The organism is Ferrimonas sp. YIN67, from assembly GCF_057219095.1.
In genome coordinates this window covers 170446-228116 of the sequence record NZ_JBXVVJ010000008.1, presented here as the reverse complement: position 1 = coordinate 228116, position 57671 = coordinate 170446, and the positions used below count along the sequence as shown (strand labels likewise).

Sequence of the window (57671 nt, the reverse complement as noted above, 5' to 3'; positions counted from 1 at the left end):
CGGCGATGCGCGAGCTGACCGAGGACTATATGCTGATCTGGCTCGCCGGCTCAGTCTTTGTCACCTTCCCGATGATCGGCAACGCCATCATGCGAGCCAATGGCAACACCCGGGGACCCAGTATCGTCATGGCGGCCAGCGCCTTCTTCAATGCCGCGTTGGATCCCCTGTTGATCTTCGGCTGGGGACCCGTGCCCGCCCTGGGTCTGGCCGGCGCCGCACTGGCTACCATCCTCGCCTACGCCATCTCCAGCGCCCTGATCCTGGTGATGTTGCTGGTCAAGATGAAAGCCGTCGGCTGGTACCGGCAATGGCAGTGCCAACGCCGGGCCATCGGCGCCCTCGTCACCATCGCCGGGCCCGCCAGTGGCGCCAACATGCTCACCCCACTGGCCATGGCGGTGATGACGGCCATCGTCGCCCAACACGGCGAATCCGCTGTCGCCGCCCTGGGGGTCGCGACCCGGCTGGAATCCCTCGCCACCCTGGTGGTGCTCACCCTGTCGATGAGCCTGCCACCTCTGATCAGCCAGAACGCCGCGGCGGGGCAGATGGACCGGGTCCGGCTGCTCTACCGCAAGGTGACCCTGTTTGTCCTGGGGTGGCAAACCGGGATCGCCCTGCTGCTGTTGCTCGGCGCCGGCTGGATCGGTGCCTGGTTCGGTCAGGAGCCCGAGGTGGCCGCCAACATCACACTGATCGTCTCCATCCTGCCCTTCGCCTGGGGGGCTCAGGGGATCATCATCCTCAGTAACTCGAGTTTTAACGCCCTGCAACGCCCCATGAGCGCCCTGGGCCTGTCATTCGTCCGACTCTTCCTGACCTACCTGCCACTGGCCTGGATCGGTGGTATGATCTGGGATCTGCCCGGCGTCTTTGTCGGTGCCCTGCTGGCCAACCTGATCACCGGCGTCATCGCCTGGCGCTGGATCTGGTATCTGCTGTGCTGCACCCGACAGGAAGAGGCCCAGTGCAGCCCGTAACTCAGAAAGGACAAGAGGTGCCCCAGGCATGAGCCGACCGTTTCAACTGCATTCCCGCTTTAAGCCCGCCGGGGACCAACCCACGGCCATCGCCAAACTGGTCGAGGGGCTCGACGCGGGTCTGGCCCATCAAACCCTGCTGGGGGTCACCGGTTCGGGCAAGACCTTCACCATGGCCAACGTGGTCGCCGAACTGCAGCGCCCCACCATAGTGCTGGCCCACAACAAAACTCTGGCGGCGCAGTTGTACGGCGAGATGAAAGAGTTCTTCCCCAATAACGCGGTGGAGTACTTCGTCTCCTACTACGACTACTACCAACCCGAGGCCTATGTCCCCTCGTCCGACACCTTTATCGAGAAGGACGCCTCGGTCAACGCCCACATCGAGCAGATGCGCCTGTCGGCCACCAAGTCGCTGATGGAACGGCGGGACGTGATCCTGGTGGCCTCGGTCTCCTCCATCTACGGCCTGGGCGATCCCAAAGCCTACATGGCGATGCTGTTGCACCTGCGGGTGGGGGACATCATGAACCAGAGGGATATCCTCAAGCGCCTCTCTGAGCTGCAGTACACCCGCAATGACGCCGCCTTCGAGCGGGGCACCTTCCGGGTAAGGGGCGAGGTGATCGATATCTTCCCCGCCGACTCGGAGCGCGACGCGGTGCGCATCGAGCTGTTTGACGAGGAGATCGAGCGGATCAGCCTGTTCGATCCCCTCACCGGGGCCGTCGAGCGGACAACGACCCGATACACCGTCTACCCCAAGACCCACTATGTGACCCCCCGAGAGACCATCCTCGGTGCCATCGATGAGATCAAGGCCGAGCTGGCGATCCGCCATAAGCAGTTGCTGGACAACAACAAGCTGCTCGAAGCCCAGCGGATCAAGGAGCGCACCCAGTTCGATATCGAGATGATGCAGGAGCTGGGCTACTGCTCGGGGATCGAGAACTACTCCCGCTACCTGTCCGGCCGTGATCCGGGCGAGCCGCCGCCAACCCTGCTGGATTACCTGCCCGACGACGGCCTGCTGATCATCGACGAATCCCATGTCATGGTGCCGCAGATCGGCGCCATGTATAAGGGCGATCGCAGCCGCAAGGAGACCCTGGTGGAGTTCGGCTTCCGTTTGCCCTCGGCGATGGACAACCGGCCGCTGAGATTCGAAGAGTTTGAGTCCATCGCCCCGCAGACCATCTACGTCTCGGCCACCCCCGCCAAATACGAGCTGGAAAAATCCGAAGGCGAAGTGGTCGAGCAGGTGGTGCGCCCCACGGGACTGCTGGATCCGATCATCGAGGTGCGCCCGGTAGCCACCCAGGTCGACGATCTGCTGTCGGAGATCCGCCTGCGAGTGCAGCGCCAGGAGCGGGTCCTGGTGACCACCCTGACCAAGCGCATGGCCGAAGATCTCACCGAGTACCTGGAGGAGCATGGCCAGAAGGTGCGCTACCTGCACTCGGACATCGAAACCGTGGAGCGGGTGGAGATCATCCGGGATCTGCGCCTGGGCACCTTCGACGTGCTGGTGGGGATCAACCTGTTACGAGAGGGACTGGACATGCCCGAGGTCTCCCTGGTGGCGATCCTCGATGCCGACAAGGAGGGCTTCCTGCGCTCCGATCGCTCGCTGATCCAGACCATTGGCCGGGCCGCCCGTAACGTCGACGGTAAGGCGATCCTCTATGGAGACAAGATCACCGGCTCCATGCAGCGTGCCATCGAGGAAACCGAGCGCCGTCGTGCCAAGCAGGAGGCCCACAACCTTAAGCACGGGATCGTCCCCACCGGGCTGAATAAGGCGATCACCGACGTAATGGATCTCGGCGGTAAAGGCAAGCGGCCGGGCGGGCGCAAAGTGGCCGAAGCCAAGCCCTCCTACGCCATCAAGTCACCGGAGCAGCTGGTCAAGGAGATCGCCGCACTGGAGAAACAGATGTACCAGCACGCCAAAGATCTGGAGTTCGAGCAGGCAGCGTCGGTACGGGACCAAGTGGCCCAGTTGCAGGCTCAGTTGGTGGCGGGCTGATACCGGCCCTCTCAGCGAGCCGCCCGGCATCCGCTGCCCAGTTGGGCGACTAGGGGCTCAATCCGGCCCTCAGGCTGACTGACTCTTGGTCAATCGGAGAAAACCCTAATGCCCGTCGGTTGTTTAACGCCGGGCATTTACCGATAATATCGGCTTCGTCTTTGATGTGATGCTGTTTTCATGACCGAATACCTACTGCTACTGGTCAGCACCGTCCTGGTCAACAACTTCATCCTGGTGAAGTTCCTGGGACTTTGCCCCTTTATGGGGGTGTCCAGTAAGCTGGAATCCGCGATAGGCATGTCGATGGCCACCGCCTTCGTCCTGACCCTCGCCTCCACGGTGAGCTACCTGGTGCACCAGTACCTGCTGGTGCCTCTGGAGCTGACCTACCTGCGCACCCTCGCCTTCATCCTGGTGATCGCCGTCGTCGTTCAGCTGACCGAGATGGTGGTGCGTAAGACCTCTGCCAGCCTCCACCGGGTGCTGGGGATCTACCTGCCGTTGATCACCTCCAACTGTGCCGTACTCGGTGTCGCCCTGCTCAACATCACCGAGCAGCATGACTTTATCGGCTCGGTACTCTATGGCTTCGGTGCCGCGGTCGGCTTCGGCCTGGTGCTGATCCTCTTCTCCGCCATGCGCGAACGCCTGGCCGCCGCCGATGTGCCCGCGCCCTTCAAAGGGGCCTCCATCGCCATGATCACCGCAGGCCTGATGTCCCTGGCCTTTATGGGCTTTATCGGGTTGGTGAAGTAAGGCATGAGCAGCATTCTCCTTTCCGTTAGCGTGATCGCCCTGCTGGCCCTGATCTTCGGTATCCTGCTCGGCTTCGCCGCCATCCGCTTCAAGGTGGAGGGCGATCCCATGGTGGAGCAGATCGAGCAGGCCCTGCCACAAACTCAGTGTGGTCAGTGTGGCTACCCGGGCTGCCGCCCCTACGCCGAGGCCATCGCCAAGGGCGAAGCCCCCATCAACCGCTGCCCGCCGGGCGGCGAAGCCACCGTGGCCAAACTGGCCGACATGCTGGGGGTCGAGCCCGAGCCACTGGAGGGCGACGCCGCCGACAGCCAACCCAAGGTGGCCTTCATCATCGAAGAAGACTGCATTGGCTGCACCAAATGCATCCAAGCCTGTCCGGTGGATGCCATCGTCGGCACGGGCAAACAGATGCATACGGTGATCGCCGATCAGTGCACCGGCTGCGATCTCTGCGTCGAGCCCTGCCCGGTGGACTGCATTGAGATGCGCCCCATCGCCATGACGACCAAGAGCTGGAACTGGGATCTGACCCGAATTCCAGTCAAACAAGTGTGAGAGGCACGTCGTGCACACATTGCTAGAACAAATTGATCAAGGACAGCTGTGGCAATTCCCCGGGGGGATCCACCCACCCGAGCGCAAAGCCCTGTCCAACCAGACGCCGATTGAGCGCCTGGGCCTGCCGCCAAAACTGTGGATCCCGCTGCGTCAACACGTCGGCCAGCCCGGTGACTTGCTGGTCAAAACCGGTGACACCGTACTCAAAGGTCAGGCCCTGACTGCCAGCGACAGCCCGTGGACCGTGCCCGTTCACGCGCCCACCTCGGGCACCATCGGCAGCATCGGTCCCCATGCTGTGGCTCACCCGTCCGGCCTGCACGAGCCCTGCATCGAGCTGATCCCCGATGGCGCCGATCACTGGCGCCCACGGGAGGCCCGCACCAGCATCCAGTCCCTGGAGAGCGACACCCTGCTCGGGGTGATCCGGGATGCCGGGATCGCCGGCCTGGGCGGTGCCACCTTCCCGGCGGCGGTCAAACTCAGCCCCCGTACCCCCATCGACTACCTGGTGATCAACGGCGCCGAATGTGAGCCCTACATCAGCTCGGACGACCGCCTCATTCGAGAGCAGAGCGACGCCATCCTCCAGGGCGTCGACGTCCTGATCCACCTGCTCAAACCCAAGCGGGTGTTGATCGCCGTCGAAGACAACAAACCCGAGGCCTTCGCCGCCCTGGATACGGCCCTCTCTGCCAGCCACCTGGATCCCAACCAGGTGCTGCTGCGGTTGATCCCCACCAAATACCCGTCGGGCTCGGAAAAACAACTGATCCAGATCCTCACCGGCCAACAGGTGCCCAAGGGCAAGCTCCCCGCCGATCTGGGCATTCTGATGCACAACGTCGGCACCTGCTACGCCATCAAGAAAGCCGTGTTTGACGACGAACCCCTGATCGAGCGGGTGGTAACCGTCACCGGCGAACAGGTCGCCAAACCCGGCAACTACTGGACCCTACTCGGTACCCCGATCCGCTGGCTGCTGGAGCAGACCGGCACCCTGGCGCTGGCCCAGCAACCCCTGATCATGGGCGGCCCCATGATGGGCTTCGCCCTACCCGAGATCGACGCTCCCGTGATCAAGGCCACCAACTGTCTTCTGGCACCGAGTCTCACCGAATTGCCAGCCCAACCGGCCCCCCGTAACTGCATTCGCTGTGGTGAATGCGCCCAGGTGTGCCCTCAGCTGCTACTGCCCCAACAGCTGTTCTGGCACAGTCAGGCCGGGGAAAACGACAAGGCTGAGGCCCTCAACCTGTTTGACTGCATCGAATGCGGTGCCTGTGCCTTCGTCTGCCCCTCGGACATTCCTCTGGTCAGCCACTACCGGATCGCAAAGGCCGCACTCCGGGACGAAGCGGCCAAGGCCGAGAAAGCGGAGCAGGCCAAGATCCGCTTTGACGCCCGTCAGGCACGCCTGGAAAAAGAGAAGGCCCAGCGGGAAGCACGGCATAAACGCGCCGCCGCCCTCAAGCCCGCCGCCCAAAGCGCCGGCGTCGCCGCCGCCATCGCCAAACTCAAGGCCGCCAAGGCGGAGGCCGGCACACCAGCGCCAGCCGAAGGCGAGGTGGACATGATGGAGCTGCGCCGTCAACGCAAAGCCCAGGCCCGCGCCGCCAAAGCGGTAAAGGAGGCCAACGAGATCGGCAATCAGGCTGGAACTCCTCAATCCGATAGCCCAGAGCCCGTCGCCAAGGCACAAAACCCCGCCGTGGCTGCCGCCATCGCAAGGGCCAAGGCCAAGCAGGCCGTGGCACAGGGCGAAGGCACAGGCAGCGACAAGGAGGCGGGATCACAGCCCGCCGCCAAGGCACAAAACCCCGCCGTGGCCGCCGCCATCGCAAGGGCCAAGGCCAAGCAGGCTGCGGCACAGGGCGAAGGCGCAGGCAGCGACAAGGAGGTGGGATCACAGCCCGCCGCCAAGGCACAAAACCCTGCCGTGGCCGCCGCCATCGCAAGGGCCAAGGCCAAACAGGCTGCAGCACAAGCAGAGGCTTCGACCGACGCTCCTGCTGACGGAGCAGCGCAGGTCGAGCCCGCGCCGGAGGACAAGCGCAAGGCGGCTGTCGCCGCTGCCATCGCCAAGGCCAAGGCCAAACAGACCGCGGAACAAGCAGAGGCTTCGACTGACGCTTCTGCTGACGAAGCCGCAAAGGTTAAACCGGCGCCAGACGACAAGCGCAAGGCCGCCGTCGCCGCCGCCATCGCCAAGGCCAAACAGGCCGCCGCCAAGGCAGACGCGCCGACCGACGCTCCTGCAGACGGAGCCGCGCAGGCCGAGCCCGCGCCGGAGGACAAGCGCAAGGCCGCCGTCGCCGCAGCCATCGCCAAGGCCAAGGCCAAGCAGGCCGCCGCCAAGGCAGACGCACCGACCGACGCTCCTGCAGACGGAGCAGCACAGGCCGAGCCCGCGCCGGAGGACAAGCGTAAAGCCGCCGTCGCCGCCGCCATCGCCAAAGCCAAGGCCAAACAGGCCGCCGCACAAGCAGAGGCTTCGACCGACGCTTCTGCTGACGAAACCGCAAAGGTTGAACCGGCGCCAGACGACAAGCGCAAGGCGGCTGTTGCCGCTGCCATCGCCAAAGCTAAGGCCAAGCAGGCCGCCGCCAAGGCTCAGCAACCATCGGACAATGAGAACGAATAATGGCCTTTAAGATCGCCTCCTCTCCCCATCTGCAGATCCGGGTACCCACCTCCCGGATCATGCTTCTGGTGGTACTCTGTACCTTGCCCGGTGTGCTGGCCCAATGGATCTTCTTTGGCTGGGGCAATCTGGTGCAGATCGCCCTGGCCGTTGCCACCGCCCTGGCGGCCGAAGCCGCCTGTGTCAAGGCCCGTGGCCGTGATGTGCGCGCAACCCTGTCGGACAACTCGGCACTGGTCACCGGCGTTCTGCTGGGGATCTGCCTGCCGCCATTGGCCCCCTGGTATATCCCGGTGCTGGGCAGCCTGTTCGCCATCGTCCTGGTAAAACAACTCTATGGCGGCATGGGGCAGAACCTGTTCAACCCGGCGATGGCCGCCTATGTCACCCTGCTGATCTCCTTCCCGGCCCAAATGACCCAGTGGCTGCCGCCTCAGACCCTGGCCGCACAGATCCCTGGGCTGGGGGATACCCTCCTGGCCATCTTTGCCGGCGTCGACGCCATCGGTCACAGCTTCGACAGCCTGCGGCTGGGGATCGACGGCAGCACCATGGCCACGCCACTGGATACCTTAAAGACGGATCTCACCCTGGGCTTTACCGCCAGCGAAAGCCTGGCCAAGCCGGTCTTCGGCCCCCTGGGAATGGGCGAGGGCTGGGTCTGGATCAACCTGGGATTCCTGCTCGGTGGTCTGGCCCTGCTCAAACTCAAGCTGATCCGCTGGCAGATCCCGGTAGCCATGCTGGGCACCCTGGGCCTGTGCGCCTTCCTTGGCTTCCTGCTTCACCCGGACGGGACCGGCAGCGTCAGCCTGCATCTGCTCAGTGGGGCAACCATGTTCGGCGCCTTCTTTATCGCCACGGATCCCGTCTCCGCTGCCACTTCCAACCGGGGACGTCTGGTGTTTGGCGCCCTGATCGGTTTGCTGATCTACCTGATCCGCAGCTTTGGCGGCTACCCGGATGCCGTGGCCTTCGCCGTGATGCTGGCCAACCTGAGCGTACCGCTCATCGACTACTACACCCGTCCCCAGACCTACGGGCACCGGAGCTAAGATGATCGCCTCAATGAAGAAAAATGGCGTGCTGCTGGCCCTGTTCGGCCTGGCCTCTGCCGGCCTGGTGTCACTGACCTACGAGGGCACCAAGGAGCGGATCGCCGAGCAGCAGAAACAGCAGTTGATCACCACCCTGGCGCAGATCCTGCCCGGCGAGCTGTACGACAACGAGCCCCACAACGACTGTCGTCTGCTCACCAGCCGCCAGTACCTGGGCAGTGACACGCCCCAGCCCGCCTTTGTGGCAAGCCGGGATGGCGAGCCCGTGGCCATGGCGCTGGAAACCATCGCCCCCGACGGCTACAACGGCGACATTCACCTGATCGTCGGCGTACGCTGGGACGGTGAGATCCTCGGCGTACGGACCCTGAGCCACAGCGAGACCCCGGGGCTGGGCGATCTGATCGAAACCCGTCGCTCCGACTGGGTCACCCACTTCAGTGGCTATCGATTGGAGTCCGCCAAAGATCCCCGTTTCAACGTGAAGCGGGACGGCGGCGATTTTGACCAGTTCACCGGCGCCACCATCACCCCGCGGGCCTATGTGGCGGCGGTGAAGAACACCCTGATCTATTTCAACCGCAACAAAGACGATCTGCTGCTCGCGCCGCGCTGCTGGCCCGAGCCGACCGCCGACGGAGATGCATCATGAGCCAGAGTTATCGTGAGATCGTTTGGCAATCCCTGTGGAAGAACAATCCCGGCATCGTCCAACTGCTCGGCCTCTGCCCCCTGCTGGCCGTCACCAACACCCTGACCAACGCCCTGGGGCTGGGCCTGGCCACCATGGCGGTGCTGATCGGCTCCAACGTATTGGTCTCGGCGCTGCGCAAGGGGATCCCCAGCGAGATCCGGATCCCCGTCTACGTGATGATCATCGCCGCCCTGGTGACCTGCGTGCAGCTGCTGGTTAACGCCTACGCCTACGGCCTCTACCTCAGCCTGGGGATCTTCCTGCCGCTGATCGTCACCAACTGCGTGATCATCGGTCGCGCCGAGGCGTTCGCCTCGAAGAACAGCGTGCCCCTGGCGGCCTGGGATGGCCTGATGATGGGCCTAGGCTTTACCCTGGTCTTGATGCTGCTGGGCGGGACCCGCGAGCTGGTGGGCCAGGGAACCCTGTTCGATGGTGCCGATCTGCTGCTGGGCGACTGGGCCAGCGTGCTGCGCATTCAGGTACTGAGCTTCGACAGCCCCTTCCTGCTGGCCCTGCTGCCACCGGGCGCCTTCATCGCCATGGGGCTGCTCATCGCCCTGAAAAATGCCCTCAACCCCAGAGTCGAGGCCCGTTTTTCCCCCAAGGCCGAGGCCGCCGACGCCAAGGTCGAGCGGGTCCGCGTTACCCAGTAAATTGAACCCATAGAAAGGGATGTCAGCACAGATGAATAACGAGAAACGACGCCAGATCCTGGAGCGTCTGCGGGACAACAACCCCCATCCGGAGACCGAACTGGAGTTCAGTACGCCCTACGAGCTGTTGGTGGCCGTAGCCCTGTCCGCCCAGGCCACCGACGTCTCGGTCAACAAGGCCACCCGCAAACTCTATCCGGTTGCCAATACCCCCCAGGCGATGCTGGATCTCGGCGTGGACGGCGTGAAGGAGCACATCAAGACCATCGGCCTCTACAACACCAAGGCGGAAAACGTCATCAAGGCCGCCAGGATCCTGGTGGAGCAACATGGTGGCGAAGTGCCCGAGGACAGGGAGGCCCTGGTGAAACTGCCCGGCGTCGGCCGCAAGACCGCCAACGTGGTGCTCAACTGTGCCTTCGGCTGGCCCACCATCGCCGTAGACACCCACATCTTCCGCGTCTCCAACCGCACCAAGTTCGCCATGGGCAAGAACGTCGATCAGGTCGAGGAGAAGCTGCTCAAGGTGGTGCCCGCCGAATTCAAGGTGGACGTCCACCACTGGCTGATCCTGCACGGCCGCTACACCTGCCTGGCGCGCAAACCCCGCTGCGGCTCCTGCCTGATTGAGGATCTGTGCGAGTTTAAAGAGAAGATCTATCCCGAAGATTAAGATCTTACCCTTGAGATTGGGGCGGTCGTTGATCCGCCCCGATCATCCGGAGGCCGAGGATCCTTGTGCCTGCAGGCAAGCGCCGATCCGCTAACTTAGCCGTCGCACCGACGGCGGCGAAGGAATACCTCGAGGGGAGTCCCCCCCTTTGACACAGGAAACCGCCTAGAGGGCTATGCCCTCGGCGATAAAACGCTTAACCAGGGCCTGGTCTCTTTCAATCGTGGTCACCGATTGGACATGGGCTTCAGCAAAATCAAAATCCACCTGCCCCCCTTCCCACTCGCCCGCCTTCTTAAACTCTGAGGAGTAATAGAGATAGGGGCTCTTCAGCTCAGCCCAGTACCTTACGACAAAGGCACTGCCAATCCCGGTGTGATAACGAACCGTCACCTCCCCCCATGTCGCGATCTCCTTGGCAATGGCTTCAAACCATCCATCTGTGGTTGATTTAGCCACCCCGTTGGGCGTCACCGTACCGACGAAGCTGTCTACCGAGAAGATGGGATACCCCCTCTCACTGAAACGTAAACATACCCCTTTCTTGCCCTTGTAAACAAACTGGTTGGCGGAGGCCACATGGCTAACTTTGGAGACCGCATTGGGATCGGGAAAATCGCTATGGGACTGGTGTGCATTGAACGAGGTCCTGGCCAGGCGCGGCAAGCATCGAAGGATCTCACCTTGCAAGTTGAAGTAACCCAATTCAACGATCTCATACGACGGGGCGATATGGATCTGCTCGATGGGGACCGGTCCTTGGGGCAGGACACCCTTGCTGGCACACCCCATCAAGAGTAGAGCAGTGGATAAAGCCACCATCTGGCGCATATTCTGACTTCCTTATCTGAATTGGCAAAAGCTTAAGTAAACACATTGGCAAGCAAACACGTTGCCGACTACGACACAGTAAATCAACACTCTTCATCTAATATCTGTTTGCTTATCGCCATTATTATCCTCCCGGTTCAGCCTGACCCATAGGTTTCAGAGGCAGTGCTGGTGACCGCTGAGCCTTTCACATCTTCAGCTCCCGGCCCCCTCCTGCCAATGACTGTAGAGTCCCCTTTCCCAGGTGTTTGTATCGCAAAGATCTCAAACCTTTACTGTCCATCCCAAGAGTTCTTTGAGCATTTATATCAACGACTTGCCTAACATAGCATGGTAAGGTAGCGTATCGCTGCCCTGCCCATCGAGATCGGTAACGGGTCGCCAGGATGGCGTTTTAAACCCAATAAGGGACTCCTGACAAAAGGACCAATTGATCTTTTGCCTGGATCTCGCCTTTCACAGTTTATTAGGATGATAAATGAAGACACTTATTCAGGGAGCCGTTGTTATACCGGCATTAGTTTTCGCATTACAGGTTCCGGCCAGTGAAGCCAATACGGTTTCACAGGAAAGAAACTGGAGCATCGGATTAGGGGCGTATGCGTTCTCATTGGCCAATGACGACAACTCCGCCGCCGATTACGATTTCTCCGGATATAACCTGAATGCGGGTTACGCCTTTAACAACCATTTTCAGCTCAGAGGCACCTACTTTTCATTGGAAAATGACGATTTGAGTGCGCTGGAGAGCAAAGGCTATGACTTGATGGCCTATGGCGGCACCGGCTTGGCCCGAAAGGGGTTTAGGGCCTACGGCGGCGGCGGTTTCTTCTCCGATAAATGGACCCTTTCCGGAGTCAATGAGACGGTATCCGGCATTCAGTTCGGCGGCGGACTGGGCTACAACTGGGGCCCGGCAGCATTGGACTTCGCCCTGACATTGCGCCAGGCCAGTGAATATGAGGACTTCCTATGGGAGTCCGGCACCTACTTTGCCATGTCCGGCAACCTGACGATCTCATACCAGTTCTAGGCCACAGAGCGCCAACCCAGACATACCCTTGGAATGTGCTAATAACTTGGCCCCAGTATGGGGGCCAGTTTTATCCTGTTATCGAAAAGAGAAACTGCCTGCGAGGTTCAGGCCCCCTCTCTATCCTCCAGACAAAAATCCCTGCATGCCGATCAGGCCTCTATTCAAGGCCCCCCTTGCCCCATAGGGCCAGATGAAAGGGGAAGCACCGGGCCGACATCAGGCCCTGGGCAACCGCGGGATCCGCCGCCATGATCCCTTGGGCCGAGGCATCATCGTCGGCGCAAAGCACAACTATGCCAAAAACCTCCTCGGGGGCAGAGTCGGTGCGCCCTGCCATCAGCACCTGGCCTGACTCGGTCAATCCCTTGAGATAGTCAAAATGTGCGTTCAGGATCGCCGCCTCCCGGACGGTGGGCCCATCGACCAGCAGCTCAGGGCGCTCCAAACATAAACGATAAAGATAATGTGCCACCCTATCCTCCCAACCTTGTTAGTCCAGCAGTGCTGCATGCCTGACGGCGATTGATCTAACACTGCTCTCTTTGTTTGTCGCTAACATTCCGGACCCGTTCGCCCCATCCATAAACCCAATACATCATCCCATTCCTGGTCCCCACTGACGCGGGTCAACCTACCCTTGCTGATCTAGCTCAGAATCACCCTTTGTGACACAGTTCTCAAGCATCCCAGAGCCACTTTTGCTGTGTCAAAAACTCACCCGCCTGACTCACAGTCACCACCGACAGGGTGATTGACATCACCTCCTCCTGCATGTTTGAATGCTTGCGTCCCTTATTTGTAGCCGTCCAGATGGATGGTTGCCCGGGGCCAGAAGAGGAGCGTTGACCAGGCAGTCTGTACGAGGTGACCCAACACCGAAGAGCACAGATCAGGGGGATCAACGCCGAGATAAATCGTCGCTTGGGCGCTGCGATTTGTCGGTTGTGGAGGCTGAATCCTCGCAATTGTCACCCTTAGGTGGAGAGCTTCTGGTCTTTGCGATACCCCACACGCGCCGCAGTCCCACTGCCGCTGTAAGCCGCAAACACCAAGCTCTCCGAACTTAATCAGGATTTGTAAGTTCGAGAGAGACGTATGACCGTTCAACAAGCGCCATCCCAAGTATCAACCCCCCATCGCGTCGCGCCCCTGTCCGTCGCCAAATTTGGTGGCACCAGCGTTGCCGATTTCGCCGCGATGCAGCGTTGTGCCGAGCTGGTGGCCAGCCGCCCTCAGGTTCGCGTCGTAGTGGTCAGCGCCAGTGCCGGCGTCACCAACGCCCTGGTCATCCTTGGACAACAGCCCGCTTCCCCGATCCGGGCAGAGCAGCTTGAGATCATCCACCGTATTCAGCACGCCATCTGTGAGCCCCTGGCCGAGCCGGAGATCACCCGCCAGATCGACACCTGGCTGGATGAGCTGGCCACCCTGGCCACCGTGGGCCCCAGCAGTCAGAATCTCGCAGGCTGGCGAGATGAGATCCTGGCCTTTGGCGAGCGCTTCTCCTCCCTGCTGTTTAGCCGAGTGCTCGACCGCCAGCTCAGTGAAGCCAGCAGCCGCAGCTTCGATGTGCGCAAGGTGATGCGTACCGATAGCCAGCACGGTAAGGCTATGCCCCAGCAGGACGCGATCCGCACCCTGTGTCAGGCCGAACTGGCGCCGCTTCTGGGCGAGCAGGTGATCGTCACCCAAGGTTTTGTCGGCGCAGACACCAACGGCCACACCACCACCCTGGGCCGAGGCGGCTCCGACTTCAGTGCCGCCCTGCTGGCCGCCGGTCTGGGCGCCGATGAGGTGGAGATCTGGACCGATGTGCCCGGGATCTTCACCACGGATCCGCGCCTGTGCAGCGCCGCCCGGGCCATCGAGGAGATCAGTTTCAGCGAGGCCGCCGAACTGGCCACCTTCGGCGCCAAGGTGCTGCATCCGGCGACCCTGATCCCAGCAGTGGCCAACGACATCGCGGTGTTTGTCGGCTCCAGCCGTGAGCCCAAGCTCGGTGGGACCCGGATCCGGCCCACCACAGAGTCTCGCCCCATGGTGCGTGCCGTCGCCCTGCGTCGCCAGCAAACCCTGGTCACCGTCCACAGCATGAACATGCTGCACGCCACCGGCTTCCTGGCCGAGGTCTTCGCTATCCTGGCCCGCCATGAGATCAGCGTCGATCTGGTGACCACCTCAGAGGTCAGCATCGCCCTGACCCTGGATGAAGCGGGCAGCGCCGCCAACGGCCATGCCCTGCTGACCGATGCCGTCCTCGCCGAGCTTGGCCAGCTGGCCCGTGTCGAGGTAGAGCGCAACCTGGCGTTAGTCGCGGTGATCGGCAATGACGTCCACAGCCGCCCGGCGGTCAGTGAACACACCTTCACCACGGTGGCGCCGGACAACGTACGGATGATCTGCCAGGGCGCCAGCCCTCATAACCTCTGTTTCCTGGTGGACGAGGCCGTCGCCAATCAGGTGGTACAAAGGGTGCACGATCGCTTTATCGACGCGACCCTCTGAACTGTCCACCGACCCAATAAAACAAGCTCACGCTCATTAAGAGCATAAAAATTAGAAAGATAGGAACTACATCATGTCTCAGAACCAAACCCTCCCTGCTTGGGAACAGCTGCTGCAACAACTGGAAGCGGGCACAGTGCGGGCCGCCTACCAGGATGAGCAGGGCAATTGGCACGCCAACACCGATGTGAAGAAGGGGATCCTCTCCGTCTTCCCGGCTGGCGAGATGGTGAGCTTCCACCCGGACTTTCCCGGCGCCGTCGACAAGCACAACCTGGCCCCGCGCACCTTTACGCCGGAGGATGGCGTACGCCAGGTCCCGGGGGGCTCAGCCGTGCGCCGTGGTGCATACGTCGCCAAGGGCGTGGTGATCATGCCACCGGCCTACATTAACATCGGTGCCTTCGTCGATGCCGGTACCATGGTGGACTCCCACGCCCTGGTCGGCTCCTGTGCTCAGATCGGCAAGAACGTCCACCTCTCTGCCGCCGTGCAGATCGGCGGTGTCCTCGAGCCTGTTGGGATGGCTCCGGTGATCGTGGAAGACGACGCCTTTATCGGTGCTGGTTGTGTCCTGGTGGAGGGAGTGATCGTGAAAAAAGGTGCCGTGCTGGCCCCGGGCGTCTTCCTTTCCGCCTCCGTTCCTGTCTATGACATGGTTAACGAGCGTCAACTGGAGAAAGGCGAGCCGATCCCGGAAAATGCCGTAGTGGTTCCTGGAAGCCGTCCGGCCAGCAGCGAGTGGGGGCAAAAGATGGGCCTGACCGTCCAGTGTCCGGTGATCATCAAGTACCGTGACGCCAGCTCCGACGCCTCCCTCGTGCTGGAAGAGGCGCTGCGCTAAATGAGCGGGATCCAACACGGACACAGCTTAGTGCTGCAACAGGCTGCCGGATCCATCGGCAGTTCCTTCTACGCCTACGATCTCGACGGCCTGTCCAGCCACCTGGCCGAGCTGCAAAGGGGGATCCAGCCGGGCACTACCAAACTCTGGTACGCGGTTAAGGCTAATCCCCTCTCCAGCGTGATCCAGGCACTGGATGCTCAGGGCTTTGGCTTTGATGTGGCCAGTCCCGGCGAACTTAACCAGGTGCTGGCCCAGGGCGTCTGTCCGTCGCGGATCCTCAATACCGGACCGGTGAAAACCCCGGCCATGCTGGAGGAGTTCATCACCAAGGGCGTACGGATCTTCGTCCTGGAAAGCCACCAGCAGGCACAGGATCTGGCCGAGATCTGTCAAAGCCGTGGCGTTCGCGTCGATGTACTCTTTCGCGTGCAACTGCCCTGGCCCAAGAGCGATGATGGCAGCATCAACGTCCTCGGCGGCAGTGATGCGACCCCTTTCGGTCTGACGCCAGAGCAGTGGATGCCCAGCGAGCTGAGATTGGCCGACGAACTGAACCTGATCGGGGTCCACTGCTTCCAGTGGGGCAATATCCTCGATGCCCAGGAGCTGATCGCCAACTGGCAAAGCGCCATGCCACGCCTGGCTACGTTGCTGGACGCCTGGCAGGTGGCCGAGCCCATCGTCGATCTCGGCGGTGGCCTGGGCATTCCCTACATCAACCAGAGCCAACAGCTGGACTGGCAAACCGTCTGTGCCGCCCTCGGCCAGCTAAAGAGCCAGTACAACCTGGGGCAGTGCTGGATGGAGCTGGGGCGCTACGCCGTAGGCCCCTACGGCTACTACCTCAGCCCGGTGGCCGACATCAAGGTGAACCAGGGGGTCCGCTTTGCGGTGATCGAAGGGGGCAGTCAACACGCCCTGCGTCCGGCCCTGACCGGCCAGGCCTTCCCGGTTCAATCCCTCAACGGAGGAGAGGCCGATCTCCAGCCATTCCAGATCCGCGGCGCCCTGTGCACCGGCCTGGATAACCTGGGGGATGTGCAATTGCCCGGCACCCTTGAGCGGGGGGACTGGCTCTGTTTCAGCCAGGCGGGGGCCTACGGTTTCACCGAGAGCATGCCCTACTTCCTGTGCCATACCCTGCCCGCCGAGATCACCCTCAGCGAGGGTCGCTTCGAAGTGGTGCGCCCGGCCCGGACCGCCAGCCACTATCTGGCTTAATGACAAGCGCTTAGCTAATAGCCACAAGCCGTTAGCTAAGCGCTGAATTTCAAACAGACAATCAGCATGATCAGTAAAACCCACATCCAAGTCGCCGAGCACCCCACAGGCGTCGGGCTCACCATTCCGGTGATCACCGTCGATGCGGGCCAGCCCGGCCCCAGCGTCTATATCCAGGCCAACCTGCATGGCGCCGAAGTTCAGGGTAACGCGGTGATCCACCACCTGCTGGAGGCCTTCAAGGCCAACCCGCCCAAGGGTAAGGTGGTACTCGTCCCCCTGGCCAACCCTATCGGCATTAACCACAAGAACGGCGAATTCACCCTGGGTCGCTTCGATCCCGTCACCGGCGTCAACTGGAACCGCCAGTATCACTTCGATGGCAGTGGGATCGCGCAGTTTGTCAGTGAGCATCTCGACAGCGACGAGGCCCAAATCCGTCAGCAGTTTCGACAACAGCTGGCAGCACAACTGGAGCAGCGTCTTCAAGATCCCTGGGGCCTCACTGTAGGAGCGCACCTCTGCCTGCGGCTGCAACGCATGGCGGTTGACGCCGATATTGTGCTGGATCTGCATACCGGCCCGGTCTCCGGACGGCACCTCTATGTGCCCAAGTATGCCCGCCAGCGCGCCCGGGATTTTAATATTCCCCTCAATATCCTGATGGACAGTGATTTTGGGGGTGCCCTGGACGAGGCCACCTTCAGCCCCTGGTGGCAGCTGAGCGAGCACTTTGCCCAAGCGGGCCGCTCGCTGCCTGTACTGGTGGATGGCTTCACCCTGGAGCTCGGCTCCCAGGAATACCTGAATGTCGAGGCCGCCAAGCGGGATGCCATGGGGGTGCTCAACTACCTTCAGCGCAGCCACCTGTCCGCCCCCTGGGAGGCATTGTGGGACGAGCAGCCCTACCAGATCGAGCCAGTTACCCTGCATGCCTGTGAACTGGCCGATTACAAGGCATTCTACAGCCCCAGAGGTGGCCAGGTGGAATACCTGGCCAAGCTGGAACAGCCTTTGCCCGCCGGTACCCCCATGGCCCGACTGTGGCACTTTGATCAGCTGGGTGAGCCGCAAAGCGAGGGGCTGTGCGAAACCCTGACCCTCCCCTGCGATGCCATCCCTGTGTTGCACTTCGCCTCGGTGAGTGTCCAGCGCGGCACCGAGCTCTACAAGGTTCTGACCAACACCTTTGAGCTCTGATCAAAAAACGCGAAGCCTCGGCTTCGCGTTTTGCTTTTCCTCTCACCTGCGCCCCTGGTGAGGGCGGTCGGTTCACTCCAGCAGACGACGAACCCTCGGCCCCACCTCTTCAAGAAACGCGTCCGCCTGATCGAACACCCCAAGCATCTTAATAAAGCCATGGATCACCCCTTCATAGAGGCGGTACTCCACCGGTACCCCCGCCGCCCGCAACTTCTCGGCATAATGTTCACCGTCACTGCACAGGGGATCATACTCGGCACAGTAGATCAGGGTGGGCGGCAGTTTGCTGTGATCCTGGGCAACCATGGGGGCGCAGTAGGGATCGGCCCCATCCTCCGCGGTGCGCACATAGTGGTTCCAGTAATACGCCAGGCTCTCCTGCTGCAACAGATACCCCTGGCCATGGGCCTGCGCCGAGGGGGAGTGCCAACCATATTGCAGGGCGGGGTACACCAGCACCTGGCACGCCAGGCTGGGATACCCTTCATCCCGAGCACGCAGCGCCACCGCCGCGGCCAGATTGCCCCCCGCACTGTCACCAAACAGGCCGATCCGCGCCGGATCCAGCCCCAAACGGTCGGCCCGGGCAAACGCCCACAGGGTCGCAGCAAAACAGTCATCCAGGGGGATCGGGTACTTGTGCTCGGGCGCTTTCTGATAGTTAACCGCGATCACCACAGCACCGGTGGCGTTGGCCAGGGCCCGGCTGAAGGGATCATTGGTCCCTATGTTGGAGACCATCCAGCCGCTGCCATGAAAGAAGATCAGTGCCGGCATGCCCTGCTCCGGAGTGTGGACGCCCAGGGGACGATAGATCCGAACCGGCAGATCGGCCGTGGGCCCGGGAATAAAATGGTGCTCGACGGCGGCCACCGCCTCCGGCGCACGGGCCGGCGGCTCGCCGGACAGCTCAAACGCTCGCGCCTCAGAGGGCGTCATACACTCATAGGGCTTGGCGCCGGATTCCCGCACCTCGGCCAGAAAGGCCTCCACCTTAGGATCCAGTGGCATAATCTACTCCTTACAATCTTGGGACCGGTATACCGGAAATACATAACGTGCGCTTGCATCCTGTGTCGCAAGATCTTTGCTGACACGACAATGAGTATGCCGCCTGCCACTCCGCCCCCCCTCCCCATGAGCTGAGGATCTGGCAGGGTCACTCATAGGGAGGGAGCATCAAATGCGGATACGTTGTTAATGACAGGCGACATGAAAAATCGTTGATCCCTGCTCAATCCCTCATGGCATGTTTGGGTTTCACCCCGGTGCTGCCCTGCAGGCGCCGGCGGCCTGGCTCCGGCTCAGACAGAGGCTGGGTCGGTTTCAGGCTGAGCAGGCAGCGCCGGGCCAGATCCTGATACTCACGGGTATTGAGCTGTTTCCAGTGAAGCTCCTGCTCGGTGACCTCTCTTTTTACCCTGGCCGGGACCCCGGCCAGTAACTGCCTGGGGGCCCCGCGGAATCCCGCTTTGACAAAACTCATGGCCGCCACCAGGCTTTGCGGGCCGATCTCGGCACCGTCCATCACGACAGCGTTCATCCCCACCAGGGCATCGCGGCGGATCACACAGCCATGGAGAATGGCACCATGGCCGATATGGCCGTTTTCCTCCACCAAGGTATCCGTATCGCTGTAGCCGTGCATGATGCAGCCATCCTGCAAATTGGCACCTCGCTCGACGATCAGCCGACCATAATCCCCACGCAAACTGGCGTTGGGCCCGATGTAAACATGGGGGCCAATAATCACATCGCCGATCAGAACCGCCGTCGGATGAACGTATGCGCCCGCCGCCACGACAGGGGTGATACCTTCAAATTCATAATAGGGCATTGCCTGTCCCTCTTTTTACGTAGAGCAGTTCCACTGCCAATCCAATCATAAAACCAACACCCCTTATTTAAACGCCAGCCCAAAATAGCCAGGAGAGAATGACCCTTAAATAAAAGCAGTGCCAAAAAAGGCGAGTTCTACCCTCTGGAGAGTCCAGCACTGACACTGGAAATAGAACTCGCCAACCACCAAAACACTCGAGTGCGATCCCCCGTCACCAAATTCAAGGCGACCGAGCCCACTCCAGCCACCCTCAAGGTTCACTGGACCGGTATTTCTGCACCCATTAATATCAGGATGTTGCTAGGTTACACAGCCAAGTGGAAAGGCTTGGCGTAAGGAGTTAACGGCCTTTCCAAACGGGCTCGCGCTTCTCCGCAAAGGCGGCCGGTCCCTCCAGTGCATCTTCGGAATGCAGCACAGAGGGGTAGTGTTTCAGCACACCACTGCGGGTAAAGCGATAACCCTCTTCCACGGTCATCTCTGCGGTGGTGCGACACACCTCCTTGAGGGCGGCCACCGCCAGAGGCGCACTCTGGGCGATCTGCGCCGCCAGCTCACGGGCACTCTCCATCAGCTGTCCGCTCTCCACCACCCGGTTAACCACGCCCCAGCGCAGCGCCTCTTCGGCGTCCATGCGGCGACCGGTCATCATCATCTCGGTGACGATGGCCTGAGGCATCACCTTGGGCAGGCGCAGCATGCCACCGCTGTCCGGGACGATCCCCAGCTTGGCCTCGGGCAGGGCGAAGCTGGCGTTGTCGGCGCAGACGATCATGTCCGCCGCCAGGGCCAGTTCAAAGCCGCCGCCAAAGGCGTAGCCGTTCACCGCCGCGATCACCGGCTTATCCAGATCAAACAGCTCGGTCAGACCGGCAAAGCCGCCCGGACCGAAGTCGGCATCCGGGGCTTCCCCTTCCGCTGCCGCTTTCAGATCCCAGCCGGCAGAGAAGAAACGCTCTCCAGCGCCGGTGATGATCGCCACCCGCAGCTCAGGATCGTCCCGGAACATCATAAATACCTCGCCCATGGCGAAGCTGGTCTTGGCGTCGATGGCGTTGGCCTTGGGACGGTCCAGAACAATCTCCAGAATGTGTCCGTTACGGGTGACGTGCAATGATTCGCTCATACTCTTTCTCCATTAAGAGTCACACTCAGACTCTTTCCATTTACTATTCGGTTTGGTTCACTTCACACAGAAGGTGTTTCTGCACCTTGCCGGTGCAGGTTTTAGGCAAGGCGCTCCTAAGCTCGATGAATGACGGAACCTTAAATTTCGCCATGTTTTTCACGCAATGCTCGAGGATCTCCTGCTCACGGATCTCAGCCCCCTCGTTCAACACCACGAAGGCCTTGATGGCTTCATCACGAATAGAGTCTTTAACACCGATGACCGCGGCTTCCACCACGTCGGGGATCTCGGAGATGATGTTCTCAATCTCCAGGCAGGAGACGTTTTCACCACAGCGTTTGATCATGTTGCTGGCCCGGTCCACGAAGTAGAAGAATCCCTCCTCGTCCCGGTAGGCCGAGTCGCCGGTCTTGAGCCAGCCATCCTCATCGAACGCCTTGGCGGTGATCTCCGGCGCCTGGTAGTACTCCTTGAACAAGGTCTTGCCCCGCTCACCCCGAACCTGGATCTCGCCAATCTCCCCCGGTGGCAGGGTCTGGCCTTCGGGCCCGGCAATGCGAGCCTCATAACAGAGGCCGGTGCGGCCGATGGAGGGCCAGCAGCGCTTGTCTCCGGGGCGATCGCCGATGATGCCGACGATGGTCTCGGTCATCCCCCAGGAGGTGAAGATCCGCACGCCGAAGCGGTCGATAAAGGCGTCCTTCTCCTGATCAGACATGCTCAGGTAGAACAGCACCTCACGCAGACGGTGGTTGCGCTCCCAGGGTTGGCGCGGCTGCATCATCATGGTACGCATCATCAGCGGGATGCACTCGGTGACCGTGGCCTGGTACTTCACCACCTGCCCCCAGAAGGCGCGGGCGCTGAACTTCTCCAGCAGCACAAAGGTGGCGCCGGAGGAGAAGGCCGCCATGGCGGCGGTGCATTGGCAGTCGATGTGGTAGGCCGGCGTCGCCGTCAGGTAGATGTCGTCACTGCGCAGCGCCACCTGCCAGGCGGTGTAGTAGCCGGCAAACCTCAGGTTGTAGTGGGTGATCACCACCCCCTTGGGTCTGGACGTGGTGCCGGAGGTGAACATGATCTCCGCCACATCCTCGGCACCGACACGCTCCTGGCTCTTCAGCTCGGTGCACTGCTGAGCCAGCAGCCGGTCAAAGTTGGCGGTGCCCTTGAGACTGCCACTGCCGCCGGTGATCAGCAGTTCCGCCAGAGCAGGCTGACTCTGCTGGATCTCCAGATAGATGGGCAGGAACTCGGGCCGGGTCACCACCGCCTTCACCTGGCATTGGTTGATGATGTAGGCACACTCCTCCTGAAGCAGGTGAGTATTGATGGGCACCATCACCGCACCGATCTTGGCCAGGCCAAACCAGCACAGGATAAACTCGATGCTGTTGTTCAGATGCAGTGCCACCCGATCGCCCTTGCTGATCCCTCGGGTGGTGAACAGGTTGGCTGTTCGGTTGATCTCGTCATTGAGCTGGGCATAGCTGTACTGCCTTGTATGGCCCGCCACATCCTCAAAGATCAGCGCCGTTTTGTCGCCATGCAGCAGCGCCAGGTCGTCCCAGGCTTCACGCAAACTCTGTCCGTTAATAATGTCCATCTACTACCTTTCACATCAAACCAAGTTGAGCATGGGAAAACCCTAAGTTCCGGAGTGGGGGGTCATGCCCGTCACCCCGGACTCGTGATCGCCAAAGACTATTTGTCAGAGACCTTGGCCAGTCCCTTCTCCGCCAGCTGCTCAATCGCCTCATCGCTGTAGCCGATCTCGCTCAAAATGGCGGCAGTGTCCATGCCGTGACCCGGCATACCACGCCAGATCTTGCAGGGGTTATTCTTGAACTTGGGCATCACGTTGGGACCCTTGCAGGTGTCACCCTTGAGGGTCTGCCACTGGGTGATGGACTCCCGGGCCACATACTGGGGGTTCTCCTCCAGATCCTCGGCGCTGAGTACCTTGGCGCAGGCGATCTTCAGCTCGGCAAAGCGCGCACGCACCTCGTCCACGGAGCGGGGATTGATGTACCGGTCCAGGGCGTCCTCGATCTCCTGACCATGGGGGCATTCGATACGGTGGATCAGCTGGGTGCCTTCGGGGATCGCCTCGGTGCCCAGCAGCTGGGCCAGGCCGATATCCTTGAACAGCTCCTCGATCTGGTTTGCGCCGACCATCTCCATCACGATGTAGCCGTCTTCACACTTGTAGAGGCCACATCCGGCGTAGTAGGGATCGCGTCCCTTGTACTGACGGGGCGCCATCTTGCCGCCGTTGAAGTAGTCCATCATGAAGTACTGGCCCATACGCAGCATCACCTCATACATGGCCACGTCGATGCTTTCACCCTTGCCGGTCTCCTTGGCCTTGTGAAAGGCTGCCAGGGCGGCGCTGGTCACGGTGAGGCCGGAGAAGTAGTCGGCCGCATAGGGGAAAGCCGCGGCGGGCTGATCGATGTCGCCGTTCTGCATCAGGTAGCCACTGAATCCCTGGGCGATGGTGTTGTAGGCCGCCAGGTTGGTGTACTCGTCGGTGCCGTACTGGCCGAAGCCGGACAGGTGAGCAATCACCAGCTTGGGGTTTCGCTCCCACAGCAGTTCATCTGTGATGCCGCGACGGGCAAAGGCCGGTCCCTTGCTGGCCTCAATGAAGATGTCTGTGCTCTCCATCAGTTTCAGGAACGCCTCCCGCCCCTCATCCTTGAAGATGTTCAGGGAGAGGGCATGCAGGTTACGACGAGACAGCTGTGGGTAGTTGGGCTGCACCCGAATGGTGTCGGTGTAGGCCACGTTCTCAATCCAGATCACCTCGGCGCCCCACTCCGCCATCATCTGGGCAGAGAAGGGACCGGCAATTTCGATGCCGGAGAATACAACCCGTACGCCCGCCAGGGGGCCAAACTCGGGAGTGAATAGCTTTTGGGACATGATGGTCGTCCTTTTCAAAATCTGTCTGTGTTGGAGCGCCGCCGGGGGGCGGCTGCCCGGGGAAGGCTTTTCCCCGGGCTGCTTACTTAGCGGTACTCTTTCAGTACTGCGCGACCCAGGGTCAGGATCTGCATCTCATCAGAGCCACCGGACACCCGATCCACCCGCAGATCACGCCAGAAACGACTGATCCTGTGCTCACCAGCAATGGCGTAGCCCCCCAGCACCTGCATAGCGGAATCCACTACCTCGAAGCCGGCATTCGCGCAATAAAACTTGCACATGGCCGCATCACCGGAGGTCATCATGCCATTATCAGCTTTCCATGCTACGTGGTAGATCATGTTCTTCATATTGCTCAGGCGAATTGCCATATGAGCGAACTTCTCCTGGATCAGCTGGGTGCGGCCGATGGCTTGGCCAAACTGAACCCGCTGGTTGGCGTATTTGGCGGCATCCTCAAAGGCACAGAAGGCGGTGCCATAGTTGGTACAGGCCACCAGGAAGCGCTCCATGTCGAACTCCTCCTTGACCCGGTCAAAGCCATTGCCTTCGGTGCCAAAGAAGTCCTTCTCCTCCAGCTCGACATCGATGAACTGAACCTCGCAGCAGCTGTCCATCTTCAGACCCAGCTTGGGCAACTTGCTCAGCTTGATCCCGGGCTTGGTCATATCCACGAAGAACTCGGAGAAGACCGGGGTCTCAGACGCCGCATCCCGAGCCATCACCACCAGGTAGGGAGTACCGGCGGCCGAAGTGATGAAACACTTGCTGCCATTGAGGTAGATCTTGCCATCCTTACGCAGGTAGTTGGTGGTCAGACTGCCCACGTCCGAACCTGCACCCGGTTCGGTGATGGCGGAGTTCCACATCTGCTTGCCGGTGCCCCGCAACGCCATGATCTTGTCGATCTGCTCGTCGGTGCCTTCTCGCAATACAGTGGTAAAGCCTGCCAGCTGGTACAGCACATAGGTTGGCGCGCCCAGGCGTCCCAGCTCCTCCCAGATCACCGCCAGGGTGGTGAGCCCGGCATCGAAGCCGTCATACTCCTCCGGCAGCAACAGGCTGTCGATCCCCATCTCAGCCAGCTCTTTAACGAAGCGCTCAGGGTAGACACTGTTTTCATCGCACTCTGCGAAATAGGCTTCCCAGTTCTCCCGCTCCATCAAGTCACGGACACCTTTGACAAACAGCTCTTGTTCATCGGTCAATCTAAAATCCATATCTATATACCTTTATTGTTACTGCATCGGTGGCGGCCCCCGGCCGCCACCAAAGGAAAACTAGTCGGCCCACTTGTTGCGCTTGGCGTCCTTGAGGAAGGACACAATCACCAGGATGTTGATGATCACCAGGGGCGCGCCACCGGCGATGATGGCGGTCTGCAGGGGCTTAAGTCCGCCCAAAGAGAGAAGCACGATGCCAATCACGCCCACCAGGACGGACCAACCCACACGGATCCAGACCGGCGGCTCGTTGTCAGCGTCCACCCCCTTACAGGTGGACATCGCCAGGGTGTAGGAGCAGGCGTTGATCAGGGTGACCGTGGCCAGGAAACAGAGGATGAAGAAGCCCCACATGGTGATGGTGCTCATGGGCAGGGCGGCCCAGGTCTCGATGATCGCCCTTGGTGCCCCATGCTCGGCAATCAGCTGTCCCATGTTGATGATGTTTTCATGCATCAGGTTCACGGTGTTGGAACCCAGGATGGTCCACAGGAACCAGGTGGAAGCCGTCAGGCCACCCACCATGGTCAGACACAACTGACGCACGGTACGGCCACGGGAGATCTTGGCCAGGAAGATGCACATCTGGATCCCGTAGACCACCCACCAGGCCCAGTAGAACACGGTCCAGTCCTGGGGCCAGCTGCCTTCACTGATTGAGCTGGTGTAGAACAGCATGCGCGGCAGATAGGTCAGCATCACCCCCACGGACTCGGTGAAGTAGTTCACGGTGAAGCTGGTGGCACCGATCAGGAACACCCAGACCAGCATGATGATGCTCAGGTAGCTGCGCAGATCACTGGCGATCTTGATCCCCTTGGTCAGACCGAAGGCCACACAGATGGCGTTGAAGATGATCCAGACGGAGATCACGAAGGTATCCACCTCGATGGTGCGAGGAATACCAAACAGCCATTGAATGCACTCGGTCACCAGGGGCGTCGCCAGGCCCAGGCTGGTACCCATGGCAAGGATCAGGGCAACCACATAGATGTTGTCGATAATGGAACCGGCAATACCTTTATGATGCTTACCCAAAACTGGCTCCAGCGTGCCACTGGGACGAACCACATCCATCTTCTTAACGAACAGGAAGTAACCCAGGGCAACGGTGAAGAAGCCGTATCCCATCCAGGGCAGAGGACCCCAGTGGAACAGACTGTAAGCCACACCCAGCTCTTTCGCCTGAACCGACATGGACTCAAGCTCGAAGGGTGGGTAGGTCAGGTAGTAGTAGGCCTCCAGGGAGCCCCAGTAGAGTACCGCCGCAGAGGTACAGGAGGCGAACATCAAAAAGATCCAGCTTCCGGTACTGAACTCAGGCGTCTCCTGACCCAGTCGATTGTTGGCATAGGGACCCCATACCAGCCAGGCCCACCCGGCGGCCAGGGCGATCATGTACCATTCAAAGGCCCAGCCCCAGGAGTGGGTCAGGTAATGAAACACGGCACTGATCGCCTCGTTGGCCGCATCGAGATCACGTACGGTAAAATAGGAAAGCAGGATCACAACCAACAGTGAAGGAAAGAATATGGTTGGTTCAATCCCCACCTTGCTTGGTCGTACATCGTCTTTGACTCGTACAGCTTCCATCCTAAAATCTCCATTTCCGCCGCCACCACAACTCTGGGTGGCGGCTTTAAACTTGTATAAATATTTTCTTCAGGCAAAAGGGAGCCAGTGACAATATCCCATCAGATATTGACAAACAGTCAGATCACAATTGTCTTTTATGAAAATTAAAAACTTCTAATTTAGCCTTTGTTCAATAAGGCAAGGGGAATTCATCAGAAGTAATATTGCAGGTTGATATTAAATCGACCGTTCCAATCATTGCCGGCATCTTCCAGTCCTAAACTGCTGCCACCTAACCAAAGTGCATTCTTGGCATGGTAGTAATCGACATAAACGAAGAACTGGTTATAGGAAACAGAGAAACCGGTGGAGTTAATAATGGAGTCATCAAACTGAGCTTCATCAGGCTGCAGCACACTGTAATCGTTATACAGAGTAATGGTGCCCCAGTTCATTGGGAATTTCTTGGACACGTTGGCCGTCAGAATGTTGCCTTTGCTGGCAACCTCGTAGAAGCCGGTGACCGCACCGATACCGATCTTGGCGGTGTCGACCTGGCCGTCATCATATTGGTCAAAGTCATAATCCAGGTACTGCAACTGCAGGCCCCAATCCTGGTAGCCCAGATCGAAATGACCGGCAAACGCCAGGTTATCGCCGGACTCGTTCTCTTTCCGATTGTAGATCTGTCCATACTCGACCGAGCCGCCCACCAGGAGTTTATAATTCCCCTCTTCCCAACGATAAGACTGGCGGAGATCGAAGGTGTTGCGCTCTTCGTTGTTGTACTCCACATCCCCTATGGTGCCGGATGCTATGGTACCGGCATAGTCCCTGTGGTCGGTTCCACCATAAGTGGCCTTCTGCATGAAGGAAAACTCTGTTTCCCAAGGACCTTTGACATAGCTCAGGTTCGCCCCAACCCCCCAGTCATCTTCATACCCCAGGTAGTAGTTCAGGCTGTACCACCAGTTGTGAGAAGCAAAGTTTTTGTTGCCAAATGCCTTGTCAACGACGCCCAGTTTGAACTTGAGGTTCTCGCTGGCATTCCAGTAGGCATAGGCATACTTAAGGTAATCGTAGGAGTTCGTGAAACGATACTCGCCGGTGACACCATAGTCCCCAACCTCTTCCGAGAGTTTGAGGGCGAACATGTTGAAGTCAAAATCCCCGGCTGTGGACTTTGACGCCTCACTGAAGTCTTTCCAGGCGTAATTAACCCTGACATTTCCCCCAACTTCCACTGCCATTGCCGACTGGCCGGCCAATAGAAGAACGATAGGTAAAGCTATAATTTTCTTTTTCATTTGGACCACCTCCTTTGTAGGTTGGAGGCATTATGCATATCGCATTTCAGGAAAAAACCGCCTCAGGTCACACTTCCCTTCACAAAAACGAAACAACCCAGGCTCTTTTGTGACGAGCATCACAATCAACCTCGCTGCGATAATAATTTGGCGATTTTTTCATCACTGAAAATTAACTTCACTCGAGCATTTTGTGAGGTACGTCTCATTTGCTTCGTTCGAACCTGGTTTAGCATTGCTCTCACAAGACGCTCGGCGCTATTAATTGAAAATAGATGCCGCCAAACAATTAAAAATCGAAAAAGTGAATATTTTTACTGATGGCAAAATGCCACCACATAATTGACCGGACGTTATCAAACCAAAACCGTAGACAGGCCTTGTCGGTGACAGCAGGCATAAGAAAACAGGACTATTCGCCAGCCCTCATTCGTCGCACTGAGGGAGAAGGAAACGTTTTTTTTTGCCGAGCACCACAGCCTCTTTAATTACGAAACATTGTCAGAAACAAACTGGAGAGATGATGAAAATTATTGCGTGTTACAAACTGGTTCCCGAGGAACAGGACATCACAGTCAAGGCGGACGGCGCCATCGATACCGCCAAGGCATCCATGAAGATCAGCCAGTTCGACCTGAGCGCCGTGGAAGCCGCCGTTCAGCTGAAAGCCCAACTGGGTGACGGCCACCTTACCGCACTGAGCATGGGCGGTAAGGCGCTGGAAGCCCCCAAGGCAAAGAAGGATATTCTCTCCCGCGGTCCCGATGCCCTCACCCTGGCCGTAGACGACAGCTTCGATGGCGCACTGCCACACCATACCGCCCGTGTGCTGGCCGCGGCGGCCCGCAAGAGCGAGTTTGATCTCATCATCTGTGGTGACGGTTCCGGCGATCTCTATGCACAACAGGTTGGCCTGCTGCTGGGTGAACAACTGCAACTGCCCAATATCAATGGTGTCAGCAAGATTGTCGGCGCCGAAGCGGGGATCCTCACCGTCGAGCGTGAGCTGGACGACGAAGTGGAAGTGCTGGCCGTCCCCCTGCCGGCGGTGATCTCCGTCTCCGCCGACATCAATGAACCACAGATCCCCTCCATGAAGGCGATCCTTGGCGCCGCAAAGAAACCCAGCACCGTCCTGGGCGTGACAGATCTGGAACTGGCCCCAGTGCCCAAGATGGCTGAGCTGCTGTCGGTGAAAGCGCCGGAGCAACAGGAGCGTAAGCGCATCCTGATCGAGGGCGATGGCGACGAGCAGATCGCCGAGTTCGCCGACCACCTGCGCAAAGCCGTTAACTGATTCTGGAGGAATAACAATGAGCAAGCTTTCTAACGTATGGGTCTTCAGCGACGCCGCATCCCGCCTGCCCGAGCTGATCGCCGGCGCCCGTGAACTGGGTGAGCAGGTTTCCGCCCTGGTGATCGGCTGTCAAGAGGCGGTGGCTAAAGCCCACGCCCTGGGTGCCCACAAGGTCTACCACCTGGGTGAAAAGCCCGCCGATCGCATCATCGAGGATTACGCCGACACCCTGGTGCATCTGATTGCCGAAGGCAACGAGCGTTCTCTGGTGCTGATGGGCGGCACCCGCCGCGGCAAGGCCCTGGCAGCCAAACTGGGTAACCGTCTTGAAGCGGCGGTGTTTAACGATGCCTCAGAACTGCGCGCCGAACAGGGCGCCGTTGTCGCCAAACACATGGTCTATGGCGGACTGGCCCTGGGCGAGGAGAAACTGACCTCCTCCTTGGCCGTCGTCACCCTGGCCAGCGGCGTCTTTGAGCCCGCCGGCGAAGACGCCGCTGCCGCCGGTGAGACCCTGGCCGTTAACTTCGTCGAGCCCAAGGCTGGCATCAAGTGCATCGAGCGCCGCGCCAAAGAGGGCGAAAGCGTCGATCTGGCCAAGGCCAGGCGCGTAGTGGGTGTCGGCAGCGGCATCGTCTCTCTGGAGAACCTGCGCCAGGCGGAAGCCCTGGCCACCAAACTGGGCGCCGAGATGGGCTGTAGCCGCCCCATCGCGGAAACCGAAAAGTGGATGGAGCGCGAGCGTTACATCGGTGTATCCGGTGTCATCCTCAAGCCGGAGCTCTACCTGGCCATAGGTATCTCAGGTCAGATCCAGCACATGGTTGGCGTTAACGGCGCCCAGACCATCATCGCCGTCAATAAGGATAAGAACGCCCCGATCTTCCAGTACGCCGATTACGGCCTGGTCGGCGACGCCAGCAAGGTCGTACCGGCTCTGATCCAAGCACTTCAGGGCTGATCCCCCCACGCCATGAGCTTCGCCCCAGGGAGGGGGTGGAGCCGGGCATACCAGCGATAGAGATTCGAGACTATGTCAGAAGAAGCATTTGACACCATCATCGTCGGAGCAGGCCTAGCCGGCAGCATTGCCGCCTATATCCTGGCTCAGGGCGGCGCCGACGTGCTGGTGATTGAACGGGGTAACTACCCGGGCAGTAAAAACATGACCGGCGGCCGCCTCTATGGCCACAGCCTGGAACGGGTGATCCCCGGCTTTGCCGAGGAAGCCCCCATCGAGCGTCGGATCACCAAGGAGAAGGTCTCCTTTATGACCGAAGAGAGCGCCGTCACCCTGGACTACCACAATGGTCAGTCCCAGCAGCCGGTCGAGGAGTCCTACACCGTACTGCGGGGCGAATTCGACCAGTGGCTGGCGGGCAAGGCCGAGGAGGCGGGAGCCCAGTTCATTACCGGGATCCGGGTAGACAAGATCCTGGTTGAGGAAGGCAAGGTGGTCGGCGTTGAAGCGGACGGCGACGAGCTGTTGGCCAAAACCGTCATCCTTGCCGAGGGAGTCAACCCTGTGCTGGGCGAGCAGTTGGGCATGGTCAAGCCCAAGGTTCAGGCCAGCGCCATGGCGGTGGGTGCTAAAGAGTTGATCGAACTCTCCGAAGAGCAGATCCGCGATCGCTTCAACCTCAGTGGTGATGAGGGCGCCGCCTGGCTGTTCGCCGGCTCCCCCTCCAACGGACTGATGGGTGGTGGTTTCCTCTACACCAACAAGTCCACCGTCTCCCTGGGCGTGGTCTGCGGCCTGCATCACATCGGTGAGTCTGACAAGACGGTGCCACAGATGCTGGAGGACTTTAAGAACCACCCGGCGGTCAAGCCGCTGATTGAGGGTGGCAAGATGATCGAGTACTCCGGCCATGTGGTGCCCGAGGCCGGTATCCACATGGTGCCCAAACTGGTGGATGACGGCGTGCTCATCGTCGGCGATGCTGCCGGCCTGTGTGTCAACGTCGGCTACACGGTTCGTGGCATGGATCTGGCCATCGCCTCCGGTGAGGCCGCGGCTCAAGCGATCCTGGCGGCTCGTGAACAAAACGATTTCTCCGCCACCGGCCTGGCCGGTTATCAGCGCCTGCTGGAGGAGAGCTTCGTCATGAAGGATCTGAAGCTGTACCAGAAGCTGCCGGCCTTTATGGAGAACCCGCGCATCTTCAACCAGTACCCCAAGATGGTGGCGGATCTGATGCAGGAGATGTTCACCGTTGACGGCACCCCCGCCCAACCGATCCGCAAGACGCTGATGAAGCACTGCAAGGAGGTGGGTTATCTCAACCTGCTGAAGGATGGACTAAAAGGAGTGACCGCACTATGACCAACACAGTAAACGTGGATGTGAAGCTGGGGGTCAACAAGTTCCATGTGGACGAGGGACACCCACACATTGTGCTGAAAGAGAATGCGGACCTGGCCGAGGTGAAAAAGCTGGTCAATGCCTGTCCCGCCGGACTCTACAAACTGATGGAGGATGGCAGCGTCAAGTTCGACTCTGCCGGATGCCTGGAGTGCGGTACCTGTAAGTTCCTGTGCGGCGATACCATCCTGGAAAAGTGGGAGTATCCCAGAGGGACCTTTGGCATCGAATATCGCTACGGATAGCGGCTTAGCGAGAGGCAACGAAAGTTGCCTCTCGCTTCTTGTTTAGGCCTGGAGACCGCTGAACAAGCAAGCTGGCCAATCTGCCGTACTGAGCAAAGGCGATGCAATGTCACCGCCAACCGACGACAAACAGGTCCAACCGCCTTGAATTTCAATCACCACAGATGTTACGGGCGAGTTAATTGCTAGCTGACGCACATTTACATTTCGCGACATCAGATAAGCTTTGCGACTTTCTTACGCCACCAAACGCCGCTGCAACTTCAACGGCGCACCAACTTAAATCGCAAGGCGAGTGAAAGCCGCGCCCGGAACACCTGAATTTTCCAGCCTTTCCGGGTCGATATTAGGGTAATAAAATGAAAAAAGAGAAAAGTTTCGACGACATGGAGTTTTCTCCTCTGCATAAGAAGATCATGCTTTGGGGCAGCGGGGGCCCTTTTTTGGATGGCTATATTCTGGTCATCATTGGCATCGCACTGGAGCAACTGATCCCCCAGATGGAGCTCGATGCCAACTGGATCGGACTGGTCGGGGCATCAACCCTGGTCGGCCTCTTCGTCGGCACCGCCCTGTTTGGCTACATTGCCGACCTGTTCGGGCGTAAGCTGATGTTTCTCATTGATATTATCGCCATCGGCCTGCTCTCGGTCAGCACCATGTTTGTCTCTTCACCGATGGAATTGGTGGTCATGCGCTTCCTGATAGGTGTGGTGATCGGGGCAGATTACCCCATCGCCACCTCCATGGTCGCCGAGTTTTCCCCCACACGCCACCGGGCCTTTACCATGGGCTTTATTGCACTGATGTGGTACGTCGGTGCCACCTGTGCCAACGCAGTAGGCTACCTCCTGTATGACCTGGAGGATGGCTGGCGCTGGATGTTGGGCAGTGGTGTGATCCCCTGCCTGATCATCCTTTTGGGCCGCTTTCATCTGCCCGAATCCCCCCGCTGGCTGATGCAAAAGGGCCGCAAGAAGGAGTGCCAGGAGGTGATGGAGACCTATTTTGGCAAAGAGATCACCCTGGAGCTTGAGCAACCCAAACAGACCCGATACCGGGATCTGTTCAGCAGGCGCAACCTGCGAATGATCTTTTTCACCGGCACCATCTGGAGTTGCCAGATCATTCCCATGTTCGCCATCTATACCTTTGGGCCCCAAATTATCGGCTTACTTGGGCTTCATCAGGGTAAAGATGCGGCGTTGGGCAACATCATCATCAGTGGTTTCTTTATCGCAGGCTGTGTACCTGCCATGTATTGGCTCAACTCCATCGGCCGACGGCCCCTGTTAATCGGCAGTTTTGCCATTATGACCGCCGCCCTGGCCGTGCTGGGCATGGTCCCCGATCCCAGCATCAGCCTCGTCATCGCCGCCTTTGGTCTCTATGCCTTTTTCTCAGGAGGCCCAGGGATCCTGCAGTGGCTCTATCCCAATGAACTCTTTCCCACCGAGATCCGTGCCTCGGCGGTGGGCGCCGTCATGGCATTTAGCCGAATCGGCACCATCCTCTCGACCTATGCCCTGCCTATTTTCATGACCAATTATGGCGTATCAGTAACCATGCTGGCAGGGGCTGCGATCTCTCTGGTGGGCTTCGCGATCTCCATCTCCATGGCCCCGGAAACCCGCAACCTGGCTCTGGGCGAAACCAGCTCGGCAGAGTACGGCTAACCTCCCGCAACAAAAAAGACCATAACGACGCGTACCTTATGGTCTTTTTTGTTCGACCTCCCGCCTCGAACCGCACCTCGCCTCCCCTTGGCGCTCCCTGATCGTCCTCCTATCGGAGCAAACGGGGATCCGCGCGATACAAAATGAAGTTTTTCAGCCTTTTGCCTCTCTGTGGGTGTTAAACTCTGGGGTCAGATGGAAGCCAGCGTTAATCCATGAGCAACAGGGAAAACAGGCCAGCACTGCCGAGTGTGAGCGCAGCCCCATGGCTCCTCCCAGCACAGTGCCTCAACTCCGGCGTTTCTACCGGACTTGGCGATCCGGGCCAGGGACTGAACGCCCTTTTTGGTGACAATTCCAGGCAACAAGGTCGCAGATCCCCATACTCTCATGGGTTAACACTCGCTGCTCTTCCTCACAACTCTCGTACTGAAATCCGTGATGATGGAACCCAAAAGCTAGATTGATGGAGTAACTTATGAACTATCGATTAACCCACGAGCAGGAACAGTTTGTAGGAGGGGTTCGTAACCTGATGGAGCGGGAGGACTGGGAGTCATACTTCTCCGAGTGCGATAATAACTGCACCTACCCCGAGCGCTTCGTCAAAGAGCTGGCCCAAATGGGGATCGACAGCCTGCTCCTGCCCGAAGAGTATGACGGTTTCGATGCCGGGATGCTCACCCTGACGGTGATATGGGAAGAGTTGGGCCGACTGGGCGCACCCACCTATGTACTCTACCAGATGGCGGGTTTTAACACGGTATTGCGTCAAGGCAGCGAAGAGCAGATCAATAAGATCCTGGCACTGAGGGGCAGCGGTAAGCAGATGTGGAACTCCGCCATTACTGAGCCCGGCGCTGGCTCGGACGTTCGCAGCCTAAAGAGTACCTACCGAAGAGAAAACGGTAAGATCTATCTCAACGGCACCAAGTGTTACATCACCAGTGCCTCGGGTTGCCCCTACCTGGTGGTGATGGCCCGGGATGCCAGCTCCCAGACTCCCGTCTTCTCCGAGTTCTTTGTCGATATGTCCAAGCCCGGGATCTCAATCCGTGAGCTGCCCAAACTGGGCCTGAAAATGGACAGCTGCTGTGAGATCACCTTTACCGATCTGGAACTCGAAGAGAAAGATCTCTTCGGCACCGAAGGCAATGGCTTTGAACGGGTCAAGGAGGAGTTCGATCTGGAGCGTTTCCTGATCGCCTGCACCAATTACGGCAGCGCCTACTGTGCCTTCGAGGATGCCGCCCGACACGCCAATCAAAGGGTTCAGTTTGGCCAACCCATTGCCCGTACCCAGCTGATCCAGGACAAATTCGCTCAGATGGTGATCAATCTGAACAACATGAAAAACATGCTCTATCAAACGGCATGGAAAGCCGATAACGGCCTGATGACCTCAGGTGATGCCGCCATGTGCAAACTGTTTTGCACCAAGGCAGCCTTCGAAGTCGTCGACGAGGCGATGCAGGTACTGGGGGGCTCGGCCATCACAGGCGAGCACAGGATCAGCCGTTTTTGGCGCGATCTTCGAGTCGACCGGGTCTCGGGGGGCTCCGAAGAGATGCAACGATTGACCTTGGGACGGGCGGTGCTCAAAGAGTACCGATAACCTTCTCGACATCATGGTTTCACCTGACTTGGCGAAGCGGCAAACGACGCAAGCAGTTATAAGGTACAGAGCGACCCCTTGAAACCGGAGAACACAGACACAAACGCGAAGCCTCGGCTTCGCGTTTGTTCACTGAGTTTCCCCCCTCTTTGCAACCATCCTCTCCCCTCAGCAGGCCAACTTCGCCGCCCTCCACTCGATGCAACTGAGCGTCACAGCCCTTGCTGCCCCATAGATAAACGTCTATATATCAGCAGCCTAATTAAAATCCAGATAAGCCTGAAGAACATTATCCGGTTTCAACGACGGACAATTCGAAGGTACAGCCAGCTGAAAAAACGTCCCCTTTTGTGCTGGCAGCTCGTCACGAGCACGACACTCAGGAACCGCAAAAAGCCAAGAGGCCCATAGAGATTCAAGGCCCGAACCGGACGAGCGGGGCCGACGGGAGCTCCCCCCAGCCAGGTAACCATGAAGGGAGTTTAGGGAACAGGCTGGATCAACGGCAGTGAGCGCCAACCCGCCCCAAGCAGGCTTGATCCCCCGACAAGAGATGGCTCCCCCCAACGCATCGAGCGCCAGCGACAGCCGCTTGTCAGAGATATCGAACTGGCCGCTTTGATTGAACACACGCCCTTGGATCACTCAGCAGGAGCAGGGAAATCAACCCACTTGGCGGGGCTCCATCAAGGTGTCAGCCCCCGAATGTAGGGCAACAGACAACAGGCCAAAGGATCCCGATAGACGCTCTGCCCGACGCCGGGCAACAGGGACGCGAGCTTGGGGTACTCGGTCAAACTCCCTATGGGTTTATCAGAGAGGGCGGACTTTAACTGGGTATGACGATATTGAGAGGCGGCACCCAGCACACACTGGGTCACTCCGTAGAACACAGGCAAAGCGCGTTCGGGAGCAAACCCTGCACCCGTCAGTTTGACGACACAGGCCTCCATCACAGTTAACAAGCCGGGCAGCAGGCGGACCTGGCCAAACAGTTCGGCCCAGCCCGGCTGGGTGATCAGGGCTCGGTACATGTTGCGTCCAAGCGCCTCGAGATAGGCTTGCCAGGGCAGCGCGGGATCCGGGATCACCACGGACCCGGCGATAAAGCCATCCAGCAGGTGGGCCTGAAGCTCGGCTTTATTGGCAAAGTGCTTGTAGATGGCCATGGGGGTCACTGACAGCCGGGCCGCCAGTTTATGCATACTCACACCATTGACCGGCCCCTGTGCTGCCATCTCCAGGCCCGCTTCGATGATCCGTTGACGTGACAAACTCTCACGCCCTTCGGGCTTACTCATAGGGAGGTCCTTTCATTCTTGGCAAAATAACTTGGCATAACCTTTTGATATAAATAAAAAGATTAACTTTGGCAACAAATTAACCCCTTTGGGAGTTGTCATCATGCGCGTTTTTTCCTACGGTGGAATCACAGGTATACACCATATACCCAATACGGACAAATTACCGAGTTGAAATTGTGGAGTGCTAAATGGACTGGAAATTTCACGCTAAACGCCTGGGGATCTCTTATGCGTATCAAGGCATGCTTACGCTAATCGCCTGGAAAATGAGCCTGAAACCTCAGGACAGGTTGATTCTGATCTTCGCCTCAGCAGTCTTTCTCTGCGGCACAGCCTTCCTGATCTGGCCTGGCCCCATGGCGAGCATTTTTGGCTTTGAACGGCTCAACGACATTGCCCTGACCGATATTCGCGCCTATTACGGCACCATGCTGATGACGTTAGGCGTGGTCCTGGCGTACCTTGCCGGGCAGGAAGGCGGTCGCAAGCCAGCCTATCTGGTGATGATCTGCGTCGCCCTGGGCTCAACCCTGGGACGACTGATTGGGATCGCTGCTGGGACCCCCCTGTGGGGCATTCACGGACTGATGACCGCGGTTGAATTGCTGCTGACATTTCAGTGTATCTCGGCGCTGCGACGCAAACCCAAGCCGCCAAAGCCCGAGCCCCTGCCAACCCTGGATCCCAAAACACCCGAAGAGTTTCGCCCCCTGTCCCAGGGCAACTTTGCCGATCCCTACCCTTACTACCGTATGCTCAGAGATCACTACCCGGTCTACCGCCAGGCACAAACCGGCTACTTCCTGATCTCACGCTATGACGACATCGTCAGCGCCAGCCGGGATCAGGCCACCTTTTCCTCTCAACTCATGGCATGGTTGGCTGGCAGCCGCTCTGGCGGAAAGGCCAAACAGGTCGAAGCCTTGGGCGCAATAGGCGTGGTTCCCGTTGACGTGTTAGCCCTGCAGGATCCCCCCGTACACACCGCCCAGCGTCGCACAGCCATGCAGGGATTGAACGTCAATTTCGTCCGCTCACTGGAAGCGGAAGTGGCGGAACTCTGTAATGAATTGCTGTCCCCGGCACTGGCGCGAGGCAACATGGAGTTCGTGAACGAGTTCGCCTGGAAGCTTCCCATGACCCTGATCATAAGACTGCTCGGGTTTCCTGAGGAGGACTTTCCCAAGGTCAAGGAGTGGTCCATCGGAGGAAACCGCAGTATCAGTGGCACGGCGACGCCCGTTGAACTCGTCAACAGCGGGATCGGCAGTGCACAGTTTATGCGCTGGCTCTGGAAGCACTGGCGCCAGGCCCAGGCCCAGCCCCGCAATGACTTTACCGGCATGCTGGTCAAAGCCGCCGCCGATCCCCACTCAGATATGACAGAGCAAAATGCCATCTCTATCCTGGTCCAACTCTTGATCGCCGGCTCCGATTCGTCGGCCAGCACCATGGGCAATGCCATCAAGATCCTGGCGGAAAAACCCGAACTGCAGCAACGGCTGCGGGACGATCCCAGCCTGATCCCGCCCTTTATCGAGGAGGTCTTTCGAACCGAATCGGCCTTCCAGGGACATTTCCGTATCACCACCCGGGACGTTACCCTGCATGACACCCTGATCCCTAAGGGCTCTCAGGTGCTGTTGATGTGGGCATCGGGAAATCGGGACGAACGCTTTTGGGATAACCCCGATGAATTTCGCCTGCATCGAGCCAATGCCCAGGCTCATCTCACCTTTGGTCATGGGCCCCACGCCTGCATCGGCCGGGAAGTGGCCCGCATGGAGATCAAAGTCGTGCTCGAGCAATTGCTGGCCCGGACCGGTCGATTTGAGATAGTGGCTGACACCCAATACGACGCCAGCATTACATCACGAAGCCTGGTCCGCCTGCCCATCGCCTTTTCGCCCCCGGTGCCAACACAACAGGAAACGCCCGTGCCGTCAGCCCATGAACACGTTTTGGAGGCCGTCGTATGAATCGTTGGCAGTGCCAGCTTTGCGGCTGGATCTATGATGAAGCGCTTGGCGCGCCCGATGAAGGGATCGCACCAGGCACTCCCTGGGACGCGATCCCGGATACCTGGCGCTGTCCCGAGTGCGGTGCCAATAAATCCGACTTCATGATGGAGCAGATTGACCGGATCGACACAAGCGCTTCGGCGACGGATCACAACGCGACCCTCGCCCTTGTGGTGGGCAGTGAGACAGGTAATGGCCGTGCCCTGGCCGACAAGCTGATGAGTCTGTGTGGCGAGCTCGGTTTATCCTTTCAGTTCTTCACTCTGGACAAGCTGACCGTCCAGCATCTTCATTCACTCAAGCAACTCTTGTGCATCGTCAGCACCACCGGCGAGGGGGAGTATCCCCTCGTCGCCGCAGCAAATATCGAGAAGATCAAACAGACTCCGCCAGATCTGGCTCACCTTCATTACAGTGTGCTGGCACTGGGTGACAGCAACTACGCCCAGTTCTGCGCCGCCGGCCGCGATTGGGACGCCTGGATGGGTCAACAGGGAGCTACCCCCCTGCTCCCCAGGGTGGATGCCGATGTCGACTTCGAGCCGGTGGCAAACGATTGGATGCTTCACGCCCTATCGCAACTGACTCAAAAGAGCATGGAGCAACTGGCCGAAGAGCTGGGACAGACGTTGCATCAAACCTCCCGGCCCAAAGCCATCGAAGTCCCTCTGCTTAACCGCACGACCCTAACCGGCCCCAACGCACTAAAAGCAGCATGGCACTGTGAGCTGGGCTGGGATCATCAAGCCATGGAATGCCAGGCGGGCGATTGGGTGGAGATCTGGCCGCAAACCCCGGACGAACTGGTGCAGCAAGCTTTAGCACAAACCGGCTGGGATGGGAACCGATGGGTCAACTGGCAACAGCGCCGAGTCCGACTGTGCGAGGCCCTGAAATCGGCCGAGTTAAGACGGGCAAATACGCAATTGCAGGCCTGGGCCGAGCACCATGCAGGCCCCCAGCAACATCTCGATCCCATCAGCCTTCTTGCCGCCGCCCGCCTCCCCATCAAGAGCTGGCTGGGACGGTCACGGGGAAAACGTCTTCCCTGCCCAGATCACGTACTGGATCTGCTCACGCCCATCCAGCCCCGTACCTACTCGGTCGCCTCCAGCCCAACCTGCCACAAGGATCGTATCGCCCTGACTATTGCCGCCGCCGAGGCCGATCCCGGCGCTGGGGTTGCCTCAGGTTATCTGGGACAGCGTTTGGCCGAGGGGGAAACCTTACGTGTCCGTCACAAACCCCACCCTGGCTTTCGCCTGCCTGAGGATCCGAGCCTGCCGGTGATCCTGATAGGCTCCGGCAGTGGTATCGCACCCTATCGTGGCTTCCTTGAGCTCAGGGCCAAGCAGGCTGAGCAACAAGAGATTGGCCACACTTGGCTGCTGTATGGTTGCCGAGATCCGAACCTGGACTGGCTCTACCGTCAGGAGATCGAAGCCTGGCTGCAGGAGGGCACCCTCAGCCACTTGGATCTGGCTTGCTCTCGGACCCAGAAGTCAAAGATCTACGTGCAAGATCGTCTGGCCGAGCGCGTCGAACGCCTTGCCGATTTTCTGGATCGTGGCGCCCACCTCTACCTATGTGGCGATGCCAAAGGGATGGCGACCGGGGTGGAAGAGAACCTGCGACAAATGCTGGGCCAGGAGCAGCTGGCGCAACTGACGGCGCAACAGCGTTTCCACAAGGACGTTTACTGAGCCCTGATCTGCCCGAGGAGCATGATGCTCCTGCGGGCATGCTCTCAGGAAGCCGTCGTGGAACCAATTGAAAGCCGAACAGCGGCACCGACCGAGAGAGAAAGTGATGAAGCGGTCTCAGACTGGCTATCTGATGCTCACAAATCATCCTTATCGCTCTAACAAACATCAGTTTGTCCAACTATTGGCCGAACGAACCCTTGCCCTATTGCATGGTCCCGTGGATTCTGGTCTAATCAGCCTCGCTTTCGGGGGACGCCCCAATAAAGCAATGGCGCGTTGGCAGAGTGGCTATGCAGCGGATTGCAAATCCGTGGACCTCGGTTCGACTCCGGGACGCGCCTCCAGATATAACAACAAAGCCGCCCTTCGGGCGGCTTTGTTGTATCTGCGCTCTGACAGTCCTGCCTGTTGCCCCTTATTAAGCAAGACCCGAGATCTCTGCCAAGCTTACAGACGAAACTTCATGCCGTCTGGAGGCCCTATGCGATCCCGCCCAACGCCATGGATGCGTCTGCGTTCCAGCTTACTCTTGCTGTTGACACTGCTGGCGGTTGCTCCCGCCGACGCGGCTGATATCCTGGCCGATACTTGGTTTATCACCCCTAAACCCGGCCAGCAAATCGAGTTTGAACAGGCGCTAACCGCCCACTTGGCTTACCGCGTGAGCCAAGAGGAGCCACGCCGCTGGCAAGTCTATGTTCAGATCCTCGGTGATGAGATGGACACCTATGTGCTGCGCAGTTGCTGCTTTAGCTGGGCTGAACTGGATGGCTTTAAAGACTGGGCACGGGGCAGCGGAGCTGGCGACCATTGGCAACAGCATGTTAGCCCCCTGATTGCCAAGTTTCGCCATAACCTCAGCCTCATTGAACCCGGCGCCAGCCAGTGGCCCGAAGATCTTCAGGGTTACCGCTATTTCGGGGTCAGCCGCTACGGGGTCAAGGCCGGACACGGTGCGGCGCTGCGGGAAGACCTTGCCTCCTTGAGCACACATGCGAAAAAAATGGACTGGCCTTATCATTGGCTCTGGTCTTGGCCCATCGCCGGCCCACAAACCCTAGTGTTGATCGTCCCCTACCGGGACCTCGCCGCCATGGAAAGCCCCCAACCGACCTTCTTCCAGGCTCTGATCAACCAGCTCGAGTCGAAGAAACGCGCCCAGGACCTGCTGCAACGATGGGGGGAGCATTTCCACCATAGTGAATATCATCTCTTCCAACATCGTCCAGATCTCAGTGCCGCTGGCCGCCCATAAGCCACGCTAAGATACTGACCTTTAGGTGAGCCTTAATGCGTCATGAGGACAAAAAAAAACACCGCCCCAAGGGGCGGTGTTTTATTCAACATTTGGCGCTACTCTTGGCTCAAATGCTCAGACTCTTCAATCCGGGTCTTGAGTTTCTGACCCGGACGGAAGGTCACTACACGTCGTGCGGTAATTGGGATATCTTCGCCCGTCTTCGGATTCCTACCGGGACGCTCGTTCTTTTCCCTGAGCTCGAAGTTCCCAAAACCCGACAGTTTGACCTGCTCGCCACTTTCCAGAGCCAATCGAACCTCTTCGAAGAAGATCTCAACCGTTTCCTTAGCGTCCCGCTTATGCAGTCCGAGTGTTTCAACAAGTTTTTCTGCCATATCGGCTTTGGTCAGCGCCATAATGTTCAGTCCCTCAACTGTGCGTTGAATTCTGATTGCAGCGAAACCAGGATGCTATCCACCGCTTGCGCGATCTCTTTTTCTTCAAGAGTACGGTCCACATCCTGCAATGTCAGGGCGATTGCCAGGCTCTTATGCCCTTCCTCGACACCCTTTCCGCAGTATACATCGAACAAGTTTACGGCAACCAACTGATTTCCGCCAACTTTTCTTATCATTTTTTCAACATCTCCGGCACCAACCTCCTCTTTAACCACCAAGGCAATATCACGGCGGTTAGCAGGGAACTTAGAAACCGGCTGAGCCTTGGGCAAACGACGCTCATCGATGGCCGCCTGTTCGATCTCAAACACGACGGTACGACCGTTCAGACCCAGTTTCTTTTCATGCTGCGGGTGGATAGCACCGATCAAGCCGACAACGCTATCCCCTTTGAGGATCTCGGCACATTGACCCGGGTGCAGAGCCGGATGGGACGCCGCGCGGAAGCTAAAGTCATGTGGCGTATTGGTCAAGGCCAGTACGGCTTCCAGATCCCCTTTGAGATCGAAGAAGTCCACGGTATTCGCCGCCATATCCCAGTGCTCATCACTCTGAGTACCGGCAATCACCGCAGCCAGCATTGGCTCCTGACGCAGACCATTTTCGGCCGCCGCATCCGGCAGGAAGCGCAGGCCGGTTTCAAACAAGCGAATGCGCCCTTGCTGACGCGCTTGGTTGTAGGCCACTGCCCCCAGCAGACCGGTCCACAAAGAGAGGCGCATGGCGGACATCTCGGAAGAGATGGGGTTTGGCAGTACCTTGGGTTCAACCCCAGGGTGCAAGCGGGCCTGCACCTTAGGATCGACAAAGCTGTAAGTGATCGCTTCCTGGAAACCGCGATCGACCAGCAGACTGCGCACCCGTTTTACCGGCAGTTTCGCTTCGCCATGATCCGTCATCTCCAACTTGGCCACAGGGGCCAGGTTCGGGATGTTGTTGTAGCCGTAGATGCGGGCCACTTCCTCGATCAGATCCTGTTCGATGGCCATATCGAAGCGCCAGCTAGGGGCCTTAGCTTGCCAGCCTCCTGCCACCTCGGTCACCTCACAGCCCAGGCGTACCAGGATATTAGCTACGGTGGCATCGTCGATGTGGTGGCCCAACAGGTTGTCCAGCTTCTCACGACGCAGGGTGATGGTCGCAGCCTTTGGCAGATGCTCGTCGGACTTCACTTCCACCACGGGACCGGCTTCGCCGCCGCAGATCTCCAGCAGCAGTGCCGTTGCACGCGCCATCACCTTGGCTTGCAGCTGGCTGTCGACGCCACGCTCGAAGCGGTGAGACGCATCGGTGTGCAGACCGTAGGAACGCGCCTTGCCGATGATGGACAGCGGATTGAAGAAGGCACACTCAAACAGGATATCGGTGGTTTCAGTGGTTACGCCGCTGCGCTCACCACCAAAGATCCCGGCCAATGCCAGTGGACCCTGATCATTGGCGATCAGCAGGGTGTCTTCACGCGGTTCGATCTCGTTACCGTCCAGCAGCGTCAGCTTGTCGCCGGCTTGCGCCAGACGCACCTGCAGGTTGCCGTTCAATTTCGTCAGATCAAAGGCGTGCATCGGCTGACCGTATTCGAGCAGCACGAAATTGGTAATATCAACCACAGGATCAATAGAGCGAATGCCACCACGACGCAGCTTTTCCTGCATCCACAGCGGGGTGTCCGCCTTCACGTTGATCCCTTTGATCACGCGGCCCAGGAAACGTGGACAGTGCTCTGGCGCGTCAACGCGAATGTCCAAAGTGTCTTCGATGGTCGCAGCCACTTCGGCCACAACCGGCTCGGTCACGTCACAGCTGTTCAGGACACCCACTTCACGAGCAACGCCGTTCAGACCCAGGCAATCGGCCCGGTTTGGCGTCAGATCGATCTCGATCTGTTTGTCGTCCAGCTGCAGGTATTCGCGGATATCGGTGCCAATGGGCGCATCCGCAGGCAACTCCAGAATGCCATCGGACTCGACGTCAATGCCCAGCTCGGAGAAGGAGCAGAGCATGCCGTGGGAAGGAACACCGCGCAGCTTGGCTTTCTTGATTTTGAAACCACCGGGCAACTCAGCGCCTACGGTGGCGCAGGCCACCTTCAGGCCCAGGCGACAGTTTTTGGCGCCACAGACGATGTCCAGCAGCTCGTCTGCACCAACATTGACCTTGGTGACCTGCAGCTTGTCGGCATCCGGATGTTGGCCACACTCGACCACTTCACCCACGACAACGCCGGAGAACTCGGCGGCAACCGGTTCAACGCCGTCCACTTCCAGGCCAGCCATGGAGATCTGCTCGGACAGTTCCTCGGTGCTGATCGCGGGGTTAACCCACTCGCGCAGCCAGGATTCACTGAATTTCATTTTGCTTCTTTCCTCTTACTGGAACTGCTTCAAGAAGCGCAAATCGTTCTCGAAGAACGCGCGCAGATCGTTGACGCCGTAGCGCAACATGGTCAGGCGCTCAACGCCCATGCCGAAGGCAAAACCGGTGTACTTCTCCGGATCGATGCCCACGGACTCCAGCACCTTTGGGTGCACCATGCCACAGCCCAGTACTTCCAGCCATTTGTCGCCCTTACGGCGCACATCCACTTCGGCGGAAGGCTCGGTAAAGGGGAAGTAGGAAGGACGGAAACGTACCTCAAGATCTTCCTCGAAGAAGTTGCGCAGGAAGTCGTACAGAACCCCTTTGAGTTCGGTAAAAGAGACTTTTTCGGCAACCAGCAGACCTTCCACCTGATGGAACATCGGGGTGTGGGTCTGATCGTAATCGTTACGATAAACACGACCCGGGCAGATGATGCGGATCGGCGGTTGCTGTTTCTCCATGGTACGGATCTGCACACCACTGGTGTGAGTCCGCAGCATCAGGTCCGGGTTGAAGAAGAAGGTATCATGATCAGTACGGGCCGGATGGTGCGCGGGAATGTTGAGCGCATCAAAATTATGGAAACCGTCTTCGATCTCGGGACCACTGGCAACGGAAAAGCCCAGATCGGCAAAGAACGCTTCGATGCGTTCAATGGTGCGGCTCACCGGGTGCATGCCCCCTGTGGCCAGCTTGCGGCCTGGCAGAGTCACATCGATCGACTCGGCGGCCAACTTGGCGTTCAACGCCTCGGTTTGCAAGGACTCAATACGGGTATTCAGGGCTTGCTGAACCTGCTGTTTGCCGGCATTGATCTTCTGGCCGGCGGCGGGACGTTCCTCCGCGGACAACTTACCTAAGGATTTCATCAGGGCGGTGATCTCGCCCTTCTTGCCCAGGTAATTGACCCGGATCTCATCCAGTGCTTTCAGGTCGCTGGTGGCTTCGATGGCCGCCAGCGCCTGAGCAACGATATCTGCTAATTGCTGCATCTGTTTTTTCTCGGTACCGATCCGACTAAGGGTAACTAAGGTGACAAAGGGTACAAATTCTACTGCATTGTGACCGGCATAAAAACCCTGTTCTGTCCTACAGTTGTCCTCAAGCCTGCACACAAGCCCGGCATCTGATGAATTATCAACCGGCAAGTTGATAATTACTGCGCTTGGGCTCTGCCTTCGGCGGTCGCACCGCCCAAATTTTGTGAATGACGTCAAATTGTTCGCTCTGCCAACGCAAATTGACTCAAGTTCACAAGCTCAAGGTCGACAGCCAGGCTATCCCTTTCCATCACCGACACTGATGATCCCATGACCGAAGTCCAACCCAGCATCTGGGATAAGCTCTTTATTAAACTCTCCATCCAGGAAAAGCTGCAGCTGATCTCCCTGGGGCCCCTGATGATGCTTCTCTTATTTAGCGCCCTGTTTTTCACCGGCAATGTCAAAGAAGAACAAGAAGCTGCCCGCCAGGAAGCGCTCAGCAGCGCCCGTCAGTTGGCCCGAGCCGTAGAGCTCCTCAGCCCTAATCTCTCTCCGGAACAAGGACAATTGATCGAGCATCAATTGGTCGGTGTCAGTCTCCAGCCTCTTCAGGATCAGGCACTGGTACAGATCGCCGATACCCACCGAGTGCTAGAGCGCGACGGGCAGCTGTATGCCAGCGCCCGCGTCGGCGATACTCTGATGGTGGTGACACACCGTCCCAACATCAGCCTGGCAGAGGTATTGGCGGACCATGGTGGACTCGTAAGCGCCATCGTGCTGACGCTGATCATTACCCTGTTCCTGGCCTATAAAATCTGTGGTTTCATTACCGGGACCATGGCCTATATGCAGTCGGTCATGGCTCAAGCATCCGCCAATGACCTGACGGTGCGCATGGATTTTCTTCCGGGGCGAGATGACTTTCGAGCTCTGGCCAAGCAGATCGACGAGCTGATCGACACGCGTCAGAGGGTAGTGACTCAGTTGCGCCATGTGTCGACGGAGATGGACCAGGCAGCCATACAGCTGGAGCAAGAAGCCAGCAACAGCGGTAAGCTGTCGGTCAGCCAGCGCCAGCACCTGGACAGACTGGCTTCGGCCATGGAGGAGATGACCGCCACTGTCAGAGAGGTCGCCAGCCACGCCGAACAAACCTCCAATGAAACTCAACAAGCCAGAGGGGAGGCCGAGCAGGGTCACAGCCACATTCAGGAAACCATTGGCCACATTGAGCAGCTGGTGTCCGACGTCCACAATGCCTCCAGCGCTGTTACCCAGGTCAATGCCAACGCCGAGCGGATCGATGCGGTGATCACCACCATCAATGCCATCTCAGAGCAGACAAACCTGCTTGCACTCAATGCCGCCATCGAGGCGGCCCGGGCGGGCGAACAGGGTCGAGGCTTCGCCGTGGTGGCCGACGAGGTCCGTCAGCTGGCCGGGCGTACCCAAGCGGCCACCGTTGAGATCCAACAAATGATCGAGGAACTGCAGTGCGGTACCCAAGCGTTAGAGAATGTTATGGCAAGCACTGTCGCCCTGGCCGAGTCTGGCCGTGACAACGTCAGTCGCACCGGCAACGACCTTATGCAGATCGTCGTCCACACGGATAAGGTTTTTGCCATGAGTAGCCAGATCGCTACCGCCGCCGAACAACAAAGCCAGGTGGCCAATGAGATCGCCGGGGATCTGATGCAGATCCGCGATCAGTCTCATGATTTGGAGGAGGCAGCACGCCACTCCGTGCAGGCGACCGGCACTGTTAGCAGCACCGCCAAGGTGCTGTCCGCGCAGCTTCATGGACTCAAGGTGTGATCAACGATTTATTACCGCTTGCCGATGAACTCGAGCCTGTTCCTGGAGTCCAGATTGTTATGCCAATCACCCCATGAATTTTGCCTTAATCACCTCTCCTTGGCCGCCTTGAGGCGGTCGTTTTTGGAATTCAGCCCCCTGGCCGACGCGCAGTTTTTCATCGAAGCGGGGAACTTTTATCCGGTCGTGAGTTCATACCCTTGAGCGAAGTGATCGTGTCTTCGTCTCATTCCCTGCATACGAAAGTTTAACGCGACCTTGTGTCGCGTTTTTTTTCGCTTAGCTTTAGCCTGTCTGCATTCAAAAAGATCAGGGATCCGCATGACTAGCCCGAGCCAAGAGATCTTCTTTCTCCACCTCTTGCGCTGCATTGCCGCCATTGCGGTGATTGCTATCCACGTACTGGGGCCTTTCCGTCAGCTTTACGGCCAGATCCCCTATGACGCCTGGTTCTCAGCCGTCGGGATCAACGCCGCCAGCCGCTGGGCCGTGCCCGTCTTTATCATGATCAGCGGTGCCCTCCTGCTATCGAGCAATCGCCCCCTGAATGCCCAACAGTATCTCAAACGGCGTGTTGGCAAGGTGGTGGTTCCTTTCGTCGGCTGGAGCCTGATCTATGTGGCCATCACCGCAATGCTCGAGGGCAGCTCCGCAGGCTGGACCGCCTTCGTCGAGGCCCCGCACCAACCTGTGTGGTATCACCTCTGGTTTTTCTACGACTTCATCCCACTCTATCTGGTGATCCCCCTGCTCGCTCCGCTGCTCAAAGCCATGACCCAAGAACAGATAAAGATCCTGCTCACGGCTTGGCTCACCCTGACCCTGATGCATCTGCTCAAGGTACCCACCCCGCTTCGTCAGGATCTGCTGCTCTATTCCGGTTACCTGATACTGGGTTGGTATCTCATGCATCACGACAACCGACCGCAGCTCAAATACTGGGTCGTGATGGGGCTTAGCGCCTTATTGCTCAATGTCCTGGGTAGCTACCTGGCCGCCGAACAGAAGCAGGGCTACAGCTCATTATTTATGAGCTATAAAACCCTCAATACCGTATTGATTGGGGCAATGATCTTTCTCCTCGCCCAGCAATATGGCGAGGCGATCAGTCAGCGCCTGCGTCCTGCGGTCATTTCCCTCTCGACCTGTAGCCTGGGGATCTACCTGCTCCATCCCATCCTGTTGATCCCTGTGCGCACTGCGATCAAGCAGGATCCCCTGATACTGGGTCATCCGGCATTGGCGATCCCTGCCGTGACACTCCTAGTGCTACTCCTCTCCTGGGCACTGACAGCGACATTGGCTCGTCTCCCAGGGATCAACAAACTGGTACCCTGAGGGTATGTTGTACTCTTCAAAGCAAAGATCCACTCACTGGATAAGGGCTACATCGCCATTACAGGAGCTACGGGACAGGGCACTCAATGCCGCTGGGATGTCGTGAGTTTGCCCGTCAGTGAAGGCGAACAGCAGATCCCGACTTGGACAGCAAAGAAGCGATCCTGGCTTGGCGCAACGATGCCAAGCACAGGGGTGCCCAACAGTGGGGGAGAGACCAATGGTGTCGTCACTTTCCGATGACAATCACTCTGCAGCAACATCCTTACGACTCAGATGCACCTGATGCTGGGGGTAGGGAATGGAGATCCCTTCCTCGTCAAAACGCAGCTTCACGGTGCGGGTGATGTCCCAGTAGACCTCCCAATAGTCCTCGGTTTTTACCCAGGGCCGGACGATGAAATCGACCGAAGACGCGCCCAGCCGGTGGAGTTTAATGACATGCTCCGGGCTGTGGAGGATCTTGGGATGTGATTGGATTATCGCCTCCAGCACCGCTTCAGCCTGAACCGGATCATCTTCATAGGCGATGCCGAACTCCATATCCACCCGCCGGACCCGCTCGGCAGTGATGTTTTTAATGGTGTCCCCCCAGATCTTGGCATTGGGCACCACAAAAACCTGATTATCGAAGGTTTTGATGGTGGTATTCACCAGGCTCATATTATTGACCTTACCCGCGACGCCCCCGGCTTCGACATAATCACCCACATCAAAAGGACGGTAAATCAGGATCATCACGCCAGAGGCAAAATTCGACAAGGTATCCTGCAGGGCAAATCCAATCACGATCCCCGCGACCCCAAGGCCCGCCAGCAAGGGAGCCAGATCCAGCCCGACTTGGGCCAGTGCCCATAACACCCCGACCAGCAAAACCAGACGCCCGGTCATCGCGATCAGAAACTCTTTAACCAGGGTACTGAGGGTACTGCGTTCATGCTCCACCGCCTTGGCCACCAGGCGGCGACTGAAACGGGCCAAGAGCATTGCCCCCAACAGCACCAGGGCAAAGATCATCACCCGTGAGAGGATCCCGCCCAGATTCTGCCGGCTCCAACTGCGCAGATCGTCCAGCAGCCCCATCAACACGGTTTTCGTTGCAGACCAGCTGCTGATCGCCTCCACCAGATCACCGGTGGTCTTGAAGATCAACTCGTTATATTGGCCGGGATCCTGGCCCTGCTGCTCCAGTAACACCACGATTTCGCGCAGGCTGTCGGTGCCGGTACGCCGAAGTCGCTCATGGGACTGGATCCGGCCAAGCAGCTCAGCTCGCCCCTCCGCAGGCAGCCGGTTGAGTTCCTTGCGCATCTGGCCAAGCTGATGGCCGCTTGATCGCAACACCAGCGACAGGTAATCCGCATACCGTATCAACTCCCCCACCAACTCCCGTTGCAAAACACCTGTCTCGACATGAAACTGGGACTGAAAGATCAGGTTGTCGCTGCGTTGCTGCATCAACCAGTTGACGTATCGAAAGAGGTCGTTGAGCGACAGCCAGCGCATCAGGGAATCCTCCTCCCCAGCGCTTTCATATTCTCCATATACACGGGTGGCCGCATCCCTGGCCCCCTCCAGACGCCCCTGCAAATAGCGATTATGCCGGTACAGGAGAGTCACCGCCTCGTCGGTTCGCGCCAGAGCACCGCTGGTGCGGGCCGCCACCACGAATTGACCCAGTTTTTCACTCAGCATGCCACTGGCATCGGCGATCTGCTGTTGCAACAACTGCCGATGCATCTGTGAATCGCTCTTGAGCCACTCTTGCTCCCAGCGAATGACCTGCTGCTCCGTCTTGCCAAGGAGCGCCTCCATCTCCGCCAGTGTTGCCCCCACTGCCTGTGCACTCAATAGCCCAAGCAGTAACACGGCAAACACCCCCCGACTGAATATCGCCACCCGCTCTCTCCCATCGACCGTCATCGAAGGAGTGTAGGAAGCCCCAAGCCGATCTGCCCAACCAGAAGGCATTGCAAACCGCCGCCATGTCCCCTAGGTTGGAGCCAATCTCATTCGCACATGGAGGCGTGCCATGAATAAAATCAATATTCTCAGCCTACTTCTGATCCTTTTGGGTCTGGGGGCCAGCGCTCTGGCCATGCATCACTTCAGCGGTTCAAATCGATCCAACGGTTCAACGGATCCCGCCGCCACCCTGGCCATCGAGTGCGCCGCCTACTACCAACTCAGTGCACAGACCATAGAGCGCATGGGGATCCAGCGTATGCTTCCCGTGGCCAAACGGCTCGCTGCATCGGCCTTGGCCAGTCAACAACTGGCCCAGCAACTGCTGGGCAGCCCGGACCTGAGTGTGCAGATTGAGCATAATCGTCAGACACAGCTCGACAGCCTGGCGCAGCCGGATCAACTCGGCCCGCTGATGAGCCGCTATCGAGAGCCCTGCCAAGCCCTGCTGCTGGCCCAGTCAGGTCAGGGTAAATAAAAACGATTCCCATCTGCATTTGAGCTTGAGTGGGTTCTGGGCCTGTGATATAACTCACAGCCCATTCAGTTCAAGACGGAAGTTTGCTTGATGACCAGCAGCCGAACCCAGAAGCGCCTCGATTCACTTTCTATTGGTGTTTCAGTACTTTGCATGATTCACTGCCTGTCGGTTCCTGTGATGCTGCTGCTGGGGATGGCGGTTCCCAGCCTTCTTTTAGAAGAAGCTCACTTCCACGAGATGATGCTCTTTGTGGTGATCCCCCTGTCTGCCCTGGCCTTCTTCCTGGGCTGCCGTAAACACCATAATCTCTCCGTTGTCGGCTATGGTGTGACCGGGCTGGCTCTGCTGATCTTTGCCGCCTTCTGGCTGCACGATATGGCTGGCCACCAAGCGGAAACCCTGGTGACCCTGGTCGGCACCGGCTTTATGGTGCTTGCCCACCTGAAAAACTATCGCCTTTGCCGCCGCTGCGAGTGTCAACACTGATCCTCACCCGATCTCGGGATATGTACTAAGCTGTTGAACATCTGTATGTTCTCTACGACAGCTTGGTCCTATGCTCCCTGACACGCCACCACGACGCATCCTCATCCTGCTGGCTCATCCAAGCCAACATCGCTCGGAGATCAACCGTCCCCTGGCCGAGGCCTTAGGTGCCTTGCCCGGTCATACGCTGATTGATCTCTATGCCGAATACCCTACCCTGGAGATCGACATCGAGCGGGAGCAGCAACGCCTGATCGAGCATGACGTCATCATCTTCCTCCACCCCTTCTATTGGTACTCCACGCCCGCCATTCTAAAAGAGTGGCAGGATCTGGTGCTTGAATACGGTTTTGCCTATGGCTCGCAAGGCAACGCGTTGAAGGGAAAACTGTTCTTCTGCATCATCAGCACCGGAGGCCCCAAGCAGGCCTACCAGCCCGACGGGCTCAATCGATACTCGGTCAACGAACTGCTTCGCCCCATCGAGATGACGGCCCGACTGTGCAAGTTACGCTACCTGCCACCACTGCTGTTGCACGACGCCCGTAACCCTGAAACCTCCAATGCGCTCACACCCCATATCCATGACACCATCACCCTGCTCGAGTACCTGCGCTACCACAAGGTAGAGATCGATCACCTCAGTCAACTGCAACAACTCAATGACTGGATGCCCAAAGGGGAATCGGCATGACCGAGATCCTGCTCTACACCTTTATCTATTTGGTCGCCGCGGTCGTCGCTGTCCCCCTCGCCAACCGTTTTGGCCTGGGCTCGGTGTTAGGCTACCTGATCGCCGGTGTCGTGATTGGACCGGCACTGGGCCTGGTGGGCTCGGAAACCGAAACCCTGCAGCATTTTGCCGAGTTCGGCGTGGTCATGATGCTGTTTCTGGTCGGGTTGGAACTGGAGCCCAAGATGTTGTGGCAGATGCGAGGCAAACTCATCGGCCTTGGCGGGCTTCAAGTGGGCCTGACCGCCAGCCTGATCGCCGCCCTGGCCTTTCAGTTTGGCCTGGACTGGCGCCTGGCCGTCGCCATCGGTTTGATCTTTGCCCTCTCCTCCACCGCTATCGTGTTGCAAACTTTCAATGAAAAGGGCCTGGGGAAAACCGAGGGGGGTCGAGCCGGATTTAGCGTATTGCTGTTCCAGGATATCGCAGTGATCCCCATGCTTGCCCTGATCCCCCTCCTTGCCCTCCCGGAGCTGCTGCAGGTTGGCACGCCAACCTCTGACGGTCATGATGAATTGAGCCTGGTCGCCCATTTACCAGGCTGGGGCCAGGCGTTGGCCGTGGCGGCCGCCATCGCCACCGTGGTGCTGGGAGGACATTACCTGACCCGTCCGCTGTTTCGCATGATCGCCAACGCCCGGCTCAGGGAGATCTTCACCGCCGCCGCCTTGATGCTGGTGATCGGCATTGCCGTCCTGATGTCACTGGTGGGCCTCTCGCCAGCACTGGGCACCTTCCTGGCCGGTGTCGTGCTGGCAACCAGTGAATTCCGTCACGAGCTGGAATCGGACATTGAGCCGTTCAAAGGCTTGCTGCTGGGCCTGTTCTTTATCACGGTCGGTGCCGGGATCCGTTTCGATGTCCTGTTCGCAGACTTTTTATTGGTGATGGCTCTGACCCTAGGCGTCATGGCCATCAAGTGCCTGGTGTTACTGCTCCTGAGTTTTATCTTCAAGGTGCGCCTGGCCGATCGCTGGCTGTTCAGCCTGTCCCTTGCACAGGCGGGGGAGTTTGGCTTCGTCCTACTCTCCTTCAGCGCCCAGCAAGCCGTGATCCCACCGGAGATGATGCCGCTGTTGTCTCTGGTCGTTGCCTTGTCCATGTTACTGACGCCTGGACTCTTCATTCTCTACGACAGGGTGATCCTGCCGCGATTCAGCCAAGATGAAAACCGCCAAGCCGACGACATCGACCACGCCAGTACCGTTTTGGTGGCAGGGATGGGCCGCTTTGGTCAGGTGATCAGTCGTGCCCTCACCGCCTGCAAGGTCGAGCCGGTGATCCTGGATCTCTCTCCGACTCAGATCGAGGCAATGCGCGCGGTCGGATTGAAAGCCTTCTACGGAGACGCCTCCCGGCCAGATCTGCTGCACAGTGCAGGAATAGACCAGGCAAAACTGATGATCGTGGCGATAGACGATCAGGAAAAGGCACTGGAACTGGTCATCCATTGCAAAAGGCATCATCCCCACCTCAAGGTACTCGCCCGTGCCTGGGATCGGGGGCATTATTACAAACTCAAGCAGGCTGGTGCCGACTACATCACTCGAGAAACCTTCGAAGGTTCCCTCAAGATCGCAAACCAATCCTTAGTGGCACTCGGTGTCCACCCGTTTGCCGCAGAGCAGAAGATCCGCGCCTTTCGACGGCATGAAGAGAGCACCATAGGCTCGCTCTATGAACATTGGTTGGAAGATAATGACTGGCGTACCAATGCCAATTACCGGGCGAGTTTCCTCGCTAAAGTTCAGCAAGCAAGTACCATCTTGGATAAGGACAGGGACGACAACCATTCCAGCTATGCCCGTGCCTGGACCCCGCCACCCAAGGGCTATATCAACGATTTGCTTGCGGACAGCAAACGTGAAGAGGAGTGAGGTAAAAGTTCCCGGCACGGCGAATGCTAGGGGCGCCCCACCAGTTCTTCATCAGACGGCAGTGAAAGGGGCATCAACTCGCCGCAATCAGGATCCAGGGTTAGGTTGCCCCGGGTTAAAATCAGCTCGAGCAATAGGGTAAAGATCGTCTCGGCCTGACGACGCTGGAGGAGGAATCTGGGGTTGCTCTGCAATCGGGCATGCCAAACCATGGGAAAGGGGTTGGGCTCCCAGAGTACCAGCTTGCCATCGTGATCCAGGCTGTAATCAAAGGCGACAAAATCCAGCTGCAGTTTCTTACGTAGCCGATTGAGGATCTCGTGGCACGGATAGACCCCCTGCTCCAGGTATCTGGCTTCCTCCCGTTCAAATTCCGGACTCTCAAGACGCTGCTTGCTGTGAATGCACCAGTGCCGTGCCACGATCAGGTGGTGTGGCACCCCGTGATCGCCAACCAAGACATAGCGGTATTTACGAAAGAGTCCGTCGGCATCCTGAGTATCGATATATTCGCAGGCTGCCGCCTGTCGGTAACCCTGCAGATCGATCTTCCGATACTCCTCGGCGCAGGTCACCAGAAGCATGGGCCGGGCATGGGTGGCGTTATCTCGCACAATAAAAGGCAACCCCAGCTCCGCCTTCAGGCTTTGAAAACTGGTGTCTGGTCCACACAGGCGGATCTGGGCACAACGGATCCCTAAGAGACGTGCCGCCTGCAAGGCCACATTCTTCTGAGCATTGCTTAGGGCATCGGCCCGATTAATCACTGTGCCGGAGGGTTCATATTGCCGCTCTACCTTTCGTACCCGTCGATAGAGATCCAGGTCCCTCTCCCGGATCGGATCGCGCATCCAGGGCAGGAGCACAGCGTCCTGCGCCAACCGATTTGCCGAGCGAGAGCCGGCACGAGTAAATCGAACCTGTCGATAGACACCGGGATACCGCTGTGCAAGCCATTGGAAAAAGGCAAAATTAAACTGGGAGTGGTCATCGGTGAGGACCTGAATGGTGGGCCCGTCCTCAACATTGAAACGCCAATTGCGGAGAGTGAAATCAACCCAGCGGCCGAGCTTGTTGCTCACCCTTTTGACAGACACGGCACGCATATCGTCCCTCGACTCGACAGTCCTTACCGATCAATGCATGACCGATTCGGGGATACAGTTTAGTCAGGAAATTGAGCTTCATGCCAACTTTATGGGGGGATGGGCAGGGGGGCAATCAGCTGGGAGGGAGAGCTCCGGGACGGAAACTTGTCCCGGAGATTGACACGATCTGTTACTGCGCGATATCCAGCAGCTCAACGTCAAAGATCAACACAGAGCCCGGCGGGATAGACCCAACGGCGCGATTGCCATACGCCAGACGAGCGGGAATATAGAAGCGGTTTTTCTGACCGACCACCATGAGTCCAACCCCCTCGGTCCAGCCCGAGATCACCTGATTCAGGCCGAACACTGCGGGCACGCCGCGTTCTACCGAACTGTCAAACAGGGTTCCGTCAATCAGGGTGCCATGATAATGCACCGTGACCTGATCGGTCGGTCTTGGGTACACCTGGCCTTCTCCCTCCTGCAGCACTTCATACTGGAGCCCGGACTCGGTGGTGTGAACCCCCTCTTTTTGGCCATTTTGAACTAAAAAGGCTTCGCCCCTCTCAATATTCAACAGCGCGGCCTTTTTGCTGGCGGCGTTGCGTTGAAACAACCAGAGGGAAGCGGCAATGATCAAGATCGCGATAATGATTTTCAAGGTACTGATCCGTTACGAGATTAACTTTGCTGAGCAATGTAGCAGAAGAGGCCACGGCTTGATAACCATCGGCCACCCGACTGATGCAACTTCACCCGGTGACTCCCTTTGCACCATGCCGTATCCTTGCTGACCTGAGTCGTATTAACCATTTCTAACTATGAACATTCTCTCCATCCAGTCCCATGTCGCCTATGGCCATGCCGGTAATGCCTCGGCGGTCTTTCCACTGCAGCGCATGGGCTGCAACGTCTGGCCGGTTCATACCGTCATGTTTTCCAACCACACGGGCCATGGCAGCTGGCGGGGGCCAGTCTTTTCTCCGGAAACCGTCAATGATGTCGTCTGTGGGATCGAGGACCGGGGGGTCCTCAACAGCTGTCACGCCGTCCTTTCCGGTTACATGGGCGCCCCCGAGGTGGCCAATGTGATCCTCAGCGCGGTGACCAAAGTCAAAGCGGCAAACCCAAGTGCACTCTATTGCTGCGACCCCGTCATTGGCGATGTCGACCGCGGGATCTTCGTCCGACCCGGCGTGCCTGAGCATTTTCGCGACTCTGTGATTGCCCATGCCGATATCCTGACCCCCAACCATTTTGAATTGGAGTTCCTGACCGGTGAGCCGGTCACCGATCTGGCCTCGGCACTGTCCGCCAGTCGCAAACTGCTTGAACTGGGGCCAAAGCTCATCCTGATCACCAGCCTGCGTCGACCGGATGCCGAGCCAGGCATGATCGAGATGCTCGCCGTCAGCCCGGATGAAGCCTGGCTGATCGCCACGCCCCTGCTGCTCTTCCCTACCCCGATGAATGGATCCGGCGATGCCACCACGGCTCTCTTCCTCGCCAAGTACCTGCAAACCGGCGAGATCAAGGCAGCATTGGAGCATGTCGCCGCAGCCATGTATGCACTGTTCAAACGCACGCACGAGCAGCAATCACGCGAACTGGCTCTGATCGCCAGCCAGGATGAGCTGGTGCACCCCACCGAGCGCTTTACTGCTCAGACCGTTATGTCGGACTGAACCTGTCGATTGCTGGTGGCCTCAGCCAGGGAAGTGTACAAGGTCACCAGCCCACACAAACGCATCTCTGTGTGTAGCGGAGCGCCCCTGCTTGGCGTTGACCCACGACCCGCCCTGTACTCGACACGGGCTCATCCTCCCCCCTTCCTGCCGCTACCGATTCAAGGATAACGCTCGCCCTGTGTCGCTCCTCTCGCCTTATGGCTCCGCCCCAACATCTACGCCCCCGCACAGGTTGACAAAACTGACAAAAGAAAACAAAACCTTACGAGCAAGAATCAGGACCCTAACGTAGATTTAACACTTGCGCAACAACCAAGTGAGCAGTCTGCCAAACAACAGGGGCAATCTCCTCTTGACAATGGTGAAAACGGCATGTTGGCGCAAAAAAACAACTACCAAAATTACAAATCACTAAAGAGTAGAGTTCCCTATGATACAGACAACATTTGCTCTCACACGGACGTTGTTACTGACTTCCTTGGTATTCTCCCCCCTCGTTGCTCAAGCCATGCCCCATGATATGGCTAAGGTTACGCGCCTGGTCCAACTTGAAGATGTGACCCACAAGACGGTTCAAAGCGGCTGGTGGCATAAGGCCACAACCTGGGAGGGTGGCCGTATCCCAGACGACAATGCCCGTGTGCTGATCAACGCCGGCCACACAGTCCACTTGGGTGAAGTCTACCCCGAGGCGATCCAAAGCATCCGAGTACAAGGCCTGCTCAATTACGGCGTAACCCGGACGACAGAACTCAAGGTCGATACCCTGTACGTCGACATGGGGGGAGAGCTACGAATAGGCAAACCCGACAAGCCCATCGCCGCCGATGCCAGTGCCCGACTGGTATTTAACGATCTCGCCCCCTTCGTCACCGATGATGAGACTCATCCGGATTACGACCCCTACAAGATCGGCCTGGGCCTTATCTCCATGGGCACCGTCACCATCCACGGTACGGATGTCACCCCTTATGCCACCAGCGCCGGAGCCTACGCAGGCGACAATACGCTCTCACTGGACAGCCTGCCCCTGGACTGGCAGATCGGTGACACCCTGGTGATCGCGGGCACGCAACTCGATGGACTGGGCGATGAGCGTCGGACCATTGCCGCCCTCGACAGCGCCAACAGCCGGGTGACTCTGGATAGCCCACTGAGCCTGGACCACCTTGCCGCAGAGCACACAGTGCCGGGCCTTGAGCTTAAGATCCACGTCACCAA

48 protein-coding genes, 1 tRNA gene and 1 riboswitch (2 of these 50 only partly in view) are annotated in these 57671 nt (G+C 58.6%); of the genes, 32 read left to right on the top strand and 17 right to left on the bottom strand.

Going from position 1 to position 57671, the window contains the following annotated elements; genetic code table 11:
- The 9 genes from AC2D8U_RS16860 to nth all read left to right on the top strand — a co-directional run.
- Nucleotides 1-983, top strand: the 3' portion of a protein-coding gene (locus AC2D8U_RS16860; RefSeq protein ID WP_484620245.1) for an MATE family efflux transporter. 382 nt of this gene lie to the left of the window's left edge; only the last 983 of its 1365 coding nucleotides appear in the window; its start codon lies off the left edge, out of view; the stop codon is at nucleotides 981-983.
- A 28-nt stretch (nucleotides 984-1011) separates the two neighbouring features.
- Nucleotides 1012-3012: an excinuclease ABC subunit UvrB gene (gene uvrB, locus AC2D8U_RS16855; RefSeq protein ID WP_484620244.1), complete on the top strand. Its 2001-nt coding sequence runs from the start codon at nucleotides 1012-1014 to the stop codon at nucleotides 3010-3012.
- A gap of 180 nt (nucleotides 3013-3192) precedes the next feature.
- Complete coding sequence (gene rsxA, locus AC2D8U_RS16850) at nucleotides 3193-3771, top strand: electron transport complex subunit RsxA (RefSeq protein WP_484620243.1); 579 nt, start codon at nucleotides 3193-3195, stop codon at nucleotides 3769-3771.
- 3 nt (nucleotides 3772-3774) lie between these two features.
- Nucleotides 3775-4329: an electron transport complex subunit RsxB gene (gene rsxB, locus AC2D8U_RS16845; RefSeq protein WP_484620242.1), complete on the top strand. Its 555-nt coding sequence runs from the start codon at nucleotides 3775-3777 to the stop codon at nucleotides 4327-4329.
- Between the two features lie 10 nt (nucleotides 4330-4339).
- Nucleotides 4340-6976: an electron transport complex subunit RsxC gene (rsxC, locus tag AC2D8U_RS16840; RefSeq protein ID WP_484620241.1), complete on the top strand. Its 2637-nt coding sequence runs from the start codon at nucleotides 4340-4342 to the stop codon at nucleotides 6974-6976.
- Entirely contained in the window at nucleotides 6976-8031 is a 1056-nt protein-coding gene (rsxD, locus tag AC2D8U_RS16835; protein WP_484620240.1) for an electron transport complex subunit RsxD, read from the top strand. The genes rsxC and rsxD overlap by 1 nt, the downstream gene beginning before the upstream one ends.
- Nucleotide 8032: 1 nt before the next feature.
- Nucleotides 8033-8686: an electron transport complex subunit RsxG gene (gene rsxG, locus AC2D8U_RS16830; protein WP_484620239.1), complete on the top strand. Its 654-nt coding sequence runs from the start codon at nucleotides 8033-8035 to the stop codon at nucleotides 8684-8686.
- Entirely contained in the window at nucleotides 8683-9384 is a 702-nt protein-coding gene (locus tag AC2D8U_RS16825) for an electron transport complex subunit E (RefSeq protein ID WP_484620238.1), read from the top strand. The genes rsxG and AC2D8U_RS16825 overlap by 4 nt, the downstream gene beginning before the upstream one ends.
- Nucleotides 9385-9415: 31 nt before the next feature.
- Complete coding sequence (gene nth / locus AC2D8U_RS16820; RefSeq protein WP_484620237.1) at nucleotides 9416-10057, top strand: endonuclease III; 642 nt, start codon at nucleotides 9416-9418, stop codon at nucleotides 10055-10057.
- Between the two features lie 165 nt (nucleotides 10058-10222).
- On the opposite strand, the gene AC2D8U_RS16815 is transcribed toward nth, so the two are convergent.
- Nucleotides 10223-10888, bottom strand: coding sequence for a hypothetical protein (locus AC2D8U_RS16815; protein WP_484620236.1), 666 nt, complete (start codon nucleotides 10886-10888; stop codon nucleotides 10223-10225).
- 478 nt (nucleotides 10889-11366) lie between these two features.
- On the opposite strand from AC2D8U_RS16815, the gene AC2D8U_RS16810 reads away from it, so the two are divergent.
- The gene (locus AC2D8U_RS16810; protein ID WP_484620235.1) at nucleotides 11367-11921 is read left to right on the top strand and encodes a hypothetical protein; all 555 of its coding nucleotides are present in this window, start codon (nucleotides 11367-11369) and stop codon (nucleotides 11919-11921) included.
- Nucleotides 11922-12081: 160 nt separating this feature from the next.
- On the opposite strand, the gene AC2D8U_RS16805 is transcribed toward AC2D8U_RS16810, so the two are convergent.
- Entirely contained in the window at nucleotides 12082-12396 is a 315-nt protein-coding gene (locus AC2D8U_RS16805) for a YciI family protein (RefSeq protein ID WP_484620234.1), read from the bottom strand.
- A 352-nt stretch (nucleotides 12397-12748) separates the two neighbouring features.
- A riboswitch (Lysine riboswitch) is annotated at nucleotides 12749-12921 on the top strand.
- A 98-nt stretch (nucleotides 12922-13019) separates the two neighbouring features.
- Between AC2D8U_RS16805 and lysC the strand changes: the two genes are divergently transcribed.
- The 4 genes from lysC (at nucleotide 13020) to AC2D8U_RS16785 (ending at nucleotide 17697) form a co-directional block, all read left to right on the top strand.
- Nucleotides 13020-14429 (top strand): lysine-sensitive aspartokinase 3, encoded by a 1410-nt coding sequence (gene lysC, locus AC2D8U_RS16800; protein ID WP_484620233.1) that lies wholly within the window; start codon nucleotides 13020-13022, stop codon nucleotides 14427-14429.
- A 73-nt stretch (nucleotides 14430-14502) separates the two neighbouring features.
- Nucleotides 14503-15273, top strand: a complete 771-nt coding sequence (locus AC2D8U_RS16795) for a 2,3,4,5-tetrahydropyridine-2,6-dicarboxylate N-succinyltransferase (protein WP_484620232.1) — start codon at nucleotides 14503-14505, stop codon at nucleotides 15271-15273.
- A complete protein-coding gene (locus AC2D8U_RS16790) occupies nucleotides 15274-16497 on the top strand; it encodes a PLP-dependent decarboxylase (protein ID WP_484620231.1) in 1224 nt (407 codons plus the stop codon).
- Between the two features lie 66 nt (nucleotides 16498-16563).
- Nucleotides 16564-17697 carry a succinylglutamate desuccinylase/aspartoacylase family protein gene (locus AC2D8U_RS16785; RefSeq protein ID WP_484620230.1) on the top strand — a complete coding sequence of 378 codons (1134 nt, stop codon included), beginning with the start codon at nucleotides 16564-16566 and terminating at the stop codon, nucleotides 17695-17697.
- Nucleotides 17698-17769: 72 nt separating this feature from the next.
- Here AC2D8U_RS16785 and AC2D8U_RS16780 read toward each other — a convergent pair whose 3' ends face one another.
- The 8 genes from AC2D8U_RS16780 to AC2D8U_RS16745 form a co-directional block, all read right to left on the bottom strand.
- Nucleotides 17770-18711: an alpha/beta hydrolase gene (locus AC2D8U_RS16780; protein WP_484620229.1), complete on the bottom strand. Its 942-nt coding sequence runs from the start codon at nucleotides 18709-18711 to the stop codon at nucleotides 17770-17772.
- Nucleotides 18712-18934: 223 nt separating this feature from the next.
- The gene (gene caiE / locus AC2D8U_RS16775; protein WP_484620228.1) at nucleotides 18935-19537 is read right to left on the bottom strand and encodes a carnitine operon protein CaiE; all 603 of its coding nucleotides are present in this window, start codon (nucleotides 19535-19537) and stop codon (nucleotides 18935-18937) included.
- Nucleotides 19538-19880: 343 nt separating this feature from the next.
- Nucleotides 19881-20666 carry a crotonobetainyl-CoA hydratase gene (gene caiD, locus AC2D8U_RS16770; RefSeq protein ID WP_484620227.1) on the bottom strand — a complete coding sequence of 262 codons (786 nt, stop codon included), beginning with the start codon at nucleotides 20664-20666 and terminating at the stop codon, nucleotides 19881-19883.
- A 43-nt stretch (nucleotides 20667-20709) separates the two neighbouring features.
- Entirely contained in the window at nucleotides 20710-22275 is a 1566-nt protein-coding gene (caiC, locus tag AC2D8U_RS16765; RefSeq protein ID WP_484620226.1) for a crotonobetaine/carnitine-CoA ligase, read from the bottom strand.
- Nucleotides 22276-22373: 98 nt separating this feature from the next.
- Complete coding sequence (gene caiB / locus AC2D8U_RS16760; RefSeq protein WP_484620225.1) at nucleotides 22374-23597, bottom strand: L-carnitine CoA-transferase; 1224 nt, start codon at nucleotides 23595-23597, stop codon at nucleotides 22374-22376.
- A gap of 86 nt (nucleotides 23598-23683) precedes the next feature.
- Nucleotides 23684-24820 carry a crotonobetainyl-CoA dehydrogenase gene (gene caiA, locus AC2D8U_RS16755; RefSeq protein ID WP_484620224.1) on the bottom strand — a complete coding sequence of 379 codons (1137 nt, stop codon included), beginning with the start codon at nucleotides 24818-24820 and terminating at the stop codon, nucleotides 23684-23686.
- A 60-nt stretch (nucleotides 24821-24880) separates the two neighbouring features.
- The gene (caiT, locus tag AC2D8U_RS16750; RefSeq protein WP_484620223.1) at nucleotides 24881-26416 is read right to left on the bottom strand and encodes an L-carnitine/gamma-butyrobetaine antiporter; all 1536 of its coding nucleotides are present in this window, start codon (nucleotides 26414-26416) and stop codon (nucleotides 24881-24883) included.
- Between the two features lie 194 nt (nucleotides 26417-26610).
- Nucleotides 26611-27705: a hypothetical protein gene (locus tag AC2D8U_RS16745; RefSeq protein WP_484620222.1), complete on the bottom strand. Its 1095-nt coding sequence runs from the start codon at nucleotides 27703-27705 to the stop codon at nucleotides 26611-26613.
- 523 nt (nucleotides 27706-28228) lie between these two features.
- Here AC2D8U_RS16745 and fixA point away from each other — a divergent pair.
- From fixA to caiA (AC2D8U_RS16715), 6 genes are all read left to right on the top strand, one after another.
- Nucleotides 28229-29002: a putative electron transfer flavoprotein FixA gene (gene fixA, locus AC2D8U_RS16740; protein WP_484620221.1), complete on the top strand. Its 774-nt coding sequence runs from the start codon at nucleotides 28229-28231 to the stop codon at nucleotides 29000-29002.
- Between the two features lie 16 nt (nucleotides 29003-29018).
- A complete protein-coding gene (locus AC2D8U_RS16735; RefSeq protein WP_484620220.1) occupies nucleotides 29019-29963 on the top strand; it encodes an FAD-binding protein in 945 nt (314 codons plus the stop codon).
- A 72-nt stretch (nucleotides 29964-30035) separates the two neighbouring features.
- Nucleotides 30036-31328, top strand: a complete 1293-nt coding sequence (locus AC2D8U_RS16730) for an FAD-dependent oxidoreductase (protein ID WP_484620219.1) — start codon at nucleotides 30036-30038, stop codon at nucleotides 31326-31328.
- On the top strand, nucleotides 31325-31612 hold the full coding sequence (locus tag AC2D8U_RS16725) for a ferredoxin family protein (RefSeq protein ID WP_484620218.1): 288 nt from the start codon (nucleotides 31325-31327) through the stop codon (nucleotides 31610-31612). Before AC2D8U_RS16730 ends, AC2D8U_RS16725 begins: the two co-directional genes overlap by 4 nt.
- 359 nt (nucleotides 31613-31971) lie before the next feature.
- Nucleotides 31972-33288 (top strand): MFS transporter, encoded by a 1317-nt coding sequence (locus tag AC2D8U_RS16720; protein ID WP_484620217.1) that lies wholly within the window; start codon nucleotides 31972-31974, stop codon nucleotides 33286-33288.
- Nucleotides 33289-33766: 478 nt separating this feature from the next.
- On the top strand, nucleotides 33767-34903 hold the full coding sequence (gene caiA / locus AC2D8U_RS16715) for a crotonobetainyl-CoA dehydrogenase (protein ID WP_484620216.1): 1137 nt from the start codon (nucleotides 33767-33769) through the stop codon (nucleotides 34901-34903).
- Between the two features lie 686 nt (nucleotides 34904-35589).
- Here caiA (AC2D8U_RS16715) and AC2D8U_RS16710 read toward each other — a convergent pair.
- Nucleotides 35590-36204 (bottom strand): TetR/AcrR family transcriptional regulator, encoded by a 615-nt coding sequence (locus AC2D8U_RS16710; RefSeq protein WP_484620215.1) that lies wholly within the window; start codon nucleotides 36202-36204, stop codon nucleotides 35590-35592.
- A 191-nt stretch (nucleotides 36205-36395) separates the two neighbouring features.
- Between AC2D8U_RS16710 and AC2D8U_RS16705 the strand changes: the two genes are divergently transcribed.
- From AC2D8U_RS16705 to AC2D8U_RS16690, 4 genes are all read left to right on the top strand, one after another.
- Nucleotides 36396-38186: a cytochrome P450 gene (locus AC2D8U_RS16705; RefSeq protein WP_484620214.1), complete on the top strand. Its 1791-nt coding sequence runs from the start codon at nucleotides 36396-36398 to the stop codon at nucleotides 38184-38186.
- Nucleotides 38183-39931 (top strand): rubredoxin, encoded by a 1749-nt coding sequence (locus AC2D8U_RS16700; protein WP_484620213.1) that lies wholly within the window; start codon nucleotides 38183-38185, stop codon nucleotides 39929-39931. The genes AC2D8U_RS16705 and AC2D8U_RS16700 overlap by 4 nt, the downstream gene beginning before the upstream one ends.
- Nucleotides 39932-40204: 273 nt before the next feature.
- Nucleotides 40205-40278: transfer RNA gene (locus AC2D8U_RS16695), tRNA-Cys, on the top strand.
- A gap of 137 nt (nucleotides 40279-40415) precedes the next feature.
- A complete protein-coding gene (locus tag AC2D8U_RS16690) occupies nucleotides 40416-41189 on the top strand; it encodes a hypothetical protein (protein ID WP_484620212.1) in 774 nt (257 codons plus the stop codon).
- A 98-nt stretch (nucleotides 41190-41287) separates the two neighbouring features.
- Here AC2D8U_RS16690 and AC2D8U_RS16685 read toward each other — a convergent pair whose 3' ends face one another.
- Genes AC2D8U_RS16685 through pheS form a run of 3 tightly spaced genes read right to left on the bottom strand, consistent with a single transcriptional unit; the run spans nucleotide 41288 to nucleotide 44982 of the window.
- Entirely contained in the window at nucleotides 41288-41590 is a 303-nt protein-coding gene (locus AC2D8U_RS16685) for an integration host factor subunit alpha (protein ID WP_484620211.1), read from the bottom strand.
- 5 nt (nucleotides 41591-41595) lie between these two features.
- Nucleotides 41596-43983: a phenylalanine--tRNA ligase subunit beta gene (gene pheT, locus AC2D8U_RS16680; protein WP_484620210.1), complete on the bottom strand. Its 2388-nt coding sequence runs from the start codon at nucleotides 43981-43983 to the stop codon at nucleotides 41596-41598.
- A 15-nt stretch (nucleotides 43984-43998) separates the two neighbouring features.
- Entirely contained in the window at nucleotides 43999-44982 is a 984-nt protein-coding gene (gene pheS / locus AC2D8U_RS16675) for a phenylalanine--tRNA ligase subunit alpha (RefSeq protein ID WP_484620209.1), read from the bottom strand.
- A 318-nt stretch (nucleotides 44983-45300) separates the two neighbouring features.
- Between pheS and AC2D8U_RS16670 the strand changes: the two genes are divergently transcribed.
- Nucleotides 45301-46791 carry a methyl-accepting chemotaxis protein gene (locus AC2D8U_RS16670; protein ID WP_484620208.1) on the top strand — a complete coding sequence of 497 codons (1491 nt, stop codon included), beginning with the start codon at nucleotides 45301-45303 and terminating at the stop codon, nucleotides 46789-46791.
- Between the two features lie 321 nt (nucleotides 46792-47112).
- Nucleotides 47113-48129 (top strand): acyltransferase, encoded by a 1017-nt coding sequence (locus tag AC2D8U_RS16665; RefSeq protein ID WP_484620207.1) that lies wholly within the window; start codon nucleotides 47113-47115, stop codon nucleotides 48127-48129.
- Between the two features lie 246 nt (nucleotides 48130-48375).
- Here AC2D8U_RS16665 and AC2D8U_RS16660 read toward each other — a convergent pair whose 3' ends face one another.
- Nucleotides 48376-50028: a mechanosensitive ion channel family protein gene (locus AC2D8U_RS16660; RefSeq protein WP_484620206.1), complete on the bottom strand. Its 1653-nt coding sequence runs from the start codon at nucleotides 50026-50028 to the stop codon at nucleotides 48376-48378.
- 133 nt (nucleotides 50029-50161) lie between these two features.
- Between AC2D8U_RS16660 and AC2D8U_RS16655 the strand changes: the two genes are divergently transcribed.
- The 4 genes from AC2D8U_RS16655 (at nucleotide 50162) to AC2D8U_RS16640 (ending at nucleotide 53671) form a co-directional block, all read left to right on the top strand.
- A complete protein-coding gene (locus AC2D8U_RS16655; protein ID WP_484620205.1) occupies nucleotides 50162-50572 on the top strand; it encodes a hypothetical protein in 411 nt (136 codons plus the stop codon).
- A 90-nt stretch (nucleotides 50573-50662) separates the two neighbouring features.
- Nucleotides 50663-51061: a MerC domain-containing protein gene (locus AC2D8U_RS16650; protein ID WP_484620204.1), complete on the top strand. Its 399-nt coding sequence runs from the start codon at nucleotides 50663-50665 to the stop codon at nucleotides 51059-51061.
- A 70-nt stretch (nucleotides 51062-51131) separates the two neighbouring features.
- A complete protein-coding gene (locus AC2D8U_RS16645) occupies nucleotides 51132-51755 on the top strand; it encodes an NAD(P)H-dependent oxidoreductase (RefSeq protein WP_484620203.1) in 624 nt (207 codons plus the stop codon).
- Nucleotides 51752-53671 (top strand): monovalent cation:proton antiporter-2 (CPA2) family protein, encoded by a 1920-nt coding sequence (locus AC2D8U_RS16640; RefSeq protein WP_484620202.1) that lies wholly within the window; start codon nucleotides 51752-51754, stop codon nucleotides 53669-53671. The genes AC2D8U_RS16645 and AC2D8U_RS16640 overlap by 4 nt, the downstream gene beginning before the upstream one ends.
- Nucleotides 53672-53697: 26 nt before the next feature.
- On the opposite strand, the gene AC2D8U_RS16635 is transcribed toward AC2D8U_RS16640, so the two are convergent.
- Both AC2D8U_RS16635 and bamJ read right to left on the bottom strand, forming a co-directional pair.
- Nucleotides 53698-54777: a hypothetical protein gene (locus AC2D8U_RS16635; RefSeq protein ID WP_484620201.1), complete on the bottom strand. Its 1080-nt coding sequence runs from the start codon at nucleotides 54775-54777 to the stop codon at nucleotides 53698-53700.
- 172 nt (nucleotides 54778-54949) lie between these two features.
- On the bottom strand, nucleotides 54950-55423 hold the full coding sequence (gene bamJ / locus AC2D8U_RS16630; RefSeq protein ID WP_484620200.1) for a BamJ family beta-barrel-assembly machinery protein: 474 nt from the start codon (nucleotides 55421-55423) through the stop codon (nucleotides 54950-54952).
- A 160-nt stretch (nucleotides 55424-55583) separates the two neighbouring features.
- On the opposite strand from bamJ, the gene pdxY reads away from it, so the two are divergent.
- Together pdxY and AC2D8U_RS16620 are read left to right on the top strand one after the other, a co-directional pair.
- On the top strand, nucleotides 55584-56447 hold the full coding sequence (gene pdxY / locus AC2D8U_RS16625; protein WP_484620199.1) for a pyridoxal kinase PdxY: 864 nt from the start codon (nucleotides 55584-55586) through the stop codon (nucleotides 56445-56447).
- A 523-nt stretch (nucleotides 56448-56970) separates the two neighbouring features.
- Nucleotides 56971-57671 carry the 5' portion of a G8 domain-containing protein gene (locus AC2D8U_RS16620; RefSeq protein ID WP_484620198.1) on the top strand. It continues 1882 nt past the right edge of the window, so the window shows 701 of its 2583 coding nt (coding positions 1-701); its start codon is at nucleotides 56971-56973; the stop codon falls past the right edge of the window.

Excerpts from the sequence above, each read along its gene's own strand:
- uvrB (WP_484620244.1), top strand. The coding sequence starts at position 1,012 with ATGAGCCGACCGTTTCAACTGCATTCCCGCTTTAAGCCCGCCGGGGAC.
- rsxA (WP_484620243.1), top strand. The coding sequence starts at position 3,193 with ATGACCGAATACCTACTGCTACTGGTCAGCACCGTCCTGGTCAACAAC.
- rsxB (WP_484620242.1), top strand. The coding sequence starts at position 3,775 with ATGAGCAGCATTCTCCTTTCCGTTAGCGTGATCGCCCTGCTGGCCCTG.
- rsxD (WP_484620240.1), top strand. The coding sequence starts at position 6,976 with ATGGCCTTTAAGATCGCCTCCTCTCCCCATCTGCAGATCCGGGTACCC.
- rsxG (WP_484620239.1), top strand. The coding sequence starts at position 8,033 with ATGATCGCCTCAATGAAGAAAAATGGCGTGCTGCTGGCCCTGTTCGGC.
- AC2D8U_RS16825 (WP_484620238.1), top strand. The coding sequence starts at position 8,683 with ATGAGCCAGAGTTATCGTGAGATCGTTTGGCAATCCCTGTGGAAGAAC.
- nth (WP_484620237.1), top strand. The coding sequence starts at position 9,416 with ATGAATAACGAGAAACGACGCCAGATCCTGGAGCGTCTGCGGGACAAC.
- AC2D8U_RS16815 (WP_484620236.1), bottom strand. The coding sequence starts at position 10,888 with ATGCGCCAGATGGTGGCTTTATCCACTGCTCTACTCTTGATGGGGTGT.
- AC2D8U_RS16810 (WP_484620235.1), top strand. The coding sequence starts at position 11,367 with ATGAAGACACTTATTCAGGGAGCCGTTGTTATACCGGCATTAGTTTTC.
- lysC (WP_484620233.1), top strand. The coding sequence starts at position 13,020 with ATGACCGTTCAACAAGCGCCATCCCAAGTATCAACCCCCCATCGCGTC.
- AC2D8U_RS16795 (WP_484620232.1), top strand. The coding sequence starts at position 14,503 with ATGTCTCAGAACCAAACCCTCCCTGCTTGGGAACAGCTGCTGCAACAA.
- AC2D8U_RS16790 (WP_484620231.1), top strand. The coding sequence starts at position 15,274 with ATGAGCGGGATCCAACACGGACACAGCTTAGTGCTGCAACAGGCTGCC.
- AC2D8U_RS16785 (WP_484620230.1), top strand. The coding sequence starts at position 16,564 with ATGATCAGTAAAACCCACATCCAAGTCGCCGAGCACCCCACAGGCGTC.
- AC2D8U_RS16780 (WP_484620229.1), bottom strand. The coding sequence starts at position 18,711 with ATGCCACTGGATCCTAAGGTGGAGGCCTTTCTGGCCGAGGTGCGGGAA.
- caiE (WP_484620228.1), bottom strand. The coding sequence starts at position 19,537 with ATGCCCTATTATGAATTTGAAGGTATCACCCCTGTCGTGGCGGCGGGC.
- caiD (WP_484620227.1), bottom strand. The coding sequence starts at position 20,666 with ATGAGCGAATCATTGCACGTCACCCGTAACGGACACATTCTGGAGATT.
- caiC (WP_484620226.1), bottom strand. The coding sequence starts at position 22,275 with ATGGACATTATTAACGGACAGAGTTTGCGTGAAGCCTGGGACGACCTG.
- caiB (WP_484620225.1), bottom strand. The coding sequence starts at position 23,597 with ATGTCCCAAAAGCTATTCACTCCCGAGTTTGGCCCCCTGGCGGGCGTA.
- caiA (WP_484620224.1), bottom strand. The coding sequence starts at position 24,820 with ATGGATTTTAGATTGACCGATGAACAAGAGCTGTTTGTCAAAGGTGTC.
- caiT (WP_484620223.1), bottom strand. The coding sequence starts at position 26,416 with ATGGAAGCTGTACGAGTCAAAGACGATGTACGACCAAGCAAGGTGGGG.
- AC2D8U_RS16745 (WP_484620222.1), bottom strand. The coding sequence starts at position 27,705 with ATGAAAAAGAAAATTATAGCTTTACCTATCGTTCTTCTATTGGCCGGC.
- fixA (WP_484620221.1), top strand. The coding sequence starts at position 28,229 with ATGAAAATTATTGCGTGTTACAAACTGGTTCCCGAGGAACAGGACATC.
- AC2D8U_RS16735 (WP_484620220.1), top strand. The coding sequence starts at position 29,019 with ATGAGCAAGCTTTCTAACGTATGGGTCTTCAGCGACGCCGCATCCCGC.
- AC2D8U_RS16730 (WP_484620219.1), top strand. The coding sequence starts at position 30,036 with ATGTCAGAAGAAGCATTTGACACCATCATCGTCGGAGCAGGCCTAGCC.
- AC2D8U_RS16725 (WP_484620218.1), top strand. The coding sequence starts at position 31,325 with ATGACCAACACAGTAAACGTGGATGTGAAGCTGGGGGTCAACAAGTTC.
- AC2D8U_RS16720 (WP_484620217.1), top strand. The coding sequence starts at position 31,972 with ATGAAAAAAGAGAAAAGTTTCGACGACATGGAGTTTTCTCCTCTGCAT.
- caiA (WP_484620216.1), top strand. The coding sequence starts at position 33,767 with ATGAACTATCGATTAACCCACGAGCAGGAACAGTTTGTAGGAGGGGTT.
- AC2D8U_RS16710 (WP_484620215.1), bottom strand. The coding sequence starts at position 36,204 with ATGAGTAAGCCCGAAGGGCGTGAGAGTTTGTCACGTCAACGGATCATC.
- AC2D8U_RS16705 (WP_484620214.1), top strand. The coding sequence starts at position 36,396 with ATGGACTGGAAATTTCACGCTAAACGCCTGGGGATCTCTTATGCGTAT.
- AC2D8U_RS16700 (WP_484620213.1), top strand. The coding sequence starts at position 38,183 with ATGAATCGTTGGCAGTGCCAGCTTTGCGGCTGGATCTATGATGAAGCG.
- AC2D8U_RS16690 (WP_484620212.1), top strand. The coding sequence starts at position 40,416 with ATGCGATCCCGCCCAACGCCATGGATGCGTCTGCGTTCCAGCTTACTC.
- AC2D8U_RS16685 (WP_484620211.1), bottom strand. The coding sequence starts at position 41,590 with ATGGCGCTGACCAAAGCCGATATGGCAGAAAAACTTGTTGAAACACTC.
- pheT (WP_484620210.1), bottom strand. The coding sequence starts at position 43,983 with ATGAAATTCAGTGAATCCTGGCTGCGCGAGTGGGTTAACCCCGCGATC.
- pheS (WP_484620209.1), bottom strand. The coding sequence starts at position 44,982 with ATGCAGCAATTAGCAGATATCGTTGCTCAGGCGCTGGCGGCCATCGAA.
- AC2D8U_RS16670 (WP_484620208.1), top strand. The coding sequence starts at position 45,301 with ATGACCGAAGTCCAACCCAGCATCTGGGATAAGCTCTTTATTAAACTC.
- AC2D8U_RS16665 (WP_484620207.1), top strand. The coding sequence starts at position 47,113 with ATGACTAGCCCGAGCCAAGAGATCTTCTTTCTCCACCTCTTGCGCTGC.
- AC2D8U_RS16655 (WP_484620205.1), top strand. The coding sequence starts at position 50,162 with ATGAATAAAATCAATATTCTCAGCCTACTTCTGATCCTTTTGGGTCTG.
- AC2D8U_RS16650 (WP_484620204.1), top strand. The coding sequence starts at position 50,663 with ATGACCAGCAGCCGAACCCAGAAGCGCCTCGATTCACTTTCTATTGGT.
- AC2D8U_RS16645 (WP_484620203.1), top strand. The coding sequence starts at position 51,132 with ATGCTCCCTGACACGCCACCACGACGCATCCTCATCCTGCTGGCTCAT.
- AC2D8U_RS16640 (WP_484620202.1), top strand. The coding sequence starts at position 51,752 with ATGACCGAGATCCTGCTCTACACCTTTATCTATTTGGTCGCCGCGGTC.
- AC2D8U_RS16635 (WP_484620201.1), bottom strand. The coding sequence starts at position 54,777 with ATGCGTGCCGTGTCTGTCAAAAGGGTGAGCAACAAGCTCGGCCGCTGG.
- pdxY (WP_484620199.1), top strand. The coding sequence starts at position 55,584 with ATGAACATTCTCTCCATCCAGTCCCATGTCGCCTATGGCCATGCCGGT.